This is a genomic window from Nonomuraea antimicrobica, assembly GCF_039536965.1.
Lineage (GTDB): Bacteria > Actinomycetota > Actinomycetes > Streptosporangiales > Streptosporangiaceae > Nonomuraea > Nonomuraea antimicrobica.
Window position 1 is genome coordinate 1 of sequence record NZ_BAAAZP010000067.1, and the last position, 53,983, is coordinate 53,983.

General features: G+C 71.2%; 59 protein-coding genes, 1 tRNA gene, 1 pseudogene and 1 riboswitch (1 of these 62 cut by a window edge). Of the genes and pseudogenes, 32 read left to right on the forward strand and 29 right to left on the reverse strand.

Annotated features, from left to right (window positions below):
* Positions 1-409 (reverse strand): AfsR/SARP family transcriptional regulator (locus ABD844_RS16675; RefSeq protein WP_344877853.1); only part of this gene is annotated, 409 nt, incomplete at its 3' end.
* Positions 410-579: 170 nt separating this feature from the next.
* Here ABD844_RS16675 and ABD844_RS16680 point away from each other — a divergent pair.
* Positions 580-1,038, forward strand: a complete 459-nt coding sequence (locus ABD844_RS16680) for an iron chaperone (protein WP_344877855.1) — start codon at positions 580-582, stop codon at positions 1,036-1,038.
* Between the two features lie 103 nt (positions 1,039-1,141).
* The gene (locus ABD844_RS16685) at positions 1,142-2,047 is read left to right on the forward strand and encodes a hypothetical protein (RefSeq protein WP_344877857.1); all 906 of its coding nucleotides are present in this window, start codon (positions 1,142-1,144) and stop codon (positions 2,045-2,047) included.
* Between the two features lie 21 nt (positions 2,048-2,068).
* Here ABD844_RS16685 and ABD844_RS16690 read toward each other — a convergent pair whose 3' ends face one another.
* Positions 2,069-2,425, reverse strand: coding sequence for a YbaB/EbfC family nucleoid-associated protein (locus ABD844_RS16690; protein ID WP_344877859.1), 357 nt, complete (start codon positions 2,423-2,425; stop codon positions 2,069-2,071).
* Positions 2,425-2,805, reverse strand: coding sequence for a hypothetical protein (locus ABD844_RS16695; RefSeq protein WP_344877861.1), 381 nt, complete (start codon positions 2,803-2,805; stop codon positions 2,425-2,427). Before ABD844_RS16695 ends, ABD844_RS16690 begins: the two co-directional genes overlap by 1 nt.
* Positions 2,806-3,007: 202 nt before the next feature.
* Between ABD844_RS16695 and ABD844_RS16700 the strand changes: the two genes are divergently transcribed.
* A complete protein-coding gene (locus ABD844_RS16700; RefSeq protein WP_344877863.1) occupies positions 3,008-3,451 on the forward strand; it encodes a DUF6194 family protein in 444 nt (147 codons plus the stop codon).
* A gap of 20 nt (positions 3,452-3,471) precedes the next feature.
* On the opposite strand, the gene ABD844_RS16705 is transcribed toward ABD844_RS16700, so the two are convergent.
* Positions 3,472-4,272 carry a hypothetical protein gene (locus tag ABD844_RS16705; protein WP_344877865.1) on the reverse strand — a complete coding sequence of 267 codons (801 nt, stop codon included), beginning with the start codon at positions 4,270-4,272 and terminating at the stop codon, positions 3,472-3,474.
* Between the two features lie 314 nt (positions 4,273-4,586).
* Here ABD844_RS16705 and ABD844_RS16710 point away from each other — a divergent pair, with 314 nt between their 5' ends.
* Positions 4,587-5,432, forward strand: coding sequence for an SDR family oxidoreductase (locus ABD844_RS16710; RefSeq protein ID WP_344877867.1), 846 nt, complete (start codon positions 4,587-4,589; stop codon positions 5,430-5,432).
* Positions 5,433-5,662: 230 nt separating this feature from the next.
* A complete protein-coding gene (locus ABD844_RS16715) occupies positions 5,663-6,976 on the forward strand; it encodes an MFS transporter (RefSeq protein WP_344877869.1) in 1,314 nt (437 codons plus the stop codon).
* A 22-nt stretch (positions 6,977-6,998) separates the two neighbouring features.
* Here the strand turns inward: ABD844_RS16715 and ABD844_RS16720 are convergent, their stop codons facing one another.
* Both ABD844_RS16720 and ABD844_RS16725 read right to left on the reverse strand, forming a co-directional pair.
* A complete protein-coding gene (locus tag ABD844_RS16720) occupies positions 6,999-8,219 on the reverse strand; it encodes a sensor histidine kinase (protein ID WP_344877871.1) in 1,221 nt (406 codons plus the stop codon).
* Positions 8,216-8,872 carry a response regulator transcription factor gene (locus ABD844_RS16725; RefSeq protein ID WP_344877873.1) on the reverse strand — a complete coding sequence of 219 codons (657 nt, stop codon included), beginning with the start codon at positions 8,870-8,872 and terminating at the stop codon, positions 8,216-8,218. The genes ABD844_RS16720 and ABD844_RS16725 overlap by 4 nt, the downstream gene beginning before the upstream one ends.
* A 170-nt stretch (positions 8,873-9,042) precedes the next feature.
* On the opposite strand from ABD844_RS16725, the gene ABD844_RS16730 reads away from it, so the two are divergent.
* From ABD844_RS16730 to ABD844_RS16745, 4 genes are read left to right on the forward strand one after another with little or no spacing between them, the layout of a single operon-like run.
* The gene (locus ABD844_RS16730; RefSeq protein WP_344877875.1) at positions 9,043-9,570 is read left to right on the forward strand and encodes a hypothetical protein; all 528 of its coding nucleotides are present in this window, start codon (positions 9,043-9,045) and stop codon (positions 9,568-9,570) included.
* Entirely contained in the window at positions 9,570-10,703 is a 1,134-nt protein-coding gene (locus ABD844_RS16735) for an efflux RND transporter periplasmic adaptor subunit (RefSeq protein ID WP_344877877.1), read from the forward strand. The genes ABD844_RS16730 and ABD844_RS16735 overlap by 1 nt, the downstream gene beginning before the upstream one ends.
* Entirely contained in the window at positions 10,700-11,413 is a 714-nt protein-coding gene (locus tag ABD844_RS16740; protein WP_425568586.1) for an ABC transporter ATP-binding protein, read from the forward strand. The genes ABD844_RS16735 and ABD844_RS16740 overlap by 4 nt, the downstream gene beginning before the upstream one ends.
* Positions 11,413-12,633, forward strand: coding sequence for an ABC transporter permease (locus tag ABD844_RS16745; RefSeq protein ID WP_344877879.1), 1,221 nt, complete (start codon positions 11,413-11,415; stop codon positions 12,631-12,633). Before ABD844_RS16740 ends, ABD844_RS16745 begins: the two co-directional genes overlap by 1 nt.
* 21 nt (positions 12,634-12,654) lie before the next feature.
* On the opposite strand, the gene ABD844_RS16750 is transcribed toward ABD844_RS16745, so the two are convergent.
* Positions 12,655-13,323: a TetR/AcrR family transcriptional regulator gene (locus ABD844_RS16750; protein ID WP_344877881.1), complete on the reverse strand. Its 669-nt coding sequence runs from the start codon at positions 13,321-13,323 to the stop codon at positions 12,655-12,657.
* A 60-nt stretch (positions 13,324-13,383) separates the two neighbouring features.
* Between ABD844_RS16750 and ABD844_RS16755 the strand changes: the two genes are divergently transcribed.
* The gene (locus tag ABD844_RS16755; RefSeq protein ID WP_344877883.1) at positions 13,384-13,674 is read left to right on the forward strand and encodes a hypothetical protein; all 291 of its coding nucleotides are present in this window, start codon (positions 13,384-13,386) and stop codon (positions 13,672-13,674) included.
* Positions 13,675-13,761: 87 nt separating this feature from the next.
* Here ABD844_RS16755 and ABD844_RS16760 read toward each other — a convergent pair whose 3' ends face one another.
* The 5 genes and pseudogenes from ABD844_RS16760 to ABD844_RS16775 all read right to left on the reverse strand — a co-directional run bounded on the left by ABD844_RS16760 (position 13,762) and on the right by ABD844_RS16775 (position 16,974).
* Positions 13,762-14,523 (reverse strand): VOC family protein, encoded by a 762-nt coding sequence (locus ABD844_RS16760; RefSeq protein ID WP_344877885.1) that lies wholly within the window; start codon positions 14,521-14,523, stop codon positions 13,762-13,764.
* Positions 14,524-14,695: 172 nt separating this feature from the next.
* The gene (locus ABD844_RS16765; protein ID WP_344877887.1) at positions 14,696-15,679 is read right to left on the reverse strand and encodes a rod shape-determining protein; all 984 of its coding nucleotides are present in this window, start codon (positions 15,677-15,679) and stop codon (positions 14,696-14,698) included.
* Positions 15,680-15,687: 8 nt separating this feature from the next.
* Positions 15,688-16,305 carry a helix-turn-helix domain-containing protein gene (locus tag ABD844_RS16770; RefSeq protein ID WP_425568594.1) on the reverse strand — a complete coding sequence of 206 codons (618 nt, stop codon included), beginning with the start codon at positions 16,303-16,305 and terminating at the stop codon, positions 15,688-15,690.
* Positions 16,285-16,416, reverse strand: a pseudogene (locus ABD844_RS53150) (helix-turn-helix domain-containing protein); the annotation flags it as partial. The pseudogene ABD844_RS53150 and the gene ABD844_RS16770, both read right to left, overlap by 21 nt.
* Before the next feature lie 60 nt (positions 16,417-16,476).
* A complete protein-coding gene (locus tag ABD844_RS16775) occupies positions 16,477-16,974 on the reverse strand; it encodes a PadR family transcriptional regulator (protein ID WP_344877891.1) in 498 nt (165 codons plus the stop codon).
* Positions 16,975-17,030: 56 nt separating this feature from the next.
* Here ABD844_RS16775 and ABD844_RS16780 point away from each other — a divergent pair, with 56 nt between their 5' ends.
* The 4 genes from ABD844_RS16780 to ABD844_RS16795 all read left to right on the forward strand — a co-directional run bounded on the left by ABD844_RS16780 (position 17,031) and on the right by ABD844_RS16795 (position 20,827).
* On the forward strand, positions 17,031-18,476 hold the full coding sequence (locus ABD844_RS16780; RefSeq protein ID WP_344877893.1) for an MDR family MFS transporter: 1,446 nt from the start codon (positions 17,031-17,033) through the stop codon (positions 18,474-18,476).
* Between the two features lie 49 nt (positions 18,477-18,525).
* On the forward strand, positions 18,526-18,726 hold the full coding sequence (locus ABD844_RS16785) for a DUF5302 domain-containing protein (protein ID WP_344877895.1): 201 nt from the start codon (positions 18,526-18,528) through the stop codon (positions 18,724-18,726).
* A gap of 161 nt (positions 18,727-18,887) precedes the next feature.
* A riboswitch (cyclic di-AMP (ydaO/yuaA leader) is annotated at positions 18,888-19,022 on the forward strand.
* Between the two features lie 178 nt (positions 19,023-19,200).
* Positions 19,201-19,914, forward strand: a complete 714-nt coding sequence (locus ABD844_RS16790; protein ID WP_344877897.1) for a hypothetical protein — start codon at positions 19,201-19,203, stop codon at positions 19,912-19,914.
* Positions 19,915-19,981: 67 nt separating this feature from the next.
* The gene (locus ABD844_RS16795) at positions 19,982-20,827 is read left to right on the forward strand and encodes an alpha/beta fold hydrolase (protein ID WP_344877899.1); all 846 of its coding nucleotides are present in this window, start codon (positions 19,982-19,984) and stop codon (positions 20,825-20,827) included.
* 48 nt (positions 20,828-20,875) lie between these two features.
* Here the strand turns inward: ABD844_RS16795 and ABD844_RS16800 are convergent, their stop codons facing one another.
* On the reverse strand, positions 20,876-22,084 hold the full coding sequence (locus ABD844_RS16800) for a DUF4032 domain-containing protein (RefSeq protein ID WP_344877901.1): 1,209 nt from the start codon (positions 22,082-22,084) through the stop codon (positions 20,876-20,878).
* Positions 22,085-22,106: 22 nt separating this feature from the next.
* Between ABD844_RS16800 and ABD844_RS16805 the strand changes: the two genes are divergently transcribed.
* A complete protein-coding gene (locus tag ABD844_RS16805; RefSeq protein WP_344877903.1) occupies positions 22,107-23,675 on the forward strand; it encodes a DUF885 domain-containing protein in 1,569 nt (522 codons plus the stop codon).
* A 6-nt stretch (positions 23,676-23,681) separates the two neighbouring features.
* Here the strand turns inward: ABD844_RS16805 and ABD844_RS16810 are convergent, their stop codons facing one another.
* On the reverse strand, positions 23,682-24,314 hold the full coding sequence (locus ABD844_RS16810; RefSeq protein ID WP_344877905.1) for a class II aldolase/adducin family protein: 633 nt from the start codon (positions 24,312-24,314) through the stop codon (positions 23,682-23,684).
* A gap of 68 nt (positions 24,315-24,382) precedes the next feature.
* Positions 24,383-25,036 carry a TetR/AcrR family transcriptional regulator gene (locus ABD844_RS16815; RefSeq protein ID WP_344877907.1) on the reverse strand — a complete coding sequence of 218 codons (654 nt, stop codon included), beginning with the start codon at positions 25,034-25,036 and terminating at the stop codon, positions 24,383-24,385.
* Between the two features lie 55 nt (positions 25,037-25,091).
* Here ABD844_RS16815 and ABD844_RS16820 point away from each other — a divergent pair, with 55 nt between their 5' ends.
* From ABD844_RS16820 to ABD844_RS16860, 9 genes are all read left to right on the forward strand, one after another.
* Positions 25,092-26,006 carry a carbohydrate kinase family protein gene (locus ABD844_RS16820; protein ID WP_344877909.1) on the forward strand — a complete coding sequence of 305 codons (915 nt, stop codon included), beginning with the start codon at positions 25,092-25,094 and terminating at the stop codon, positions 26,004-26,006.
* A gap of 9 nt (positions 26,007-26,015) precedes the next feature.
* On the forward strand, positions 26,016-27,230 hold the full coding sequence (locus tag ABD844_RS16825; RefSeq protein WP_344877911.1) for an aminotransferase class III-fold pyridoxal phosphate-dependent enzyme: 1,215 nt from the start codon (positions 26,016-26,018) through the stop codon (positions 27,228-27,230).
* An 82-nt stretch (positions 27,231-27,312) separates the two neighbouring features.
* Positions 27,313-27,855: an RNA polymerase sigma factor gene (locus ABD844_RS16830; RefSeq protein WP_344877913.1), complete on the forward strand. Its 543-nt coding sequence runs from the start codon at positions 27,313-27,315 to the stop codon at positions 27,853-27,855.
* Entirely contained in the window at positions 27,852-28,751 is a 900-nt protein-coding gene (locus ABD844_RS16835; RefSeq protein ID WP_344877915.1) for a hypothetical protein, read from the forward strand. Before ABD844_RS16830 ends, ABD844_RS16835 begins: the two co-directional genes overlap by 4 nt.
* A 339-nt stretch (positions 28,752-29,090) precedes the next feature.
* Complete coding sequence (ngcE, locus tag ABD844_RS16840; protein WP_344877917.1) at positions 29,091-30,536, forward strand: N-acetylglucosamine/diacetylchitobiose ABC transporter substrate-binding protein; 1,446 nt, start codon at positions 29,091-29,093, stop codon at positions 30,534-30,536.
* Between the two features lie 3 nt (positions 30,537-30,539).
* A complete protein-coding gene (locus tag ABD844_RS16845; RefSeq protein ID WP_344877919.1) occupies positions 30,540-31,454 on the forward strand; it encodes a carbohydrate ABC transporter permease in 915 nt (304 codons plus the stop codon).
* 8 nt (positions 31,455-31,462) lie between these two features.
* Positions 31,463-32,311: a carbohydrate ABC transporter permease gene (locus ABD844_RS16850; RefSeq protein ID WP_344877921.1), complete on the forward strand. Its 849-nt coding sequence runs from the start codon at positions 31,463-31,465 to the stop codon at positions 32,309-32,311.
* Positions 32,312-32,344: 33 nt separating this feature from the next.
* Positions 32,345-32,629: a 4a-hydroxytetrahydrobiopterin dehydratase gene (locus ABD844_RS16855; protein WP_344877923.1), complete on the forward strand. Its 285-nt coding sequence runs from the start codon at positions 32,345-32,347 to the stop codon at positions 32,627-32,629.
* 84 nt (positions 32,630-32,713) lie between these two features.
* Positions 32,714-33,277: a superoxide dismutase family protein gene (locus ABD844_RS16860; RefSeq protein WP_344877925.1), complete on the forward strand. Its 564-nt coding sequence runs from the start codon at positions 32,714-32,716 to the stop codon at positions 33,275-33,277.
* Positions 33,278-33,283: 6 nt separating this feature from the next.
* On the opposite strand, the gene ABD844_RS16865 is transcribed toward ABD844_RS16860, so the two are convergent.
* A complete protein-coding gene (locus ABD844_RS16865) occupies positions 33,284-33,589 on the reverse strand; it encodes an ArsR/SmtB family transcription factor (protein WP_344877927.1) in 306 nt (101 codons plus the stop codon).
* A 96-nt stretch (positions 33,590-33,685) separates the two neighbouring features.
* Here ABD844_RS16865 and ABD844_RS16870 point away from each other — a divergent pair, with 96 nt between their 5' ends.
* Entirely contained in the window at positions 33,686-34,684 is a 999-nt protein-coding gene (locus tag ABD844_RS16870) for a zinc-dependent alcohol dehydrogenase family protein (RefSeq protein ID WP_344877929.1), read from the forward strand.
* An 8-nt stretch (positions 34,685-34,692) separates the two neighbouring features.
* Here ABD844_RS16870 and ABD844_RS16875 read toward each other — a convergent pair whose 3' ends face one another.
* The gene (locus ABD844_RS16875) at positions 34,693-36,201 is read right to left on the reverse strand and encodes a serine hydrolase (RefSeq protein WP_344877931.1); all 1,509 of its coding nucleotides are present in this window, start codon (positions 36,199-36,201) and stop codon (positions 34,693-34,695) included.
* A 163-nt stretch (positions 36,202-36,364) separates the two neighbouring features.
* Between ABD844_RS16875 and ABD844_RS16880 the strand changes: the two genes are divergently transcribed.
* Together ABD844_RS16880 and ABD844_RS16885 are read left to right on the forward strand one after the other, a co-directional pair.
* Positions 36,365-38,116, forward strand: a complete 1,752-nt coding sequence (locus ABD844_RS16880) for a sensor histidine kinase (RefSeq protein ID WP_344877933.1) — start codon at positions 36,365-36,367, stop codon at positions 38,114-38,116.
* Positions 38,109-38,786 (forward strand): response regulator transcription factor, encoded by a 678-nt coding sequence (locus ABD844_RS16885; protein ID WP_344877935.1) that lies wholly within the window; start codon positions 38,109-38,111, stop codon positions 38,784-38,786. The genes ABD844_RS16880 and ABD844_RS16885 overlap by 8 nt, the downstream gene beginning before the upstream one ends.
* Here the strand turns inward: ABD844_RS16885 and ABD844_RS16890 are convergent.
* The 5 genes from ABD844_RS16890 to ABD844_RS16910 form a co-directional block, all read right to left on the reverse strand.
* On the reverse strand, positions 38,762-39,949 hold the full coding sequence (locus ABD844_RS16890) for a DUF418 domain-containing protein (protein ID WP_344877937.1): 1,188 nt from the start codon (positions 39,947-39,949) through the stop codon (positions 38,762-38,764). The two genes, ABD844_RS16885 and ABD844_RS16890, sit on opposite strands and share 25 nt — an antisense overlap.
* Before the next feature lie 27 nt (positions 39,950-39,976).
* Positions 39,977-40,648 carry a GPP34 family phosphoprotein gene (locus ABD844_RS16895; RefSeq protein ID WP_344877939.1) on the reverse strand — a complete coding sequence of 224 codons (672 nt, stop codon included), beginning with the start codon at positions 40,646-40,648 and terminating at the stop codon, positions 39,977-39,979.
* An 18-nt stretch (positions 40,649-40,666) separates the two neighbouring features.
* A complete protein-coding gene (locus ABD844_RS16900) occupies positions 40,667-40,942 on the reverse strand; it encodes a type II toxin-antitoxin system antitoxin (RefSeq protein ID WP_344877941.1) in 276 nt (91 codons plus the stop codon).
* A 5-nt stretch (positions 40,943-40,947) separates the two neighbouring features.
* The gene (locus ABD844_RS16905) at positions 40,948-41,898 is read right to left on the reverse strand and encodes an SPFH domain-containing protein (RefSeq protein ID WP_425568588.1); all 951 of its coding nucleotides are present in this window, start codon (positions 41,896-41,898) and stop codon (positions 40,948-40,950) included.
* A gap of 168 nt (positions 41,899-42,066) precedes the next feature.
* Positions 42,067-42,888, reverse strand: a complete 822-nt coding sequence (locus ABD844_RS16910) for a spermidine synthase (protein ID WP_344878202.1) — start codon at positions 42,886-42,888, stop codon at positions 42,067-42,069.
* A gap of 71 nt (positions 42,889-42,959) precedes the next feature.
* Here ABD844_RS16910 and ABD844_RS16915 point away from each other — a divergent pair, with 71 nt between their 5' ends.
* From ABD844_RS16915 to lat, 5 genes are all read left to right on the forward strand, one after another.
* Positions 42,960-44,474 (forward strand): penicillin-binding transpeptidase domain-containing protein, encoded by a 1,515-nt coding sequence (locus ABD844_RS16915; RefSeq protein WP_344877943.1) that lies wholly within the window; start codon positions 42,960-42,962, stop codon positions 44,472-44,474.
* Positions 44,475-44,588: 114 nt separating this feature from the next.
* On the forward strand, positions 44,589-45,236 hold the full coding sequence (trhA, locus tag ABD844_RS16920; RefSeq protein ID WP_344877946.1) for a PAQR family membrane homeostasis protein TrhA: 648 nt from the start codon (positions 44,589-44,591) through the stop codon (positions 45,234-45,236).
* Entirely contained in the window at positions 45,233-45,397 is a 165-nt protein-coding gene (locus ABD844_RS16925; RefSeq protein ID WP_344877948.1) for a PNPOx family protein, read from the forward strand. The genes trhA and ABD844_RS16925 overlap by 4 nt, the downstream gene beginning before the upstream one ends.
* Positions 45,398-45,501: 104 nt before the next feature.
* On the forward strand, positions 45,502-46,044 hold the full coding sequence (locus tag ABD844_RS16930; protein ID WP_344877950.1) for an HdeD family acid-resistance protein: 543 nt from the start codon (positions 45,502-45,504) through the stop codon (positions 46,042-46,044).
* Positions 46,045-46,102: 58 nt separating this feature from the next.
* Positions 46,103-47,371, forward strand: coding sequence for an L-lysine 6-transaminase (gene lat, locus ABD844_RS16935; RefSeq protein WP_344877952.1), 1,269 nt, complete (start codon positions 46,103-46,105; stop codon positions 47,369-47,371).
* Positions 47,372-47,383: 12 nt separating this feature from the next.
* Here the strand turns inward: lat and ABD844_RS16940 are convergent, their stop codons facing one another.
* The 7 genes from ABD844_RS16940 to ABD844_RS16970 all read right to left on the reverse strand — a co-directional run.
* Positions 47,384-48,604, reverse strand: a complete 1,221-nt coding sequence (locus ABD844_RS16940) for an NAD(P)/FAD-dependent oxidoreductase (protein ID WP_344877954.1) — start codon at positions 48,602-48,604, stop codon at positions 47,384-47,386.
* Positions 48,605-48,796: 192 nt separating this feature from the next.
* Positions 48,797-49,021: a helix-turn-helix domain-containing protein gene (locus ABD844_RS16945; RefSeq protein WP_344877956.1), complete on the reverse strand. Its 225-nt coding sequence runs from the start codon at positions 49,019-49,021 to the stop codon at positions 48,797-48,799.
* Between the two features lie 156 nt (positions 49,022-49,177).
* Positions 49,178-49,253, reverse strand: a tRNA-His gene (locus tag ABD844_RS16950).
* Between the two features lie 68 nt (positions 49,254-49,321).
* Positions 49,322-49,915, reverse strand: a complete 594-nt coding sequence (orn, locus tag ABD844_RS16955) for an oligoribonuclease (protein WP_344877958.1) — start codon at positions 49,913-49,915, stop codon at positions 49,322-49,324.
* A gap of 67 nt (positions 49,916-49,982) precedes the next feature.
* Positions 49,983-51,272 (reverse strand): DUF2510 domain-containing protein, encoded by a 1,290-nt coding sequence (locus tag ABD844_RS16960; protein WP_344877960.1) that lies wholly within the window; start codon positions 51,270-51,272, stop codon positions 49,983-49,985.
* A 49-nt stretch (positions 51,273-51,321) separates the two neighbouring features.
* The gene (locus tag ABD844_RS16965; protein ID WP_344877962.1) at positions 51,322-52,716 is read right to left on the reverse strand and encodes a protein kinase family protein; all 1,395 of its coding nucleotides are present in this window, start codon (positions 52,714-52,716) and stop codon (positions 51,322-51,324) included.
* A 21-nt stretch (positions 52,717-52,737) separates the two neighbouring features.
* Positions 52,738-53,983: the 3' portion of a serine/threonine-protein kinase gene (locus tag ABD844_RS16970; RefSeq protein WP_344877964.1), read on the reverse strand. The gene runs 416 nt beyond the window's last position; 1,246 of the gene's 1,662 nt are visible here — the last part of the coding sequence; its start codon lies beyond the right edge, outside the window; its stop codon occupies positions 52,738-52,740.

Below are 53,983 nucleotides of genomic sequence, written 5' to 3' on the forward strand. Positions count from 1 at the left end.
GGCCGACAGCCGTGGCCAGGCCGTTCGCCGCGAGGCCGACCGCGTCGTCCGCGTGCCGCCGGGCCTCGGCGATCTCTCCCTCGCCCAGCGCCGCCCGCGCCCGCGCCACCAGGGTGGCGAGCCGGAGCGCGTCGACCTCCTCGGCGGGCAGGCCCAGGCGGTAGCCGCGCGGCGTGCGTACGAGCGCGTCGGGACAGGTCGCCGCGCGGGTCCGGGAGACGACCACCTGCAGCGCCTTCGTGGGGTTGGCCGGTGGCTGCGCCCCCCACAGCCCTTCGACCAGTTGCTCGTCGGTCGCGCCTGACCGGCCGTGCATCGCGAGCAGCGCCAGCAGAGACTGCGCGCGTTCGCCGATCACGCGCGCGCCCCGCCAGCGTACGTCGTCGAGCAGAGTCAACACGAGAGGCACACAGCCAGCCTACGGTGACCGGCCAAGCCCGCAGCCGCCGTCCTTCACCGGGACCGGGCGGCCGCGGCGGGCGCGATGCGGTGCGCATCGCCGGCGCATAGCGAATGTATCGATCCGGATCCGCATCCTGGTTCTCGTCAGCACGACAACGCCTCAAAGGGAGCGAAACGATGGCCACGAAGACCACCAAGAGCAGCGCCGCGAAGACGTTCGACGGCTTCTCCGACGAGGAGCGCGCCGCGATGAAGGAGCACGCCAAGGAGCTGAAGACGGCCGCGCGGCGCGGGCCCAAGGCGGACGGGGAGAGCGACGTGCTCGCGAAGATCGCCGAGCTGGAGGAGGCGGACCGCGTCCTCGCCGAACGGGTCCACGCCGTCGTCAGGGCGGCCGCGCCGACTCTGAGGCCGAAGCTCTGGTACGGCATGCCCGCCTACGCCAACGCCGACGGCAAGATCGTCTGCTTCTTCCAGCCCGCGCCGAAGTTCAAGGCCAGGTACGCCACGCTCGGCTTCAACGACGTCGCCAACCTCGACGAGGGCACCATGTGGCCGACCGCGTACGCGCTGACCACCCTGACCGCCGCCGACGAGGCGCGGATCGCCGCCCTGCTGAAGCAGGCGGTGAGCTGACCGCCACCGATCCGGGGCTGGCGTGGCGTGGCACAGAGATGGGATGATCGGGTGACTTGACCTTTATGGTGGAAATTGTCCGACGGCGGAGAGGGTCTGCTACGTGAGTCCATCCCCCAAGTACCTGCCGACGATGGGGTTCTCGCTCGCCGCGCTCGGCGTCGCCGGCGTGGTCATGCGGATGCTGTCCGTCGTCTACCCCGACGGCGACCCGGCCAAGGCGCGTGAGGCCGCCCGGTTGCTGCGCCAACTGGCCGACCGGGTGGACGTCAGCCTGGTCGACGTGGAGGAGATCGCGGGCAGGGTGTGGCGACCGCCCAACTCCGGCGTGGGCATCGACGCCTTCAGGACGTACTTCGCCGAGGACCTCGCGCCCTATCCGCCGCTGGTGTCGGCGTACGTCCGCGGGCTGGCCGACGCGGTGGAGGACTACGCCGAGATGCTGGAGCAGGTGCAGCACTCCCTCAAGACGATGGCCATCATCCAGTGGCTCGAGCTGATGACGTTCTTCTGCTGGCCGGCGATCGACAAGAAGGTCCAGACGTTGATCAACTGGCGGATGCGCCAGCAGCAGGCGGGTCTGCTGCTCAGGATGTTCAACCACGCCGTGGGCAAGCGGTTCATCTACGCCGTCGGGGGCAGCCTCGCCTACACCCTCGCCGATCAGGCGATCATCGACGGCGTCAAGCTCGCGAGGGGCGAGGACATGGGGTCGTGGGGCGACCGCGCCGAGTACGCGGCGAAGAACTTCGCGGCGGCCCTGGTCTTCTACCACGTCGATCCCGCCAACTTCGGAAAGGCCGCGAACCTGCTGCCGAAGAACGAGGCGGCCTCGAACGCCATCGTGTTCCTGGTCGGATCCAGCGTCTTCACCACGACGGCGAACGTGCTCAACCGGCCGGGCGACGTGGTCGACGATCCGGTCAGCCTGCTGCCCACCTGGGACCAGATGCTCGCCAAGCTGGGTGTCGCCGCGGGCCAGGACCAGTTCCGGCGCATGACCCGATAGCGGCTGCCGGTGGGCATGCGGCTAGCGGTCGCGGGTGAAGCGCCCGGCCACGTCGGTGACCGGGGGCAGGCCGTCCGCGAGCATCCCGGCCATCCGCGCGGTCACGTCCGCGGCGGCCTCGCCGGCGGCGGCGAGCACCGCCTCGGCCAGCGCCTCCACGCCGAGCCGCAGGGCCCGCGGGTCGATGTGCAGGCTGCTGAGCGCGCCGTTCGGCAACGTCTCGGCCCGCACCAGGCCGCCGGCCGCCTCGCCGCGGCCGCGGAGGGCGTTCAGGCTCTCCTGCAACTCCTCCAGCGGCTCGGTCTCGGCCTGGAACTCGGTGAAGAGGCGGCGCATCTCCGCGTCGAGGAAAGAGGCGTCGTCGTCGGGTGCGGGCATCAGGTCTCCATAGATTGAGGGATGAACTTCCGGTCCGACTTCGAGTACTCGGGCGGGTCGGAGACTCTCGGCAGGGATTCGATGGTCGCCCAGTTCGCGACGTCGAAGCTGGTCCTCATGCCGGCCAGCCGGTAGGCGATCGCGGGGTAGGCGTCGCGCAGCGCGTTGACGTACGTCTCGGTCTTCGCCAGCGCGTCGTTGTAGCCTCGCCGGAACGTGTTCGCGGTCTCGTCCGTGCCGGCGAAGTCGCCCAGGGCGGCGATGGCGTCGAGGATCCGGCGGGTGTCCCCGCCCAGGTCCTCGTGCTCGACGACGAACTCGCCGGCCGCCTTCGTGAAGGTGCTCCCGTGGACCTCGGTGATCGGATCCATCGCGGGCATGACGCCTCCTCACCAATTCATGTAATACCTACTCTATCTATAGGGTTAATTTACTTTATGGTCGGGGGAAGGGCGTACGGCGGCGCGGGTGCGATGACTTGCGATTGAGGCTTTTCGCCTGTTCGATCAGGTGAACTCGGCGAAACCTTCACTGGGCACGTCAATGACACCATTGACATGACCAAGTGAGGGGAACAGTCGCATGGACGCCACCGCCATGACCCGCTACATCAGCGAGACCTTCGACCAGGCCCGCAGCACCGAGAGCTCCGGGGACACGTTCTTCACCTATGGCCCGCCGGGCGACCAGTGGTTGCTGTTCGCCACGGTCGTGACCGGCGACACCTACGACTCGGTCTCGGACCTGAGCCGGGAGGGCGCGTACCGGCTCAACCTCGGCCTGACCAAGGCCACCTACACCGCCAGGTTCGGCCGTCCCCCGACGGAGCGGGACGAGCACGGCGTGCTGGAGACGGGCCACGACTACGCCCGCCGCGACGCGGTGATGCCGCATCCGCACTACGCCTCCCAGCACTGGGTGTGCGTGGTCGAGCCCTCCGGCACCCTCGGCGACGTACGGGAGCTGCTGGAGGAGGCGTACCGGTTCGCCGAGCGCAAGCACGCCAACCGCAGCTCGCGGGGGTGAGCGCGCTCGCGATCCAGGCCCTAGGTCGGACGGCGGCGGAGTCCGCGCAGGCGCAGGCGCAGGCCGGTGAGCGCGGCGAGCACGATGACCAGGCCGGTCGCCATCACCGCCCGGCCGTCAGGGCCGGCCAGCCCACCGGCCCCCGTGTCGACCCCGCCGGACGGCGTCTCCGTGGTGGTGGTCGTGACCGTGGAGACGGAGTTGTCCGTGGTGTCGGTGTCCTGCGTGCTGTCGTCCGCGTCCTCGGTGGTGTCGTCCGTCGAGTCGTCGGGGGAGGGGCTGGACGACCCGCCGTTGCCGACGGTGAGGGGGTAGCGGGTCAGGCCGCCCTCGTCCTTGACCTCGCACTCGATCAGCGGTTCCTGGGGACGCAGGCCGAAGTTGATGGCGGCGGGGCGCACCTGGCCGGTGCCGTCCTTCGTGGGCATGGTCTTCAGGTCGACGGTCGTCTCGGGGATGGGGATGGGCTCGCCGGGGATGACCGTGCCGACGGGGGCGACCCCCGTGGCGGAGGTCAGGCCGGTGATGCCGCTGATGCCCGCGTAGGCGTACATGGTGATGTCGCCCTCCATACCCGTGGCCGGGGCGATCAGCTCGGCTCCCGTCGAGTACGCGCCGCGCCACCCGATCGTCATCTGCGTCCCCACCGCCGCCTGGCTCGGCACGGTGAGCTCGACGTCGATGCTGACGTCCTGCCTCTCGTTGGTCCCCTTGACCGTGCACTCGTACGCGACGACGGCGACGGAGACGGCGTGCGCCGCGGGGACGGGTACGCACGACAGGACGACAGCGGAGGCTAAGACTGCCAGCGGGACACGCACGACGGCTCTCCTTGGGACGGACGGGGCACAAGAGGAGACGGGGGAGAAGGGTCGCCGGTTGACACCTTCGTCCGCATTGGGAGGCTCGTACCGTCATCGGGTAGGAAACACCCATCAGAGCAGGTGCTCGACCCTTGCGCAACGGGCGGCCCGCCCAGGAGTTCAGCCCAGTAGTTCAGCCCAGTAGTTCGGCGCAGTAGTTCAACGCAGTAGCCGGGGTCGCCTTGGGTCGTCCGTCATGGGCGTGACACGTTTCGATCAACTGCCGTGGTTCTCCGGGGACATGGGCGGGTGGCCGAAAATAAGGTACCGGTATGTCCTTCATCGTCACCACGGGCGTGACCGGGCGGCTCGGCGGCCGGATCGCCGCGTTGCTCGACGCCGCCGGAGTGGAGCAGCGGCTCGTCTCACGGCGTGCCGCCGAGCACGCTCCACGGCTCGCCCACGCGGTCGCGGTCAGCGCCGACTACGGAGACCACGCGGCGATGTGCGGGGCACTTCACGGGGCCTCGACCGTGTTGTTCGTGTCGGCCGCCGAGAGCCCCGACCGCCTCGACCGGCACCGCGCCTTCGTCGACGCGGCCCGCGAGGCAGGCGTCACGCACCTCGTGTACATCTCCTTCCACGGCGCCGCCCCCATGGCCACGTTCACGCTGGCCCGCGACCACTGGGCGACCGAGCAGCACATCCGCGACAGCGGCCTGCCCTTCACGTTCCTGCGCGACAACCTGTACGCCGACTTCCTGCCCGCGCTGGCCGGTGACGACGGCGTGATCCGCGGCCCGGCCGGTCAGGGGAGGGTGGCGGCCGTCGCCCAGGACGACATCGCCGAGGCGGCGGTGACCGTGCTGCTGCGGCCGGAGGAGCATGTGGGGGCGACGTACGACCTGACCGGGCCGCAGGCGCTGACGCTCGACCAGATCGCCGCCACGCTGAGCGCGGCGACGGGACGCACGATCACCTACCACCCCGAGACCCTCCAGGAGGCGTACGCGTCCCGCGAACGGTACGGCGCGCCGGAGTGGCAGGTGGAGGCGTGGGTGTCGACCTATCTCGCGATCGCGGCGGGGGAGCTCGAAGGGGTCAGCGACGACATTCCCCGTCTCACCGGACACCCGGCCACCAGCCTGGCGGAACTGCTCGCGAGAGAGCGGGGATGACGGGCCGGGTGGCCCGGCGGGGGTGAGTTCACGGCGGCGTCACCGACCCGCGCCGGAGTCGCCGCTCGTCCGGGTCTCGCCGGAGCGGTTCTGTCGGTGGGGTCTGGCAGGGTGGCTGACCTGACCTCTCCGGCTCTCGCCCACAACCTCAACATCCTGAGAGCACGGCACAGGGGCCAGGAAGCAGCACCGAGACCGGGGCAGAGGGCAGGAAAGGGGGTCGGGCCGCCGTGTTCGCGCCGCTCGCCATCCGCGACTTCCGTCGCTACTACCTGGGCCAGACGGCCTCGGCGTTCGGTGACGCGATGACGCCGGTGGCGATGGCGTTCGCGGTCCTGCAGCTCACCGGGTCGGCGGTGGATCTCGGCATCGTCGTGCTCAGCACCCGCCTGCCCATCATCGTGCTCACGCTGGTGGGCGGCGCGGCGGGCGACCTCTTCTCGCGACGCACGGTCATGATCCTGGCCGACCTGGCCCGCTGCTGCGCCCACGGCGCCACGGCGGTGCTGCTGCTCACGGGCACCGCGCAGATCTGGACGCTGGTCGTGCTGCAACTGGTGGCCGGCGCCGGGTCGGCGTTCTTCAACCCGGCGGCCACCGGGCTGATCCAGTCGCTGGCCGGCAAGCGGCACCTGCAGGAGGCCAACTCGCTGATCTCGCTCTCCCGGAGCGCCGCCTCGATCGTGGCGCTGGGCGCGGCCGGTGCGCTGGTGGCGCTGGTCGGCTCCGGCTGGGCCGTGCTGATCGACGCGCTGACGTTCCTGGTGAGCGCGGCCTGCCTCCGCCTTCTGCCCCGGGGCGTCGCCGACGAGCGGTCACGTGCGAGCGGCGGCCTGCTGGCGAGCATCGGCGGCGGCATCGCCGAGGTGCGCAGACGTTCGTGGCTGTGGGTGTGGATCATCCAGGTGGCCCTCACCAACCTGATCGTGATCTCCCCGATCCTGGTCCTCGGGCCCTACGTGGCCGAACGCCGGCTCGGCGGGGCGCCGGCCTGGGCGGCGATCGGCATCGCGTACGCGGTCGGCGGCCTGGCCGGAGGTCTGCTCGGGGCCCGGTGGCGGCCCAGGCGGCCGATGGTCGCGGCCTTGCTGTTCTTCCTCCTGATGGCGCCGCTGCCCGCGCTGCTCGCCGGGCCCGCCGCGCTGTGGCTGCTGGTGCTCGCGGGGGCGGCGGCGGGCATGCAGCTCGTCGTCCACAACGTCCTCCAGACCACCGTCATCCAGCAGCACGTGCCCGAGCGGTTCGTGGCGCGGGTGACGTCGGTGATGATGCTGGGCTCGCTGGTGGCCGCGCCGCTCGGAATGGGGCTGGCCGGTCCGGTGGCGGCGGTGTTCGGGCCGGGGCCCGTCCTGGTCGGGTGTGCCGCCTTCGCGGTGCTGTCCACCCTGGTCACGCTGCTGGTGCCGCCGGTGTGGCGCGTCCGTGCCCCCCTCGACGAGCACGACGCGAGCCCCGCGCAGGACGACACCACCCCGCCGGACCCCGGGTCCACGTCGGCCGCCCTGGGTGAGTCGCCCCGCGTGAGTCGCCCCGACCACCACTGAGCACCCCTCTATATACGTGTCCTCACTGGAGGGGAGCGCGCGGTAGCGCCACGGCCACGATGAGGCCGCCGCCCTCACGGGGCCGCGCCCTGACGTCCCCGCCGTGCGCCACCGCCACCGACCGTACGATCGACAGCCCCAGCCCGGCGCTCGTCCCCGTGACCGTCCGCGCGCTCGCCTGCCGGTGGAACGGCTTGAACAGCAGCGGCACGTCGTACGGCGGCACGGGCGGCCCGGTGTTGCTGACCTCCACCTCGACCGTCTCCCCGGACACGATCCGGCTGACGATCCGCACCCATCCGCCGCCGTCGTCGACGTTGTAGCGGATGCCGTTCTCCACCAGGTTGTGCACGAGCCGTTCGAGCAGCAGCGCGTCCCCGGTGGTCGGGGCGGGGCCGGCGACCTCGTACACGGTGACCTTGGCGGCCTCGGCGGGGTCGGCGGACTGCGCGGCCACGTGCGTCACCACGTCGGCCAGGTCGACCGGCGAGCGGTCCGCGATCTCCTGCTCGGACCTGGCCAGCAGCAGCAGGCCGCCGATGAGGCGTTCGTGGCGGGTGTTGATCTCCAGCAGGCTCTCGCCCAGCTCTTTGACGTCGGACGAGGCCGTACGGCGGTGCATGGCCAGCTCGACCAGCGCCCGGTTGAGCGTCAGCGGCGTACGCAGCTCGTGGGAGGCGTTGGCCACGAACCGGCGCTGGCCGTCGAAGGAGTGGTCGAGCCGTTCCACCATGGTGTCGAAGGTGTCGGCCAGGACTTTGACCTCGTCGGCCGGCCCGTTCAGCGCGATGCGTTCGTGCAGCCCGCGCTCGGCCATGGGGGCGGCGGCGATCCTGCGCGCGGTCTCGGTGACCCGGTGCAGCGGCGTCAGCACCCGTCCGGCCACCACCCAGCCCAGCGCGACGGCCCCGCCGCCGACCATGACCAGCGCGATCGCGCCCTGCGTGAGCAGCGAGGTGGTGGCGGCGCCGCGCAGCTCCATCTCCTGCTGCCGCACCCACTCGACGGCCTCTTTCCCGTAGATCGTGACGCCGTCCCGCTGCAGGAAGATCTGCTTGGTCATGCCGGGCTCCGAGCCGAACCGGTCCTCGAAGGTCCGGTTGAGCTGCTGGTTGAACAGCACGTACGTGACCCCGAGCAGCGTCAGGCCCGCGACGAAGAACAGCGCGCCGTACACGAGGGTGAGCCGCAGCCGCAGCGTGGGCCGCGGCCGTCGGAGGAGCGACGGCGACAGGAGTCTCATGTGATCCGGTATCCCACGCCCGCCACGGTCTCCACAACCGGCGGGTCGGCGAGCTTGCGGCGCAGCTTGAGAATGGTGAGCCGGACCACGCCCGTGAACGGGTCCGCGTGCTCGTCCCACGCCTTCTCCAGGAGCTGCTCGGCCGAGACGACGTTGCCGTCCGCCCGCATCAGCTCCGTCAGCACCGCGAACTCCTTCTTCGACAGCGGCACGAACCGCCCGTTCCTGAACACCTCCCTGCGCGCCGGGTCGAGCGTGATCCCGGCCCGCCGCAGCACGGGGGGCACGGCCGGACGTGAGCGCCGGCCCAGCGCCAGCACCCGGGCGGCCAGCTCGGGGAAGTGGAACGGCTTCGGCAGGTAGTCGTCGGCCCCCAGCGACAGGCCGGTCACCCGGTCGTCGGGCTGGGCGGCGGCCGTGAGCATCAGCACGCGTGCTTCGCACGCCGAGGCGACCAGCTCGCGGCACACCTCGTCGCCGTGCACGCGTGGCAGGTCCCGGTCCAGGACGACCACGTCGTAGTCGTTGACCGCGATCCGTTCCAGCGCGGCCGCCCCGTCGTGCGCCAGGTCGACCGCGTGGGTCTCCTCGCGCAGCCACTCGGCAATCGCGTCGGCGAGCATCGGCTCGTCCTCAACCACCAGCACCCGCATGGCGTATCTCAGGCCCTTCCATCCGCTTGTAGAGCCGAGTGTGGCCGAGGAGACATTCGCTCCGAATAAACCGCGGACGGAAACGCTGAGGAAACACCCGGCCCTATTGCATCTCACCTCGAACGACCCGAACGGCTCGAACGACGTTCATTCGACGGAGGAGAACACCCATGCGAGGACGAGTCCTCAGCGCGCTGGTCGCGTCACCGATCGCGCTCACTCTGTTCCTGACCGGCTGCGGCGCGGACGACGGGGGCGGGGCAGACGTCGCCTCGGTCAGCGGCGGCGGCACCCAGGCCGCGGCCAGCGCCAAGCCGAGCGAGGACCCGCAGGAGCGGTCACTCAAGTTCGCCCAGTGCATGCGCGAGAACGGGGTGGAGGTGCCCGACCCCGACCCGAACGGCAGGGTGATGATGAAGTTCGACGGCAGCGTGCCGCGGGAGAAGGTCGAGGCGGCCCAGGCCGCGTGCAAGGAGTTCGCCCCGAGCGGCCAGATGCAGGGCGGGGGCGACCCCAAGATGGCCGAGAACATGCGCAAGCTCGCCCAGTGCATGCGTGACAACGGCGTCGAGAGCTACCCCGACCCCGAGGGCGGCATGATGCGCATCACCGGCGACGTCGGCAACGACCCCGACTTCAAGGCCGCGCAGGAGAAGTGCCAGAAGGAGTCCGCTGAGGCCGGTATGGGAGGTTCTTGATGGGAATGGCCACCCTCGACGGAAAGGCGGAGCCGGGGGCCACACCGCCCCGGCAGCGCCGCCGTCGTGGCCGGGGGAAGCTGGTGGCCGGGCTTCTGGTCGTGGTGGCCGCGGCGGGGGGCGCGCTGGTCGCGGTGAACAGCGCGGGCCTGCTCGACGGGAGCGCCGGCCCGACCCAGTCGGCCAGTGCCCTGCCCCCGGCCACGACGCCGGTGACCAGGCAGACCCTGAACGAGTCCAGGGACGCGGACGGCGAGCTGGGCTACGGCCCGGTGACCACGGCCACGAGCCGGCAGCCCGGCACGATCACCTGGCTGCCCGAGAGCGGCGCGACGATCACGCGTGGCAAGTCGCTGTACCGGCTGGACAACAAGCCGGTCATGCTCCTGTACGGCACCACGCCCGCCTACCGTGACCTCAAGGTCGGGGTGGAGGGCAAGGACGTCGAGAACCTGGAGCGGAACCTCAGCAAGCTCGGCTACGACGGTTTCACGGTGGACGAGGAGTTCACCTATGACACCGCCGAGGCCGTCATGGAATGGCAGGAGGACCGTGGCCTGGACGAGACCGGTGTGGTCGAGCTGGGCCGGGTGGTCTTCGCCTCGGGTGAGGTCCGGGTGGAGAGCCTCGACTCCGAGAAGGGTCAGCCGGCGCAGCCGGGCCAGAAGGTGCTGACCTACACGGGCACGGCCAAGGTCGTCACCGTGCAGTTGGCGGCCGAGGACCAGCGGATAGCCAAGAAGGGCACGAAGGTCGAGGTCACGCTGCCGGACGGCAAGAGCGTGAAGGGCAAGGTCACCGAGGTGGCCACGGTCATCGTGCCGGGCGAGAGCCAGAACGCCGATCCGGAGACGCAGGTCGAGGCGCTGGTCTCGATCGGCGACGCCAAGGCGGCCCGTGGGCTGGACAAGGCGTCGGTGGACGTGACGTTCACGGCCTCGCAGCGCAAGGATGTGCTGACCGTGCCGGTCGCGGCGCTGGTGGCGCTGCAGGAGGGCGGGTTCGGCCTGGAGGTCATCGAGGGCGGCAGGTCCCGGTACGTCGCCGTGGAGACGGGGATGTTCTCCGGAGGACGGGTCGAGGTCTCGGGGGACGGGCTCAGCGAGGGAATGACCGTGGGGATGCCGAAGTGACGTATCCCATGATCGCTCTGTCGGGCGTGTCCAGGACGTACCCGGGTGGGGTGGCGGCGCTGAAGTCGGTGTCGCTGCGCATCGCCCACGGTGAGCTGGTCGCCATCGTGGGCCCGTCCGGGTCGGGCAAGTCGACCATGCTCAACGTGGTCGGCACTCTCGACCGGCCGTCCACCGGCAGCATCCACATCGACGGGTACGACGTCTCGAAGTTGTCCGACAACCAGCTCTCGGCGCTGCGCGCGACCACCATCGGGTTCGTCTTCCAGTCCTTCCATCTCGCGGCGAAGGTCCCGGCGCTGGACAACGTGGCCGACGGCCTCGTCTACACGGGTCTGAGCAGGGCCGAGCGCCGCCGCCGTGCCGCCGCCGCGCTCGAACGGGTGGGTCTGGGGCACCGCATGGACCATGAGCCGCACGAGCTGTCCGGCGGTGAGCGCCAGCGGGTGGCCATCGCCAGGGCGGTGGCGGGCGACCCGCCGCTGCTGCTGGCCGACGAGCCCACCGGCGCCCTCGACTCGGTCTCGGGCACCGGGGTGATGGAGCTGCTGCACGAGCTGAACGCGGCGGGCACGACCATTGTGATCATCACGCACGACCGGGAGATCGCCGCCAGCCTGCCCCGGCAGGTACGCATGCGCGACGGCCAGATCATCTCCGACTCCGCCCTCAGCACGGAGCCCGAGCCCGTGGAATCCGGGGTGGCCTGATGGCGGCCATCGAGGTGCGGCGGCCGAAGCTGTCCCCGGCCAGGATGCGCGCGGGCGACGTGATGCGGGTCGGCGCGGTGGGCCTGCGTACCCGGCCGCTGCGGGCGTTCCTGTCGGCGCTGGGCATCGCCATCGGCATCGCGGCCATGGTCGGCGTGGTCGGGCTCTCGTCGTCCTCGGGCGCCGAACTCGACCGCCAGCTCTCCGCGCTGGGCACGAACCTGCTCACCGTCGGGTCGGGCACGACGATCCTGGGCGAGGCGGCCCAGATGCCGGTGGACGCCGAGTCGATGATCGAGCGGATCGGGCCCGTCGAGTCGGTCTCGTCGATCGGGAGGGTGGCCGACGCGAAGGTCTACCGCTCCGAGCAGATCCCCGAGGCGCAGACCGGCGGCCTCATCGCCTACGCCGCCCGCGTCGACCTGCCGGCCACGGTCGGGGCGACCCTCCGCAGCGGCACGTGGCTCAACGCGGCCACCGAACGCTATCCCGCCGCCGTGCTCGGCTGGGCCGCCGCCCAGAGGCTGGGCATCGGGTCGGCCAGCCCCGACACCCAGGTCGTCGTCGGCGGTATCCGTTTCACGGTCGTCGGCGTACTGAACCCGGTGGCGCTGGCCACGGACCTGGACAGCGGGGTCATGGTGGGCTGGCCGGTGGCCGAGGAACGGCTGGGCTTCGACGGGCATCCGACCACGCTGTACACGCGCTCGGAGGAGGCCAAGCTGGAGTCGGTACGCCAGGTGCTGGCCGGCACGGCCAACCCCGAGGCCCCGAACGAGGTGGACGTCTCCCGTCCGTCCGACGCCCTGGCCGCCAAGCAGGCGAGCAGCCAGGCGTTCGCCAGCCTGCTCCTGGGCGTGGGCGCGGTGGCCCTGCTCGTGGGCGGGGTGGGCGTGGCCAACACGATGGTCATCTCGGTCCTGGAACGCCGTGCGGAGATCGGCCTGCGCCGTTCGCTCGGGGCGACCCGGGGACAGGTCAGGACGCAGTTCCTGGCGGAGTCGCTGCTGCTGTCAGCGATCGGCGGGACCGGCGGCATCCTGCTCGGGTCGGGGGTCACGATGGGGTACGCGTTCTACAGCGGCTGGCCCTCGGTCGTCCCGGTCTGGGCCACGGCCGGCGGCCTGGCGGCGACCCTGGCCATCGGCGCCATCGCCGGACTCTACCCGGCCATCCGCGCCTCGCGCCTGTCGCCGACGGAAGCCCTCTCCACGCCGTGACCGCGAGGCCGAGGGGCGGCCTCACCGGAGGGCGGTCTCACTGGGGGACTCGCTGGGGGACTCATCGAGGAGCTGGGCGGCCAGGGTGCGGCACGCCCACTCCTCGAACCGTTCCTGCGACCACCCCCGCTCCCGCACCAGCAGCAGGTATAGCTCGGGGCTGAGCAGCCCGTAGAGCACGTCGGCGGCCACCTCGGGCGAGACGTCCTGCCGTGCTCCCGGCTTGGCCATGAGGGAGCCGGCCGCCGCGCTCTGCACCACGTGGCGCGGGTCGGTGTCGCGCGGCCAGAGCGCCGCCACCTCGGGATCCATGGCCACGGCCGTGTCGAGCACCTTGGCGATCGGGGCGACGCGGGCGAGCACGGCCCGGGTGCCGCGTACGTGCGCCCGCAGGTGCTCCGCGGCCGTCCGCGCCGCCATCGCCTCCTTGAACCAGTCTCGCTCCATGGTCGCCACCGGCTCGTCGTCGCCCGCGACCGTGACGTCGACCAGCTCCTTCAGCAGCGTGCGCTTGTTGCCGAAGACGAAGTAGATCGTCTGCACGGCCACGCCCGCCAGCTCGGCGACGTCCTGCAGGTTCGTGGCGCCGTAGCCGTCGCGGACGAACAGCTCCCCGGCCGCCTTCAGGATCTTCGCCCGGGTCTCCCTGGCCTTCAGCGCGCGCTTGCCCGCCCTCTTGACGTCGCTCATGGTTGTAGTCTAACTCTAGTCAAGGAAGCTAGAAGTCAACTCTAGAGAAGGACTCCAGTCATGGCCTTTCTCCGTGTCGTCCGCTTCACCGCCGACCCCGCCGACGCCGAGCAGGTGCTCGCCCGGCGCGCGGCGCTCATCGACGCCGTACGCGGCCGGTTCCCCGGTCTCACGCAGACCCGGCTGGCCAGGGTCGACGAGCGCACCTGGGTCGACTCCTGGTGCTGGGACTCGCCGGACACCCTGGCGGCCGCCGTCGCCGTCGCGCACGACCTGCCCGAGTCGGGGCCGGCGTTCGCGCTGGTCAAGGACGCGACGAGCGAGGAGGGCGAGATCGTGGACGAGCGCTGAGCCCGGCGGGCGCGCGGGCCCGGGAGCGGGCCGCCTTTCCTGAGGCCGCCCCTCCCAGGGTCGCCGCCCCTCCTGTGGCCGCCCTTCCTAGGGACGCCAGCGGCGCAGGTTCGTCTCCCGCTCGTACGCCTGCGGGTCCGGATACGTCACCAGCTCCACCGTCGCGCCCCAGGGCGTGCGGCAGTAGACGTACCTGTTGTGCGCGCCCGCTGTGCCGGCCCCTGTGCCGGCCCCTGTGCCGGCCCCTGTGCCGGCCCCTGTGCCGGCCCCTGTGCCGGCCCCTGTGCCGGCCCCTGTGCCGGCCCCTGTGCCGGCCCCTGTGCCGGCCCCTGTGCCCGCTCCTGTGCCCGCTTCCGGTCCCGGCGAGGACACCGGCTCCGACAGTGACGTCCCGCCCGCCTCGATCACCCTCCGCAGCGCCTCGTCCAGGTCGTCCACGTACACGGCGACGTGCTGCCAGCCCAGATCGCACGGCACCACCGCCGGGGCCTGCCGTGGCCCGCCGAACTCGAACAGCTCGATCCCCGGGCCGTTCGGCAGCCGCAGCATGCGTACGGCCACCTCCACCGTCCCCTGCGGCACCCCGAGCCGCCGCTCGGTCGCCCAGCCGCCCTTGGGCCCGTGCTCGCGGGGCAGGGTGTCGTAGAGCACCTCGGCCCCGAAGGCGCGGGCGAAGAACTCGGTGGCCGCGTCGAGATCGGGAACGGTCACCCCGACGTGGTCGATGCCACGAACGTTCGCGGGCACGGTCGGGGACACGCGCTGGGGGCCGGTCGTGGGCAGGGGAGTGAGAGGAGCGGTGGGCGCGGTCATGGGAACGGTGGTGGGCACGGTGATGGGCACGGTCATGGGTCGCCTCCTGTTCTGGCCGACGTGTCGAGCAGGTCCCGGGCGGACCGTCGACCGGCAGGTGGCCGGGGCCGATGGTCAGCCGGGCCGATGGTCAGGGGTCACGCACGTGGCGTTGGTCCCGATGGCCAGGTCCGCGGGTGCCGGCCCCTGGTGCGGAACGGGTCGTCGCTCATGGACGCCCGCCCCGGATCCTCCCGATCAGTCCAAGTTCGTCCACGCACCGGCCGAGCCCGAGCGCCACGGCCTCCAACGGGCGTTCCGCGCGGCGTACGGGCATGCAGAGGGCCTCGCGCAGCCGGTGCCCGAGCCCGCGCAGCAGCGCCCCGCCGCCGACCAGCACCGCGCCCCGCTCACCGAGGTCGGCGGCCAGCTCGGCCGGGCAGCGCTCGACCGTCTCCATGGCCGTCCGCGCGATCGAGTCCACCGGTTGCCGGGCCGCCTCGAAGATCCGTCCCACGGGCAGGACCAGCTCGTGTTCGCCGCCGGTGTCGGGGTCGCGGGCCGTGACCACGATCTCCGCGTCGTCACCGCCCGCGCGCCGCTTGGCCGACTCCGCCTCCGCGTCGTCGAGCTGCAGCCCGTGCTCGTGCTCGACGTAGCGGGCGATGGCCCTGTTCACCGCGCGCCCGCCGTACGGGACGGAGCCCGTCGCCACCACCGACTCGCCGGAGAGCACGGCGATGCGGGCGGCGTCGGTGCCGATGTCGATGACCATGTAACCGGTGCGGTCCGTGAGCGTCAGGCCCGACCCGAGGCCCGCGGCGAGCGCGTGCGGGACGAGGTGCACCGTCCTGGCATCCGACTCGTACGCGATGTCGCGCAGCGCCGCGCGGTCGATCGGGGTGGAGTCGCCGGGCAGCGCCATGACCACGCGCGGCCGGGCGTACGGGTGCCAGTGCACCTTGCGCAGGAAGTGGCGGATCATGCGCCGGGCCAGCTCGGCGTCGGCCGGTAGCCCGTCACGGACCGGCCAGCACGTGCGACCGCCCGCCTCCGGGGCGGCGGCCTCCGCGCCGTACCGGATGACCTTGCCGGTGCGATCGTCGCACATGACTGCGGAGGGTTCGTCGAGCACAATGCCCTTGCGCTTGAGATAGATGCGCGTGCTCGCCGCCCCCAGATCCATCGCCAGGTCGCGACCGAGAATACTCATCGCGGGGTTCATTTCCTGACGTGCTCCAACACAACACCACGAACTGAACCGCTCCCCTTTACCCGCCCTCCGCCGCCCGGGCGCCCGGCGACTCCGTCTGCGAGGACGGGGCGGGCTGCTCCGAACCTTGCCGCGCGCCAGGTGTCACGAACACCCCCACGTCCGAGTTCCTCGCCGACCCGCAACCAGCCGGACCGTTCGTAGAGCCGGACGGCGTCCGGGGCGCTCGGCGCGGTCAGCAGCCAGCTACGCCGCTGACCGCACAGCAGGTCGAAAATCCGCCCCGCCATCCCTTGCCACCGCTCCACCTGATCGCGCAGGCTCCGCCCTCGCTCGGTGGCCTGCCCGTCGGCATCGACCAGCCCGCGGAGGGCCAGCCGGTCGTGCGCCGCGGCCCACTCTTGCTCGTTCCAGCCGCGTCCGGCGAAGTTCGCCACGGGAGCCGCGCCGATCGCGGCGAAGGAGACCAGCGCCTCGCAGCCGTCGAGCTCGGCGGCCATCAGCGCCGTCAGGACCGTCGAGCCGGTCGCCGAGCAGGGCGCGGTAGGTACGGTCGACCGCGCGCATCCGGGCGTCCAGGACCTTCTCGGGGCTGGCCAGATCTCCGGAACGTACCCGGCGACCATGGCCGGGCTGAAGCTGTAGGCGGTGACCACCCGTGGACCGGCGGCTCCCAGTGTCGCCCGGCGCCAGGCGAAGTAACTCGGCCACCGCGACTCGACGGCGTAACCGAGTCGCGCCGCCTCCTCGAACGCGCCGCCGCGGCGAAGGCCTGGAGGAAGGTGCCGTCGGCGGGGCTATGGGTGGTCTTTGAGGTCGGCCAGGGTGTCCTCGGCCCACCGGATGCCGGTGCGGGCCTGGGCGAGGCCCAGGTCGAGGGCGTACCGGCCGAAGTGATCGCGCGGCTTGCAATCCAGCGTCTCCAGCCGCGCCTCGAACTCCGCCTTGATCCGCTCGACCACCCCGACCGCCTGGTCCCGCGTCATCAGCGGCAGCAGGAACGCCTGAAGCGCGATCTCGCTGCGGACCGCCCCCGCGGGCGCGTGCTCGACCATCCACGTACGCAACTCGTGGTCGCCCTCGGCGGTGACCGTGTAGATCTTGCGCCCTCTCGCCCCCTCCGCCTCGACCGCCAAGAGCCCGTCGGCGGCCATCTTCACCAGCTCCGGATAGATCTGCGTGTGCCCGGCCTGCCAGACGTGATTGAGCGAGCGCTCGAACTTCTTGGCCAGGTCATAGCCGCTCGCGGGGCCGACGGCCGAGAGCAGCCCGAGCAGGGCGATCCGTAGGGACATGCCCGCCAGCATATCGAAAAGTTGACATGTCAGGACTTACCTATCACTCTTCACCTGTGAAAACTGACAACAAGGGCAATGGCCTCATCTTGCTCGCCGTGCTCGGCGGGATGTTCCTGGCGATGCTGGACCAGACGATCGTGGGCACGGCGCTGCCACGTATCACGTCCGAACTGGGCGGAAGCGCGCTCTACACCTGGGTGGTCACCGCCTACCTGCTCACCTCCACCGTGACCGTGCCCCTGTACGGCAGGCTGTCCGACCAGCACGGCAGGAAGCCGCTGCTGCTCATCGGCATGGTGGTGTTCGTGGCCGGCTCGGCGCTGTGCGGGGCGGCGCAGGACATGGGCCAGCTCATCGCCTTCCGCGCCCTCCAAGGGCTCGGCGCGGGCGCGCTGCTGCCGTTGTCGATCGCGCTGGTGATGGAGATGTTCCCGCCCGGGCAGAACGGTGCCCGCGTGCAGGGCGCCCTCGGCGGGGTGATGGGGCTGACGTACCTGGCGGGGCCGTTCCTGGGCGGGGTGTTCACCGACCACGCGAGCTGGCGCTGGGCCTTCTACGTGAACGTGCCCCTCGGGATCGCGCTGGTCGCCATCATCGTCTCGCGGCTGCCGCACCGGCCGGGCACCGGCGGCGGGCGGCCCGACTACGCCGGGATCGCGGTCTTCACCGTGGCCGTCAGCGCCCTGCTGCTGGGGCTGACGGAGAAGGGGCTCGACGGTCACACGTGGACCGACCTCCCCGTGGCCGGGCCGATCCTGCTGGCGCTCGCACTGCTGGCGGTCTTCGTGGCGGTGGAGCGGCGGGCGGCCAGTCCGATCATGCCGCTGGGGCTGTTCGCCAACCGCGGCTACACGCTCGTGAACGTGATCTCGTTCTGCACGGCCTTCAGCATGTACGCCGGGGTCGTCTTCCTGCCCCGCTACTTCCAGGAGGCGCTGGGGGCCGGTGCCACCGAGTCGGGCCTGCGGATCTACCCGATGATGCTGGGGATGGTGGCGGGCAGCGTGCTGATGGGCGCGCTCATGTCGCGGACCAGGAGGTACAAGCCGTGGCTGCTCGCGTCGCCGTTCCTGCTGGTAGCGGGCTCGCTGGCGTGCTCGGGGCTGGCGGTGGACAGCGGCGGTCTGGCGGTGGCGCTGTGGATGCTGCCGCTCGGGCTGGGCGTGGGGCCCATGTTGTCCGGGCTGACGGTGGTCGCGCAGCAGTCGGTCGAGCCCCAGTACATCGGCACCGCCTCGGCGAACCTGACCTTCTTCCGGCAGATCGGCGGCTCGGTGGCGCTGGCCGTCGGCGGCACGCTCTACACCTCGGAGGTCGCCGCGACCGCGCCCGTCCACGGTCTGGCCGCCGCGCACGCCTCCGCGGCCTCGGTGGTCATCCCGGCGCTCGGGGTGGCGGGCGCGGTGATCGCCCTGGTGGCGCTGGTGGCGCTGCCGAACAACCGGCTGCGTACGCCCGCCACGCCACAGTCCAAGGTCGAGGCCGGTTTCGCGTCGTGACCGGTGCCGTGCGAAGCTGTGACTTGTCCCCAATACCTTGGAGGTCCTCATGGCGGATACACCGGAGCCGGAAGTCAGCGAAACTCCCGAGGACGAGATGAAGCGCAAGTTCCGCGAGGCGCTGGAGCGCAAGCGCAACCAGCACGCGGGCTCGGGCGCGGGTGGCAGGGGCGGCGACCCATCGAAGATCCACGGGGCGCACGGTCCGGCTGCGAGTAAAAGATCGTTCAGGCGCAAGAGCGGCGGCTGAGGCTGGAATTCTCCGGGGGTACGGGATGCCGTGCCCCCTTTTTCTTCCCGGTCAAAGGTAGATCTTTTGTCCGATTCATGATGAAACGTTGGCAATGTCCGGTTCCGTCATTACAGTAATCGCCATTACCAGCCGGTGACCTAGTCCTTACCCAGAAGGGCAGCCGGCCGGCGCCGAATCCCGAACCCCCTCGGGAGCCGGGGAACCACCTCTTGGGGCGAATCCGGCCTGTGCCGGTAGGGCATCTCCACGCCCGAACCCGTCAGCTAACCCGGTAGGCGTGATGGAGAGGACATACCCCATGCACCAGCGCGTCGTACCCCCAGGCCGCTTGCTGACGGCCGCCAACTGAACGGCCCCCTTCCTCAGGTTCGCATCGTGCGCTCTGCGTAGTGAAACGCCCAGCGCTGTGCCCCGCTGCGCCGTTTTTCGGGCGCAACCTCCCTGTCCCCCCGTGAAGGGTGTTGCTGTTCCATGATTGCCTGTTTTGGTCTGCGTTCCCTCGCCATCCTCACCGCCCTCGCGGTCGGCGCGCTCGTCCTGGTCGGCACCGCCGCCCACGCCGACTCGGCCGACAACGAGAAGATCCTGCTCAAAGGCTCGACCACGGCCTCGTACTTCTGGGACGACTCCTCGGGCCGCGCCGGCGACACGGGCCTGCCCGCCAGTGGCAAACCGATGCAGAAGGGCCTGGCCGCGAGCCCGAGCTGGCCGCTCATGACCGAGGGCTACGTGGTCTACAAGGGCAAGAAGGCGCCCTTCTTCGTGGGCGACCGCGGGCCGGGCGAACCGTCGAACCGCGGGATCATGCTGGACCTCGACGCCAAGACGTTCGCCGACCTGACCGGCGGCAGCTTCAACTCCGACACCCTCGGCGTGGACGGCGTCGGCGGCCAGGGCCACATCGAGCTCGACTACGTGATCACCAAGTGGGGCGACGGGGTGGGCAAGAAGAACCACCCGGTGCCGTTCTCGACCGGCGCCTGGGCCGAGCGCGACAACAACCCGGCCACCCCTCCGGCCGACCAGGAGCCCCCGGCGGTCGACGGCGACGCGGACGGCGCGTCCGGTGACGGGGTGGAGAACCAGGGCGGTTCCGTGAGCACCGTGCTGGTGGCCGGCACCCTGACCGCCGCGGGCGCCGCGCTGCTCGGCAGCGACCGCCTCCGCCCCCTCCTCGTGCGCTGAGACTCCTTCCTCCGCGAGCACGGGCCTTGCTTTACGCCGCCCGGACCAGAATGACATTCTGGTCTCCGTGACGACCCGCGTAGCCGCGAACGGCATCGAAATCGCCTACGAGAGCTTCGGCTCTCCAGAAGGACGCCCGCTGCTCCTGATCATGGGGCTCGGCGCCCAGCTCATCCAGTGGGACGAAGCGCTCTGCGAACTCCTGGTGGAGCAGGGACACCACGTCGTACGGTTCGACAACCGCGACACGGGCCTGTCCACGCACCTGCACGACCTGGGCGTTCCCTCGGCGGGGGCGCCCGCGCCGTACCTGCTGGACGACCTGGCCGACGACACCGCCGCGCTCATGGACGCCCTCGGCCTGCCCGCCGCCCACGTGGTGGGGGCCTCGATGGGCGGCATGGTCGCCCAGACGCTGGCCATCCGGCACCCCGGGCGGGTGCTGACCCTGACCTCGATCATGTCCACGCCCGGCCCTTCCGTGGCCCCGCCCACCGAGGCCGCGGCGGCCGTCCTGACGGGCCGGCCGCCCGCCGACCGCGCGGCGGTGCTGGAGCAGGCCGTACGCACCTGGTCGACGATCGGCTCGCCCGGCTACGAGCTGGACCGGGAGAAGATCGTCGCGCGGGCCGGGCTGGCCTACGACCGCTGCTTCGACCCGGCGGGGACGGCGCGGCAACTGGCCGCCATCATGGCCTCGGGCGACCGTACGGAGCTGCTGGCCGGGGTACGGGTGCCCACGCTCGTGCTGCACGGGGAGGCCGACCCGCTCGTCCCGCCGGCCGGCGGCCGGGCCACGGCGGCGGCGATCCCGGGGGCGCGGCTGGTGACGTATCCGGGGATGGGGCACGACCTGCCGCCGGCCCTGTGGCCCGCCATCGTCGCCGAGATCACCAAGCTGACCTCCGCCTGACCGGCGCCTTCCCCGGGCCGGGCTACAAGGCCGGGCTACAGGGCTGGGCTACGGGGCCGGCTCGTCGGGCAGCAGGGCCTGCTCGTCGGGCTTGTGCACCAGGATGTTGCCCACGTACGACGTCACCGCCGCGGTCAGCCCGACGTCGGAGCCCGCCTGCTCCGACAGGTACCAGCGGTGGTCGAGGATCTCGTGGAAGAGCTGCGCGGGCTCCAGCTTGCCGCGCAGCTCGACGGGGATGGCCTCGACCGTCGGCTGGAACACCTCCGCCAGCCACCGGTGCGCCACGATGGCCTCGTCCTCGTTGCGCAGCCCCTTGGCCACCCGGAACCCGTCGAGGTCGTTGAGCAGCCGCCGGGCCTGGTTCTCCTCGACGTCGAGACCGGTCAGCCGGAGCAGCCGCCGCTGGTGGTGGCCGGCGTCCACGACCTTGGGCCGGACGATCAGCCGTCCGGTGCCGACCTTGCGCCGGACCATCATCTCGGCCACGTCGAAGCCCAGCAGGTTGAGCCGCCGGATGCGGTGCTCGACGCGGTGCCAGTCGACCTCGTCGATGATCTCGCTCTCGTTGATCTCGTTCCACAGGCGGTGGTAGCGGGCGACAACGTCCTCGGCCGTCTCCATGGGGTCGATCGACGGGTGCAGCAGCCCGCCGGCCTCCAGGTCGAGCATCTCGCCGAAGATGTTCGTGTGCGCGGTGTCGATGTCGCCCAGCCGCTGCCCCTCGCTGATCATCGGGTGCATCTCACCGGTCTCCGCGTCCACCAGGTACGCCGCGAACGCTCCCGCGTCACGCCGGAACAACGTGTTGGACAACGAGCAGTCGCCCCAGAAGAAGCCGTTCAGGTGCAGCCGCACCAGCAGCACGGCCAGCGCGTCGAGCAGCCGGGTGAGCGTGTCGGGGCGCAGGGTGCCCGACATGACCGCGCGGTAGGGGAGCGAGAATTGCAGGTGCCTGGTGATCAGCGCGGCGTCGAGCCCGTCCTCGCGGCCGGTGACGTACGCGACCGGCTCCACGGCGGGCGCGTCGAGCCTGGCCAGGTCCCACAGGAGCTGATACTCCCGCCTGGCGTACCGCTCGCTGATCTCCTTGATCGCGTAGACCTTGCCCGACAGCCGGGCGAAGCGCACCACGTGCCGGGAGATGCCGCGCGGCAGGTCCACCAGATGGTGCTGTGGCCAGTCTTGCAGTGGGACCTCCCAGGGGAGGCGGATGAGGTCAGGATCGCCTAGCGCTCCGGTGATCTGCAGGGGCATTGGCCCAGGATATTGTGCATCGGTGGACGAGTTTCTTCAGTGGTACTTTTCTCACCGTCCCGTCGTCGCCGCCTCGCTGGGCGCCGACGGCTACGATCACACACTCGGCGATCTCACCGCCTCCGGATGGCAGGCCCAGGAGCGCGAACAGGTGCTCTGGCTCGAACGCCTCTCGGCCACCGAGGCCCCCACGCCGGACGACGCGATCGACAGAGACCTCGTTCTGTCGGAGCTGAGGGGCTCGATCGCGCTCGCGTCCTGGCCCCACTGGCGGCGCGACCCGGCCGCCTACCTCTCCGCGATCTTCACCTCGATGTACGCCCCCTTCCAGCGCCGACTCAAGCCCGAGCACGAACTGGTGGCCTCGGCCCTGTCGCGCCTGGCCGAGGTGCCCGGCGTGCTCGCGGCCTGCCGGGAGAACCTCGACCCCGACCTCGCCGCCCCGCTGCTGGTGACGCGGGGCCTGGGCCAGGCGCGCACCGGCCGCAACCTGCTGACCCGCACCATCCCCGGCATGGTCGAGGACGAGGCCCTGCGCACGAAGCTGGCCGAGGCCGCCGAGCCGGCCGCGCAGGCGTTCGACTCGCTGGTGACGTTCCTCGAAGGCTTCGAGTGCGGCGGCACCTGGCGGATGGGGGAGCGGCTCTACTCCACGCTGCTGCGCGAGCGCGAGTTGCTCGGCTACGGCGCCGCCGAGCTGCATCAGAAGGGCCGGGCCGCCTGGGCGGAGCTGGACACCCGCATGCGCGAGGTGGCGCTCCAGGTCAACGGCACCCAGGACTGGCGGGCGGCCATGGAGTCGCTCATGGACGACCACCCGCCCACCCTGGCCGACATGCGGGCCGAGTACGAGGCGGAGACCCGGCGGGCCCGCGACTTCGTCCGCGAGCGCGACCTCGTCACCTTCGCCGAGGGCGAGGAGTGCCTGGTGCTGCCGTCGGCCGAGTACACCCGGCCGGTCCTGTCCGTGGCCCACTACCTGGCCCCGCCGCCGCTCACGGCCTCGCGGACCGGCATCTTCTTCGTGCCGTACACGCCCGACGACTTCACCCCCGAGCAGGTGCGCCAGCGCCTGCGGACGAACTCGCGGGCCCAGATGCCCTCGATCGCCGTGCACGAGGCCTACCCCGGGCACCACTGGCACCTGTCGTACATGGCGGGCAACCCCCGTACGGTCAGGAAGGTCTTCAGGACGCCGTACTTCACCGAGGGCTGGGCCCTGTACGTCGAGAAGCTCCTGCACGAGCAGGGCTACTTCGACACCCCGGCCACCGAGCTGGCGCACCTCGACTGCCGGATCTTCCGCGCCGCCCGGATCGTCGTGGACACCGCGCTGCACTGCGAGGACCTGCCGATCGAGGAGGCCGAGACGTTCATGGCCACCAAGGCGTCGCTGTCGCCGGGCACGGCGCAGGGCGAGGTGAACCGCTACTGCGCCTGGCCCACGCAGGCCCCCTCCTATCTCACGGGCGCCATCGAGATCGACCGCATCAGGGAGTCGTTCCGCGGCTCGCCGAAGGAGTTCCACGACCGCATCGCCGGGTCGGGCGGGCTGCCGCTCGGCCTGGCCGAGCAGGTCGCGCTCGGGTAGGGCCGCTCACCGGCGGGGGAAGTCGGGAGGGTTCAGCGCGCGCTCGACCACGGCGGCGAGCTGCTCGTCCGTCAGGACGGCCGGCCTGCCGACGCCGAGGCCGCGGACGTAGACCTCGCAGAGCCACTCCAGCAGCCGGGTGGCCTCGAACGCCTCCTCCAGCGTCGCCCCGATGGTCACCCCGCCGTGGTTGGCCATCAGGGCGGCCCGCTTGCCCTCCAGCGCGCGGCGGACGTTCGCGGCCAGCTCCGGCGTCCCGTAGGTGGCGTATCCGGCGACCTCGATCACGCCGCCGAGCAGCAGCGCGTTGTAGTGCACGGGCGGCAGCTCGGTCATCGTGGTGGCCACCACCGTGCCGAAGACCGAGTGGGTGTGCACGATGGCCTGGGCGTCGGTGGACTCGTAGATCGCCAGGTGCATGGGCGTCTCGCTGGACGGGCGCAGGTCGCCCTCCACCAGGTGGCCCGCCATGTCCACGACCGGGCACATCTCCGGTGTCAGCCGGTCGAGCGCGACGCCCGACGGCGTGACCGCGACCCTGTCGCCCTCGCGCGCGCTGAGGTTGCCGGAGGTGCCGATGACCAGGCCCAGCTCGACGGCCCGGCGGCCGTAGTCGCACAACTGCTCGCGGAGGCTCATGCGGTGGGAATCTAGCCTCTTGCCCGGTGCGCGGCAATCGATCGGCCCGCCGCGTCCCTCTCCGGCGTTCAGAGGCGGTCGAGGGCCCGCAGCATCAGCCGCTCGGCGTCGGCGCGGGTCAGCCTGCCGGGGTAGAGGAGCAGGTGCAGGCTGAGGCCGTCCACCAGGGCGAGCAGGTGCTCGGTGAGGTCGTCGAGGTCGTCGAGGTCGGCCCCCGTGTGTGGCTCCGCCTGTGGCTCCGTCCGGGGCCCCGTCTGTGGCTCCGTCTGTGGCTCCGTCCGCAGCTCGCCGTCCGCCCGCGCCTGCTCCAGCAGCCTGCGTACGGCCGCGCGCAGCTCGCCCGCCTCCGCCTCCTGCACCTCCGCCAGCCGCTCCGAGGCCAGGCTGCGGCTCCAGAAGCTGACCTCCAGCCGCGTCTCCTGTGTGCGCTCGGCGTCCAGCGGCAGGTTGTCCAGCAGCAGCTCCCGCAGCGCCGCCAGCCCCGTCGCGTCCCCCACCTTGCGCGTCAGCCGGGCCCGGATGCGCTCGTGCGACTGGCCCAGCGCCGACAGCAGGATCTCGTCCTTGTCGGCGAAGTAGTGCGCCAGCACCCCGTTCGAATAGCCGGCCTCCTTGGCGATGGCGCGGGTGGTGGCGGCGTCGATGCCGTCCCTGACGATCACCCGGCGGGCCGCTGACATGACCTCGCGCCTGCGCTCGTCGTGATCGACGATCTTCGGCATCGGCCGCCTCCCCAGACACGTTGACTTTTTATTCGGACGTCTGTCTATTTAGACTATGACCGTCGCCACCGTCGGCGTCCACATCGTCGACATCCTCGCCCGGCCCGTCGAGCACATCCCCGAGGGCCAGGACACCGTGCTGGTCGACCAGATCCGGCTCACCGCCGCGGGCGCCGCCGCGGGCACGGCGGTCGACCTGGTCAAACTGGGCAACGACGTGGTCACCATGGGCGCCATCGGCGACGACGAGCTCGGCGACCTCCTGCTGCTCGTGCTGGCCAAGCACGGCGTCGACGCCTCCCGCCTGGTGCGCAGGGCGGGGGAGCAGACGGCCGCCTCGATCCTGCCCATCAGGCCCGACGGCGGGCGGCCCAGCTTCCACGTGCCCGGGGCGAACCTCGGCGTGACCCCGGCCGACGTGGACGCCGACGTGCTGCGCGGCGCGCGGGCGATCCACCTCGGCGGGATGGACGTCACGTTCGGCCTGGGCGATCCGGCCTTCTTCGCCCTCCTGGACGAGGCGCGCGCGGCCGGGGCCGTCGTCACGATGGACCTGCTGTCCGAGATGGCCGACCTCCTGGTCATGGCCCGCGCCTTCCTCCCGCACGTGGACTACGTGCTGCCGAACGAGACGCAGGCCCTGCTCATGACCGGCGCCTCCGACATCGAATCCGCCGCAGGGGCGCTGCTCGCCGACGGCCCTCGGGGCGTGCTGGTCACGCTGGGCGCGGCGGGCAGCCTCGTCGTGACGGCCGGCGGCACGCACCACGTCCCGGCGCTCAAGACGGAGGTGTCCGACACCACGGGGTGCGGCGACGCGTACTGCGCGGGTTTCCTCACCGGGCTCCTGCACGGCCAGGACGTGCCCACCGCCGCCCGCTGGGGCACGGCCGCCGCCGCCCGGGTGGCCACCGGTCTCGGCTCCGACGCCGGTCTCACCGACCTCGACTCCCTCCTCAGCCTGCTCTAAGGACCCCAGATGAAAGACGCCGATCTGCGCCGGCGCGCCGCGAAAGTCGTCCCGGGCGGCATGTACGGCCACCTCAACGCCGCACTCTTCGCCCCCGGCTACCCCCAGTTCTTCGAGCGCGGCGAGGGCTGCCGCCAGTGGGACGTGGACGGCCGCGCCTACCTCGACTTCATGTGCAGTTGGGGGCCCGTCGTGCTCGGGCACCGGCACCCGCGCGTGGAGGAGGCCGCCGCCCGCCAGGCCGCGCTCGGCGACTGCCTCAACGGTCCCGGGCCGATCATGGTGGAGCTGGCGGAGCTGCTGGTGGACACCGTGCCGAGCGCCGACTGGGCGATGTTCTCCAAGAACGGCACCGACGCCACCACCCAGGCGCTCATGGTCGCCAGGGCCGCGACAGGCCGGACCAAGGTGCTGATGGCGCACGGGGCCTACCACGGTGCGGACCCGTGGTGCACGCCGTCCCTCGCCGGCACGACGCCCAATGAGCGGGCCGACCTCGTGGAGTTCACCTACAACTCCCTGGAGTCGCTGGAGGCCGCGGCGGCCACCGTCGAGGGTGACGTGGCGGCGATCATCGTCACGCCCTTCAAACACGACTCGTTCGAGGACCAGGAGCTGGTGGAGCCGGTCTTCGCGCGGGGCGCCAGGGCGCTGGCCGACCGGCTCGGCGCGGCGCTGGTGATCGACGACGTGCGGGCCGGGTTCCGGATCGACCTGCGGGGGTCGTGGGAGCCGTACGGCGTGCGTCCCGACCTGACGGCCTGGTCGAAGGCGATGGCCAACGGCTACCCGATCGCCGCGGTGACCGGCGCCGACGCGCTGCGCGGGCCCGCGCAGACGCTGTACTCGACCGGGTCGTTCTGGTTCTCCGCGGTGGCGATGGCGGCGGCCAAGGCGACCATCGAGACCCTGCGCGACACCGACGGCATCGCGGCCATGGAACGAGCCGGCGCCCAGCTCAGGGAGGGGCTCTACGCGCAGGCCAAGTCGCACGGGTTCGCCGTGAACCAGACCGGGCCGGTGACGATCCCGTGGCTCAGCTTCGACGGGGACGCCGACCTGTCGGTGGCGATGTACTGGAGCGACGCCTGCCTGCGGCACGGCGTGTACGTGCACCCGTGGCACAACTGGTTCATGTCGGCCGCCCACACGGAGGACGACGTGGCGCTCGCCCTGGAGGGCACCGACCAGGCGTTCGCGGAGACCCGCGCCCACTTCGGCTGAGCGTCAATGGGATCTTCCCCGTAATGCTCGGAAATTTCCGGACATGGGGTTGGGTGTTGACACGCCCAAGTGAGGAGCTCCCGTGGGAGTCGATCCCGAAAGCCGGTTCGAGGAGATCTACGGGTCCTCGTACCGGCCGCTGCTCGGGTACGCGCTGCGCCGCTGCCCGGACCCGGACGACGCGGCCGACGTCGTGGCAGAGACCTTCCTGACCGCCTGGCGCCGCATCGAGGAGGTCCCCCACGGGGACGAGGCCAGGCTGTGGCTCTACGGCGTGGCCAGGAACGTGCTGGCCAACCACCGGCGCGGCGAGCGGCGGCACGAACGCCGCACCGCCGCCCTGCGCGCGCAACTGGCCGCCTCGCCGATGGCCGCGGAACGGCCCGCCGAGGACCTCTCCCGGATCGGACAGGTCTTCCGCGCCCTGCCCGAGGACGACAGGGAACTGCTCGCGCTGGTCGCGTGGGAGCGGCTGAACCCCGGCCAGATTGCCAAGATCGTCGGTGTGTCCGCCAACACCGTACGGGTCAGGCTCTACCGCGCCCGCAGGCGCTTCGCCCGTGGCCTGGCCGCCGAGGGAATCGACCACTCGCGCGCCGTCGCGATCGAAGGGAGCGCAGGATGAACATCGCCGATCTCGCCCGCGTACGTGACGAGGACCTGGCAGGGGAGCCGGTGGGACAGGCGTCCGGCGCGGGGGCGCGGGCCCTGATGGAGTCGATCATGACCGAGGCGCGCGAGCCCGCGGGCGGTACTCTCCCGGCGCGGCCCAGGCGCTTCACCGTGCGGCGCGGTCTGGGGCGCGGCCTGGGGCTCGGCGTGCCGGCCGCCGCGCTGACCGCCGCCCTCGTGCTCTGGGCACCCTTCGGCGGCCCCACCACCGAGTACGCCAACGCCGCCGTCTCACTCGAGACCCGCCCCAACGTCCTCTTCGTCGCCGTCAACGACCCGGAGGCCGACGCCGCCACGTTCACCCAGGCGTTCCAGGCCGTGGGACTCGCCGCCGAGGTGCGCAAGGCCCCGGTGGCGCCCGAGGACGTCGGCAAACTGATCGGCCCGGTCGCCGACGGAGACTTCCCCCAGGGCACAGGCGTCACCGTCAGCACCCGGACGGAGGGCTGCCGTTCTGCCTGGTGTGGCGCGATCTCCATGCCCACCGGCTTCACCGGCAGGATCGTCTTCGGCATCGGTCGGCCCGCCGCGCTCGGTGAGCCTTACGCCACCAGCGTCCAGATGCACGAGTACTCCTTCCGCGACCTGCCGGTCAAGGAGGTCAGGACCGAGCTGGAACGGGCCGGTATCAAGATCGGCTACAAGGTGATGTGGCCCGATCCGGCCACCGGCGGCGCCGAGGGCTACGCCGTGGCGGCCGAGCACGTCGGGGACGACTGGATCGTGGAGTCCGTCTCCAAGACCGCGTCCGACGCCGCCACCATCAGCGTCACGCCCCCTGCGGACGTGCCCGCGAACTCACTGCCGCAGTCCGCCCAGCCGTCCCGATCCGACTGGTGGAGGAGCTGACGGGCTGATGAGCGCCGCCCCGGGTGAAGGCGCCCGCGGCCGACCTGTGCGGGGCGTGCGACCCGGGGTGGGTCAGGCCGGGGCGGCGGCGGGTGGGTGGCGGGGTAATGGGTCTTTGCCTTCGACGCCGGCGTCCACGATGCTGTCGTCTGATTGTCCGTGCCGTACGCGGTCGGCGTACTCCGCAGTCATGTGACCCACCCTGCTGTCTAGAACCTCATTCTAGGTATGGCGTCACGGCATGGTCACGTCTCGATTGCGGCCTCTTGACGAGCGTCGCGGGCCGTTCGTACGTTGCGGGCAATCGTTTAGGAAACTTTCCTAATTGAGGAGCCCCCCATGACCCACCCGGGCGAGATCTCCCGGCGTCAGCTCATCCGCCGGATCGGCATGACCGCGTTCGTCGCCGGCCCCGGCGCGGGCCTGCTGAGCGCGTGCGCCACCGCAGGCACGGGAGGCGAGCCCGCGGCCGCCCCCTCCGCCTCGATCCCCGTCTCCGCGGACCCGAAGAACCCGTTCGGCGTGGACGCCAAGACGCCGCTCGAAGTCGTCATCTTCAGCGGCGGCTACGGCGACGCGTACGCCAAGGAGTTGCACGAGGAGCTGTACAAGAAGGCGTTCCCCGGCGTCACCATCAAGCACACCGCCACCCAGCAGATCGGCACCCAGCTCCGCCCCCGCTTCGTCGCCGGCGACGCGCCCGACGTGCTCAACAACTCGGGCCCCGAGTCGCTGGACCTGGCCGCGCTGGCCGCCGAGGGGCACCTGGCCGACCTGGCCCCGCTGTTCGACGCGCCCTCGATCGACGACCCGGCCAAGAAGGTGCGCGACACGCTCACGCCGGCCGTGGTCGACAACGCCAAGATCAACGGCAGAGACCTGGTGCTCAACTACACGGTGTCCCACCGCAGCCTGTGGTACAACGCCAAGCTGTTCCAGTCGAAGGGCTGGTCGCTGCCGACGACGTGGGCGGAGTTCACGGCGCTGGGGGAGGAGGCCAGGCGGGAGGGCATCCTGCTCTTCGCGTACCCGGGGCAGAAGGGGCCGTACTACCAGCTCTGGAACGTCCTCTACACCGCCGCCAAGATCGGCGGCAACCAGGCCATCATCGACGTCGACAACCTCGTGGACAACGCCTGGAACTCCGAGGCGATGCGGCAGGCCATCACCGCGTGGGTGGAGATCCAGACGAAATACGGTAACAAGGCGTACTTCGGCCTCGACCACACACAGACCCAGATCAAGCAACTGCAGAACGAGGTGCTCTTCTACCCCACTGGCTCGTGGGTCGAGAACGAGATGGCCAAGGACAAGCCGGACAACTTCGAGTACGCCATCGCCCCCATCCCCGACGTCACCGCCGCCGACGCGATGCCGTACGGCGCCATCCAGGTCGGCGTGGGCGAGAACTTCGTGGTCGGCGCCAAGGGCAAGAACCCGCAGGGCGGCCTCGCGTACCTGCGCCTGATGCTCTCCAAGGAAGGCGCGCGCGGCTTCACGGAGAAGACGCAGAACCTCACGGTCGTGAACGGCGCCGCCGAGGGCGTCAACCTGCCCGCCGGCCTCATGAGCGCCGCCCGAGCCCAGGACAAGGCCGGCCAGAACATCATCACCGAGGCCCGCTTCGAAGGCTGGTACAAGGAGCTGTTCGACTACGGCAGCGAGCAGATCAACGTGGTCATGGCCGGCCGGATCACGCCGGAGAAGTTCCTGGCCAACATGCAGAAGAAGGCCGACGACGTCAAGAAGGACGACGCGGTCACCAAGCAGACCCGGAGCCAGTGACCCATGGAGCGGTTGCGCACGTACGGATTCGTGGCCGGGTTCCTCGCCGTCCCCCTCGTCCTCTATTCGGTCTTCGTCATCAGCCCGTACGTCCAGGCGTTCCAGCTCTCCCTGACAAGCTGGAACGGATACAGCTCGGTCGTGCGTTACGTGGGGCTGGACAACTTCGGCCGGCTGCTGGCGGACGAGGTGTTCTGGCGGGCCCTGCGCAACCACGGGATTCTGCTGCTGGTGCTGCCGCTCACCACGATCGTCATCGCGCTCTTCCTGGCCTTCCTGCTGAATCTGGGCGGCGGCACCCGCGGGGCCGGCATGAGAGGGGTCTGGGGGTCGAGGTTCTACCGGGTGGTGTTCTTCTTCCCCCAGGTGCTGGCCGTGGCCGTGGTCGGGGTGCTGTTCCAGGCCGTCTACCGGCCCGACGAGGACGGCGTCGTCAACGGCGTGCTGGCCCGCTTCGGGGTCGAGCCCGTCGGCTGGCTCATCGAGCCGGACCTGGCCCTGTGGTCAGTCCTCGCGGTGATGGTCTGGCAGGCGGTCGGCTTCTACGTGGTGCTGTTCTCGGCGGGCATGGCCGCCATCCCGAAGGACTACTTCGAGGCGGCGGCGCTCGACGGGGCCAACCGGATCAGGCTGTTCTTCTCGATCACGCTGCCGCTGCTGCGCGACACCGTCCAGGTCGGTTGGATCTACCTGGGCATCGCGGCCTTCGACGGGTTCGCGCTGATCCAGGTGCTGGCCGGCAGCAAGGGCGAGCCCGACGGGGCCACCACGATCCTGCCGATCACCATCTACAACACCGCCTTCTCCTACCAGAAGGTCGGCTACGCGTCCGCGATGGGCGTGGCGCTGTTCTTCCTCACCGTGACGTTCGCGGTGCTGACGTTGCGTACGACCCGGCGCGAGGGGGTTGAGCTGTAGTCATGGCGATGCGGACAACGGACAGGTCCAGGCCCGGCGTGCTGGGCGCGCTCTCCCACGTGGCGCTGGCCGTCTGGGCGCTGCTGATCATCGCGCCGCTGCTGTGGACGTTCCTGGCCTCGTTCAAGAACAACACCGAGATCTTCGGCGACCCGCTGCAACTGCCGGGCGCGCTGCGGCTGGACGCGTGGGGGCGGGCCTGGGACACGGCGCACATCGGGCAGTACATGCTCAACACCGTCATCGTCGTGCTCTTCGGCACGGCGGGCACGATGGTGTTCGGCTCGATGGCGGCGTACGTGCTGGCGCGCTTCCGCTTCCCCGGCAGCCGGCTGATCTACTACTACTTCGTGGCCGGGCTGGCCTTCCCGGTCTTCCTGGCGCTCGGGCCGCTGTTCTTCGTGGTCAGGCAGTTCGGGTTGCTCAACTCGCACGTCGGGCTCGTGCTGGTGTACATCGCCTACTCGCTGCCGTTCACGGTGTTCTTCCTGGCGGCGTTCTTCCGTACGCTGCCGACGGCCGTCGCCGAGGCCGCGCTGATCGACGGCGCCTCGCACACCCGTACGTTCTTCCAGATCATGGTCCCGATGGCCAGGCCGGGCCTGATCAGCATCACGATCTTCAACGTGCTCGGGCAGTGGAACCAGTACCTCCTGCCCCTCGTGCTGCTGGCCGGCGACCCGGACAAATGGGTGCTCACCCAGGGCATCGCCAGGATCTCCACGCTGGCCGGGTACGAGGCCGACTGGCCGGGGCTGTTCGCCGCCCTGTCCATCACCATCCTTCCGGTAATGATCGTCTACATCATCTTCCAGCGGCAGATCCAGTCCGGGCTCGGCTCGGGGGCGCTGAAGTAGCGTGAGGTCAGGGCACCGTACACGGGAGGTCTCATGGACATCGAGAGCAGGCTCGACGACCTGCCCGCCTGGCGGCGAGAGGGCGACGCGATCAGGCGCACGGTCACCGCGCCCGACTTCCCCGCCGCCATCCGCATCGTCGACGAGATCGCGGTCCGGGCCGAGGAGCTGAACCACCACCCCGACATCGACATCCGCTGGCGCACGCTCCACCTGACCCTCACCACCCACGACCAGGGCGGCCTGACCGACCTCGACTTCACGCTCGCTGCAATGATCGACGACATCGCGGCAAAACACGGCGCCCAGGACGGATGACCGTACGTAGCAGGTCGATCACTCGTTAGAGTGGTGGCCTCTCGGAGCCCTCATGCCGGAGGGTCTCCAACCGTGGGGGGTCTCATGCGCGTGCCCGCATTCCTGCTCAACCTGCTGACGGCGGCCTCGGCGGCGGCCTTGGTGACGGCCTGTTCGGCCCCGCCGGTCCCGCTCCAGAACGCCAAGACGGCGCCCGAGGCGGTGACCAACCTCAACTCCTCCGGGGAGTTCTTCGCCGATGACACCGCCGCCATCGCCTACGACCGCAAGCTCGCTCCCGAGGGCGCGCAGGCCAGCCTCAGCATCGAGTCGTCCGCCGGCCAGACCCGCACCTCGCTCGTCGTCGAGGGGCTGCTGCCCGACCGCGCGTACGGCGCACACCTGCACACCAAGCCGTGCGGCAAGAAGCCCGACGAGGCCGGCCCCCACTTCCAGCACGAGCAGGGCGAGATCAGCCCCGAGAGCGAGGTCTGGCTCGACTTCACCACCGACGCCGAGGGCGCCGCGCGGTCGAGCGTCCGCAACGACTGGGCGTTCGACGGCGCCCAACTGCCCGGCTCGCTCGTCATCCACGCCCTGCCGACCGAGACCTCGGGTCCGCAGGTCGGCCAGGCCGGCTCCCGCGTCGCCTGCCTCACTCTTCGCTAGTGGGAGTTACCGGGTCGCGGTGAGGGCGTCGAGGAGGCCGGGGAACACCTCGTCCATCTCGGCGCGGCGCAGGGTGTTCATGCGTGAGGTGCCGGCGTAGTGCTGCCGGATCAGGCCCGCCTCGCGCAGCACCTTGAAGTGGTGGGTGGCGGTCGACTTGCTGACGGACAGGTCGAAGGCGCCGCAGGCGATGTCCGCGCCGGCGGCGTCGAGCTGTGTGACGATGCTCCGGCGCACCGGATCCACGAGGGCCTCCAGCACCTTCTGGAGGTCGAACTCGGAGACCTCCGGGTGGGACGGTGTGCGTTCCATGCCCACCATAGTACGACTCTCATCAAAGTTTGACCGCGATCGTACTTTCCTGGCACAGTGGGGGCGGCGTCACCCCAGCGAGCGAAAGACGGTGCCATGGCGAGGACTGTGCGGTTCCACGAGATCGGCGGGCCCGAGGTGCTGCGCCTGGAAGACCTGGAGACCGGCGAGCCGGGGCCGGGCGAGGTACGCATCCGGGTGGACGCGATCGGGCTCAACAGGGCGGAGGCACTGTTCCGCAGGGGCCGGTACATCGAGCAGGTCAAGCAGTTGCCCTCAGGGCTCGGCAACGAGGCGGCCGGTGTGATCGAGGCCGTCGGCCCCGGGGTGGCCGGGTTCGAGGAGGGCCAGGCGGTCAGCGTCGTGCCGAGCTTCTCGCACAACGACTACGGCGTGTACGCCGAGCGGGCGATCGTGCCGGCGGGCGCGCTCCTGCCACGTCCCGACGGGGTGGACGCCGTGAGCGGCGCGGCGGTGTGGATGCCCCACCTCACGGCCTACGGCGCGATGGTCGAGGTGGGCGGGATGCGGGCGGGCGACATGGCGGTGGTGACCGCGGCCTCCAGCAGCGTCGGCCTGGCCGCGATCCAGACCGCCAACCGGGTGGGCGCCACGCCGGTGGCCGTGACCCGCACCCGGGGCAAGCGGCGGCGGCTGCTGGAGGAGGGGGCGGCCGAGGTGATCGTCTCCGACGAGGAGGACGTGCCTGGCCGCCTGCTGGAGCTGACCGGCGGCCGAGGCGCCGAGTTCGTCTTCGACGCCGTCGCCGGGCCCGGCGTGCTCGGCCTGGCCCGCGCGGTGGCCGCCGACGGCACCCTCTTCCTGTGGGGCGCGCAGAGCGGGCAGCCCACGCCCTATCCCGGGTTCGACCTGGGCATGCCCGCGCTGAACCTGCGCACGTACACGATGCTGGAGATCACCGGGGATCCCGAGCGGATGCGCCGCGCCACGGCGTTCGTCACCTCGGGCCTGCGCGCCGGGTTCCTGCGGCCGGTGGTGGACCGCCTCTTCCCGCTGGAGGAGATCGTACGGGCCCACCGGCACATGGAGTCCAACACGCAGTTCGGCAAGATCGTGGTCACCGTGGCGCACTGACCAGGAGGTCAGGAGCCCTCGGCCGCCAGGGTGAAGGCGCCGCGGGCGACGGCGAGCTGGTCCAAGACCGCCTCCGGCCCGAACGGCTTCGCCGGGTCGATCGACAGGGCCGTCACCACGTACGTCTTCCCCTCCGCCGTACGCGCCAGGTAGCCCAGGTCCGACACCCCCGGCTCCGAGCCGCCCTTGAACCAGACCGACGGCCACCGGGCCTTGTCCAGGCCGAGCCCCCCGTCGCTGATGGACATGATCTCGCCGATGCGCCGGTCGTCCAGCTTCACCAGGCCCGCGTAGGCCCGGCAGACGTCGTTGGGGGAGGCGTACCACTCCACGGCGTCCAGCTCGCGCGGCGCCGTCCAGAGCCGGAACTCCGACAGCGGCGCCTTGGCCACGACCTTGTCCAGGTAGGCCCGCTGCTTGGCGGTGCTCAGCGACAGGTAGCGCTCGGTGTGGCGCGGATAGTCGACGCCCTTGAGCACGAACAGCTCCCTGGTCGTGAGCAGCGGCACGTTGCGCTCGTCGCGGGCGCCCCAGGCCCGCATCGTACGCTCGACCGCCTTGCGCCCCACCTTGTGGATCAGCAGGTCGGTGGCCGTGTTGTCGCTGATGGAGATCATCAGCTTGGCCGCCTCCAGCACCGACACCTTGCTGCCGTCGGGACGGTTCTGCAGCTCGCCGGTCGGCAGGCTCTTCAGCTCGGGCGTGATCGTGAGCTGCGTGTCCCAGCCGAACGCGCCCCCCTTGATGCGTTCGGCCACCGCGCCCAGCACGTAGAGCTTGACCATCGACCCCAGCGGGCGCGCCTCGTCGGCGGCGAGGGCGTGCACGGGGCGGCACCTGCCGTCGGCGGTCAGCTCGGCCGCCAGGAAACCGGCCTGCGGGGACAGCTCACTCAACCGCTCGTCCACCTCGCCCCAGCTCTGCGGGGTCGGCGAGCGGAACATGAGGCTGGTGATCAGGCTCGCCGCGTCCACGACGAGCGTGACGTCGAACGGCGACCTGCCGACCACGACGCGCGCGACGAGCTGCCGCTCCTGCGCCGACACCAGCCGCTCCAGCTTCATGGCGCCGAAGCTCGTCAGGACCTGGTTGATCTGCGCGGGCGGCACGTTCTTGAGGAAGTCGGCGGCGAAGTGTCCGGTCAGTTCGCTCTCGGAGAGCGGCGCGCGGGGGGCCGCGTCGAGCAGCCACGTGAGCTGCCGGCCCACCGGGGTGGCGGGGATCTCCGGGGCGGCCGTGACCCCGGCCCCGGCCCCGGCCCCGGCCTTGGCGGACGTCGCCGCCTGGACGGGGGCGGGCAGGCTGCCGCAGGCCGTCACGGCGAGCGCCACCGCGACCGCCGCGCTCGCCGCGAGGAACCGGGCGGGCTTCGGCACAGCCTTCGTGCGAGTGTTCGCGCCGACGTTCATGCCGACGTTCATGCCGACGTTCATGCCGACGTTCATGGCGGCGCTCGTGCCGGTGTTCGTGACGGTGTTCGTGCCAGTGTTCGTACCGGTGTTCGTGCCGGTGTACATCGAAGGGGCTCCTTTCGGATGTCGACTTCGTACGCCGAGCAAACCCCGTCCACCACGATCACGGCCATCCGGTGGGCCACCGTTCCGGCCGGTGCGGACGACCGCAGGAAATATGCGGATAACCTGGTAGACGCCCACCCGCACGCGCATGACGATGAGGCCCATGAGTTCGAGGCTGGTGGCCGGGCCGGCGGCGTTGATCGCGATCGCCGGCATCGTGACCGGCGCCCTGCTGGAGAGCGGCCTGCCCGCCCCGGTCACGCAGTGGGCGTTCATCGTCCTGTCGCTGCCCCTGCCCGCACTGGGCTGGCTGCTGTCCGTCAGGCGTCCCGACCTGCGCTACGGCTGGCTGCTCCTGGCCGCCGGCCTGGCTCTCGGGCTGGGCACGCTGGGTGCGGGGCTGGCCGTGCGCGGCGGTCTCACCCCGCTCGCCGCTGCCCTCGGCTCGCTGTTCGCCGTCTTCTACGGCCTGACCTGGATCTTCGTCCCGCTGTTGTTCCCCGACGGCCGACTGCCCTCCCGGCGGTGGCGGGTGGCGGCGTGGATCTCCGGTATCGCGATCGTCCTGCACACCGTCGGGTTCGCGCTGCACAGAATGGACCCGTACCAGCCGCGGAGCGAGTCCCTGTCCACCTGGGAGCTGGTCCTGGCGTTCGTCACGGGCGGCGCGCAGTTCGTCACGTGGGTCGTCGCGGTGATCGTGTTCGGCGGGCTGCTGGTGCGCTGGCGGCGCAGCGGGGACGGCGAACGCCGCCAGTACGCCTGGATGGTCGGCGGTGTGACCGCGACCCTGGCGGGGGCGACGTTGATCTCGTTCGTCCAGTTCGGCGGGGTGCGGACGTGGCTGGTCGTGGCGATGGGGACGCTGGCGGCGGTCGGGTCGATCCCCACCGTGATCGCCGTGGCGATCCTGCGGCACCGGCTGTTCGACGTACGCGTCGGCCTGCGCGGATCTCGCCTGCACCTGATGTTCGACCTGCGCCCGACCGCGGACGAGGTGCTGACCGACCTCGGCCCGGCCCTGGAGGACGCCTCCGAGCCGGTGGAGCAGCTCGGCCGGTTGGCGGCGGCGGTGCGTACCGGGCTCGACCTCAGGTGGGCGGCCGTGACGCTGGCCGACGGCACCCGAGTGGTCGCCGGCGAGGAGGCCGGCGAGGCCGTGCTGGAGCTGCAGGTCCGCGGCGGCAGCGCTCGATACGGTGGCCGCATCGAGTGCGGCCCCCGCGACACGGGCCCGCTGACCCGCGTCGACCGGCGCCTGCTGCAGGCCCTCGCCGTGCCCGCCGGGCTGGCCATCCAGAGCGCGGGCCTGGTCACCCGCCTGATCAACGCCCAGGAGGCCGAACGCCGCCGCATCGAGCGCAACATCCACGACGGCGTACAGCAGCAACTCGTCGCCCTCATCGCCGGGCTGGAGCTGGCGCGGGCCACGGGAGCAGGCCCCGACATGCTCGCCCACCTGCGCGAACAGGCCCGCCAGACGCTCGCCGACCTGCGCGAGCTGGCGGCCGGCATCCACCCGTCCGCCCTCAGCCAGGGCGGCCTGGTGGAGGCCGTCGAGGAGCGCTGCGCCCGCCTGCCCGTGCGCACGACGGTCAGCTCGCCACCGTCGCTGCGCTCGCGCCGGTTCGCCGACGAGGTCGAGGGCGCGATGTACTTCACGGTGAGCGAGGCCGTGGCGAACGCGCTCAAACACGCCTGCGCCACCACCATCGACGTACGCCTCACGCACGACGACGGCCGCCTGGCCGCCACCGTCGCCGACGACGGCGAGGGCTTCGACCCGCACATGGTGGCCCGCAGAGGGCTGGCCACGCTCGCCGACCGGCTCGACGCGCTCGGCGGCGGCCTGTCCGTGGACAGCGAACCGGGAAAGGGGACACGGGTGAACGCATGGGTGGCGGTCCATGGGTGAGGGGATCCGTACAGTGGTGGCCGACGACCACTACCTCGTACGCGAGGGCACCCGGCGCCTGCTGGAGACGTCCGGCGAGGTGACGGTCGTGGGCGCGGTGGGCGACGCCGACGAGCTGGTGGACGCCGTGCGCAGGCTCGGCCCCGACGTCGTGATCACCGACATCAGGATGCCGGGAGGGCGGTGGCGGCAGGGCTTCGAGGGCATCGACGCGGCCCACCGCATCCGCTCCGAGCATCCCGAGGTCGGTGTGGTCGTGCTGTCGCAGTTCTCCGACGCGTTGTTCGCCTTCGAGCTGTTCAAGCACGGCACCGAGGGTTACGCGTACCTGCTCAAGGACCGGGTGGGCGACCTGGACGAGCTGCTCGGGGCGATCAGGGCGGTGGCCTCGGGAGGCTCGGTCATCGACCCGAAGGTGGTCGAGGGGCTGCTGGCCAGGCACGACGTACGGGGCCGGCCCGAGGCGCTGACCGCCCGCGAGCGGGACGTGCTGCGGGAGATGGCCCACGGTCGCTCGAACTCGGCCATCGCCCGCGCCCTGCACCTGTCGATCTCGTCGGTGGAGAAGAACGTGAACGCCATCTTCACCAAGCTCGGCCTGGAGAACAGCGGCGACGTGCACCGGAGGGTGGCCGCCGTGCTGGCCTACCTCGGCCCCGACGCGTCCTGACCGGAGCGCCGGCGGTGGACCAGGCGGCGCAGCAGGATCTCCGCCGGGCCCCGGTACCCCACCCGCCGCATCGCATCGGCGAGGAACAGCGACACCACCCACGTGCCCGCCGCCACGGCCGTGGCGCCCGCGAGGCCGAGGTCGTCCTGCAGCCCCAGCCCGTACGGGTAGAAGAGCACGACGAACGCGAGGGACTGGAAGAGGTACAGGGTCAGCGAACGCTGCCCGAGAGCCTCGACCATCGTGGTGAGCCGGCCGCGCCGCCGGGCCGCCCGGATGGCGACCAGGGCCACGATGCCCGCCAGGCCGATGCCGCCGGCGTACCCGGTGAGCGGCTGCGCCGTCGCCACCGCCCAGAGCGCCTCCGGTGACGGATCGTGCCACACCCCGGCCTGGACCAGCCCGGCGGGGACGGCCCCGGCGACCGACAGGACCGTGGTGATCACGGCGGCGCGGACCAGGAAGCGGCGGTGCCGTACGGGCTCCTCCAGGAAGCCCCGCCGCGCCGCCCACATGCCCAGCGCCACCGCCGGGAGCACGATGATCGCGAACAGGAGCGTCCCGATCGGCCAGGCGGTGACCCGATCGACGAGCAGCGCACCGAAGCCCCGGTCGCCCGCGGCCATGCTGCCCGCCGCGAACGTGGAGGTGCCCTCCGACAGCGGGTACCACATCCCGAACGCGACCGCCGCGGTGGCGGGCACCAGGGAGATCCCCGTCGTCCACAGCAGGGCCGCGTCCCGCCGTCGCAACAGGCCGACCAGCACCAGGGCGGTCAGCCCGTAGACGCTCAGGATGTCGATCGGGGCGAACACCACGGTGTGCGCGAACCCGAGCACCACCAGCCACCAGCCCCGACGGCGCAGCAGCTTGCGGGCGCTCACCCAGTCGGAGCCCCGGTCGATCTCCCGGTTGAGCAGTTGCACCAGCGCGTAGCCGAACAGGAAGGCGAACATCGGGCGCGCGTGGTTGTTGACGAAGACGAGATGGAAGAATTCGGTGATCGTGTTGAGAACGGCCGGGCCGCGGTCGACGGCGGTCACGAACAGCGGCGCGTGCGCGAACGCGATGGCCAGCAGCATCGCGCCCCGGGCCAGGTCGGGGGCGAGCGCCCGCTCGCCGGTCCGCGAAGTGACGGGCGTCGCCCGCGTTAACGTGGTCATGATGATCTCCCCCATGGGTGTCGTCGGTCAGCCGCCTCCGTCGGCGGCCGCGTGGCGATCCGCGTCCACGGCCTTGCGCAGCGCGGTGGCGATCGGCTCGACGGGTGCCGCGAGCCGCTCGATGCGTTCCCTGTACTGGCGGGCGTCGCGCCCGGACACGACCGTCCTGAGGCGGGCCGCCGCGGCCAGGCCCGCCAGCACGCGTAGGTCCGGCTCGACGCGCCCGACCGGCCGCCCGCCGCGCACGACCTGCCCGATGCGCTCCACGAGCCTGCGTGACAGGTACGCCTTGCGTGGCACGATCCGCTCGACCGGGAACACCAGCACCCGGTGCCGCTCCACCCGCACCAGCCGGTCGGCGGCCAGCTCGTCGCGAACGACGCGCACCGCCCGCGCCTGGTCCTTACGGATCCACCGCCGCCAGGAACGCGGCGGCGAGCCGGAGACCTGCTCCCAGACGAGCGCCCGCAGCGACCCGCGAGGGGCGTCGGCCGGAGCGGTGACGGCCCGGGCCTTGCCCGACTCGTCGGCCAGGTTGCCCGCCAGCAGCAACTCTGCCAGGGCCGCCGCGCGCAGCAGGTAGCCCAGCTCGCCCCGGTTGGCCAGCCGCTGCTTACGCAGGTCGAAGGCCAGCAGGAAGGCCGACCGCGTCAGCGACTCGCCGCCCCTTGGGGACTCGCCCTGTATCACCGGACTCACCCTCCTCCGTCTGTGTCGTCATCCGCTCGCTCCTCGTCTTTCCTCGGGGTCGGCGGCCGGGTCGTCCTCTTCTCCGCCGTCTTCCTCGGCGCCGTCCCCTTCATTGGCCTTCCTGGGCCGTCCGCGCGGTCGCATGCGCCCCACTCCGTCGGGCAGGCGTCCGGCCTCGGACAGGGCCCGGCGCAGGAGGAACTCGATCTGGGAGTTCGTACTGCGCAACTCGTCGGACGCCCACCTGGACAGCGCGTCGTGCACCACCGGGTCGAGCCGCAGAAGGATCTTCTTCCGTTCCACGGTTGTTACTGGTAGAGCGTGCCGGTGTTGACCACGGGCTGCGTGTCGCGGTCACCGACCAGCACCACGAGCAGGTTGCTCACCATGGCCGCCTTGCGTTCCTCGTCCAGCTCGACCACGTCGTGCTCGGCGAGCTTGGCCAGCGCCATCTCCACCATGCCGACCGCCCCCTCGACGATCCGCTGCCGGGCCGCCACCACCGCGCCGGCCTGCTGGCGGCGCAGCATCGCGTGGGCGATCTCGGGCGCGTACGCCAGGTGCACGATGCGCGACTCGATGACCTTCACCCCGGCGGAGGCCACCCGGGCCCCGATCTCGGTGGACAGTTGCTCGTTGATCTCGTCGGCGTTGTCGCGCAGGGAGAGCCTCGGCTCGCCGTGGGCGTCGTACGGGTAGCTGCCCGCGATGTGCCGCACGGCCGTCTCCGCCTGGATGGCCACGAACTCCACGAAGTCGTCCACCTCGAAGACCGCCTGCGCGGTGTCCTCGACCTGCCAGACCACCACGGTCGCGATCTGGATCGGGTTGCCGTCGGCGTCGTTGACCTTGGTCACATCGGTCTCGTGGTTGCGGATCCGGGTGGACACCCGCCGCCGCGAGGTGAACGGGTTGACCCACTGGAAGCCGGGGGTGCGCAGGGTGCCGACGTACCGGCCGAGCAACTGCACCACCCTGGCCTCGCCGGGCGCCACGGCGGTGAGCCCGAAGCTCATCGTGAACCCGGCCAGGATCGCCAGGCTGCTCACGATGACCAGCCAGAGACCGCCCTGCCCGGCCCCCGAGGCGAGCAGCGCGATCCCCACGATCAGCAGCACGATCCCGGCCAGGACCAGCACCGTCGCCACGGCCGCCATCCCGAACCCGTTGGCCGCCCGCACGGAACGCTCGCTGGTGTGCGGCGCGGGCATCTCCACCACGCTCCCCTGGGGCGCGATCGCGCCCGATGTGTCCGCCATCGTCTCTGCCCTTCCCTGTGTGACTTCACCTTGCTAGCAAAGTGATATCACTTTTTCCATGCACAGGGAAGCCCGCAGCGGACTTCTCCCGGCCGCGCGGCCGTTCCCGCGCAGGAAAAGGACGCGGGCGGCCCGAGATGCGGACCGCCCGTGGTGTGGACTCGGCTCCTAGCCGAAGACGGCAGGCGGGGGGACCGGGGCGAGGACCGGGTCGCCGTCCCTGATCACGGCGGCTCCCGCGACGAAGTTGGTCAGCCCCTCGCCGTACACGCACCGCGCCTGCGTGAGCCCTCCGGCCGCCCGCCGCGTCAGCAGGTCCACCGGCAGGTCGGTACGCGACGCGGCCACGATGAGGTTGCCGAACCGGCGACCGCGCATGATGCCCGGCTCCGCCATCAGCGCCACGTGCCGGAACGTGCTCGTCACCGTGGCCAGCAGCCGCCGGGCGAAGGCCAGGCCCTTGCCGTCGGCCAGGTTGATCAGGAGGGTGCCGTCGGAGCTGAGGATCCGCGCGATGTCGCCCATGTACTCGGCCGTCGCGAGCTCCACCGGCATCGTCGCCGCCGTGAACGCGTCGAGGACCACCAGGTCGGCCGACGCGTCCCAGACCTTGGCCGTGCCCTCTCGGCCGCCCGCGACGATGACCTTGAGCCGGGGCACCGACCGGAGGTCGAGCTGCTCGCGGACGAGGTTGACCAGCAGGCCGTCGGGCTCGATCACGATGTGCCGGGAGCCGGGACGGGTGGCGGAGACGTAGCGGGGGATCGTGCAGGCGCCGCCGCCCACGTGTACGCAGCTCAGCGGCCCGTGTGCGAGAAGGTCGATCACATCCGCCATGAGTCGTACATACTCAAATTCCAGAAATGTCGGGTCTTGTAGATCTACGTACGACTGAGGTACGCCATCCTTGGACAGCATCCAGCCGTCCTGCCTGTCCAGGTCCCGGAGAAGCTCGATCTCACCGAACGTCACCGGGTACCGGCCGGGCATCGGCTCCCGCTGTCCTCGTGCCACGTCTGATTCCCTCCTGGGAGAACCGTATGCGACGACGAAGGATGATTGTGCTCGTTATCGCGCTTGTGGCGTTGGTCGGGGCGGGTGGTTTCGCCTTCTGGTCATCGAACCGGGTCAAGGGCAGCGCTGCCCAGACGGCCGACGCGTACTTCGAAGCCTGGCGCAAGGGTGACGTCATGGCCATGGAACGGCTGGTGCACCTGCCGCCGGCCGACTTCGTCGTACGGCATCGCGCGCTGAGCGAGGAGCTCCACGTCGAGTCGCTCCAGCTCACGCCCGGCGCCCTGCGGAGCACGGGGGAGGAGAGCGCCGAGGTGGCGTTCGCGGGGGTGCGGCAGCTCGCCGAGTTCGGGGCCTGGCCGTTCGACAGCACCTTACGCCTGGCCGTGTTCGATCGCGCCTGGAAGGTGCTGTGGGCCCCCGAGACCCTGCACCCGCTGCTCAAGGACGGCGGCACGCTGGAACTGGGCGAGATCGACGCCTCCGCCGCCGAACTGGTCACCAGCGAGGGCGACAAGATCCCGAACGACAGCTACGCCGAGGCGTACCTCGATCCGCTCAAGCCCGAGTTCGTCCGGGCCAACAAGGGATGGGCGCTGGTGTCCAAGGCGCCAGGGCGGCCCGACCGGCAGTTGATGACCCGCGTCCCCGAGCCGGACGTCGAGCGGACCACCCTCTCCCGCCCCGTCCAGGCGGCGGCCGCGCGGGCGCTGGACGGCGTGGAGGACTCCACGATCATCGTCATCCGCCCGAGCACCGGCGAGATCCTCGCCCTGGCCGACCGGCTCAAGGACAACTACAGTGCCGTACGGGACTTCTTCCCGCCCGGCTCCATCTTCAAGACGATCACCGCGGCGGCCCTGCTCAAGAAGGGCCTCGACCCGGCGGCCCAGGTCGCCTGCCCCGGCACGTACCAGATCCCCTTGCACCGGCCCTTCCAGAACGACGACGAGACGCTGGACCGCGGCCTGATCACCTTCACCGACGCGTTCGCCCACTCCTGCAACACCAGCTTCGTCGAACAGGCCACCACCCGGCTCACCGGGCAGGACCTGCGCGAGACGGCGGACGAGTGGGGCTTCGGCCGGGCCATCGCGACCGGCATCGGCGGCGCCTGCGGCGACGTGCCGGACACCGCGGACCTCGACATGCTCGCCGCCGACGCCATCGGACAGGGCCAGGTCATCACCACCCCGCTGTGCATGGCCGCGCTCGCCGCGGCCGTCGAGAGCGGCACCTGGCGCTCGCCCCGGCTGCTGTCGGAGGAGCAGGTACGCCGCATCGACGGCACCCCGCACGAGGACGTCCGGATGGACGAGGGGACCGTGGCGGTGCTCAGGAACATGATGGCGGCCGTGGTCGACTACGGGACGGCCAGCGGCGCGGGCCTGCCCGACGACGTCTCGGGCAAGACCGGCACGGCCGAGGTCGGCGACGGGACCTCGCACGCGTGGTTCATCGGTTACCGGGACGACCTGGCCTTCTGTGTCTTCGTCCGGCACGGGGGATCGGGCGGGGCGACCGCGGCCCCCATCGCGGCCCGCTTCCTCAACGGCCTCTGACGGCCACTGACAGCCACTGACAGCCGCCTGCGCTCGGGCGCGGCCGAAGGAGGGCGGTCCGCTTTCGCGGGCTCGATATGTGGCGGATTTCCAACCTACGGTACCGTAGGTTACATGACGACCATCACCGTTAAGCCCAGGCTGCGTGGCTGGTTGCACACTGGAGCGCTGCCCGTGACGCTGGTCGCCGGGTTCGTGCTCGTGGCACTCGGCCCGACCCTTCAGGCGCGGCTGGCCTCCGCCGTCTACGCGCTCACCTCGGCGTTGTTGTTCGGCATCTCCGCCACCTACCACCGCAGCACGCTCGGCCCCCGGCTGGCGGAGTTCCTGCGCAGGATCGATCATGCCAACATCTATTTGATCATCGCCGGGACCTACACCCCGTTCGCCCTGCTGGCCCTGGAGGGGACGGCGCGGCTGGCGGTGGTCTCCGTCATCTGGAGCGGGGCCCTGGCCGGGGTGTTGTTCCGGATGTTCTGGATGAACGCGCCCCGCTGGCTCTACACGATCCTCTACCTGGCGCTGGGCTGGACCGCGATCTTCGTCATGCCGCAGCTTCTCGAGGGCGCGGGCGTGGCCGCCGTGGTGCTGGTGGCCGTCGGGGGCGTGTTCTACTCGGCCGGAGCCGTCGTGTACGGCCTGCGCCGCCCCGACCCCTCGCCCCGCTGGTTCGGTTTCCACGAGGTCTTCCACGCGTGCACGGTCGCCGCGTACCTGGTGCAGTACATCGCGGTGTCGATCGTGGTCTACTCCCATGCGTGAACCTCGGTGCGGAGCAGTGCATCCCGGTGACCACCTACCGCAGAGACGGCACCCCCGTCGCGACCCCGCTCCGGGTGGCGCAGGACGGTGACGCGGTGGTCGTCTGGACCGTGCGCCGGGGCGGCACGGGCACGATCGGCATCCGGATCACCGACCTCTGACCGTCGCGGGCCCGGCGTCCTCGCCGGGCGGCCGGGCCGCCGGATCAACGACATTTGACCTCCCGCTGGTCTGTTTCCGGGGACGTCCTGGAAAACAGACCAACATGGGGGATATTTCGCAATCGTGGTGGCTGCTGCTCATTCGCGGCATCGCGGCGGTCATCTTCGGCATCCTGGCACTCATCTGGCCCGGGATCACCCTGCTCGTCCTGGTGATCTTCTTCGGCGCGTACGCCCTCGTCAGCGGTGTGTCCGCGCTGTTCGCCGGGTTCCGGCACGGCGAACGGTCGCGCGCCTGGCTGATCATCTCCGGAATCCTCGGCATCCTGGCCGGCATCGTGGCGTTCGTCTGGCCGGGCATCACCTCGCTCGCCCTCCTCTACGTCGTGGCGTTCTGGGCGATCTTGACGGGGATCGCCGAGATCGTGGCCGGCGTCCACCTCCGCAAGGTCATCGACAACGAGTGGATGTTCATCGTCGGCGGCGCCCTGTCGGTGATCTTCGGTCTCCTGCTCCTCATCTGGCCAGGTGCGGGCCTGCTGAGCCTCGTCTGGCTCGTCGGCGTCTTCGCGATCCTGTACGGCATCGCCACGATCTCTCTGGCGCTTCGTGTGAAGAACTTCACTTCGAGGGCGGGTATGCCGTAAATTTTACGTATACACCCGTGTCCTTCGAGAGGAATATCCAATCCGCTGTGGAGGCGCCATGGACGTACACGCCCGCCTTGCCCGCCACCTGCTCATCGACGGATACCGTCTCGTGCTCGACCTCGAACTCAGCCGGGGCTCCTGGCTCGTCGACGCCCGCAACGGCCGCCGTTACCTGGACTTCTACACCTTCTTCGCCTCGGCCCCGCTGGGCGTGAACCCGCCCTTCGACCCCGACTTCGCCCAGCTCCTCGGCCAGGTGGCCCGTAACAAGCCGGCCAACTCCGACATCTACACCGAGCATCTGGCCGACTTCGTCGACACGTTCGCCCGGGTGCTCGGCGACCCCGAACTGCCGCACCTGTTCTTCGTCGAGGGCGGCGCCCTGGCCGTCGAGAACGCGCTCAAGACCGCGTTCGACTGGAAGAGCCGCCGCAACGAGGCCGCGGGCCGCCCGCGCGATCTCGGCACCAAGGTCATGCATCTGACCAGGGCCTTCCACGGCCGCAGCGGCTACACGCTGAGCCTGACCAACACCGAGCCGGCCAAGACCGACCGCTTCCCCACCTTCGACTGGCCGCGCATCGACGTGCCCGCCATCCACTTCGGCGACGTCGAGGCCGCCGAGCAACGGGCGCTGGCGCAGGCCCGCGCGGCGTTCGAGCGCGACCCGCACGACATCGCCTGCTTCATCGCCGAGCCCATCCAGGGGGAGGGCGGCGACAACCACATGCGTCCCGAGTTCCTGCGCGCCATGCAGGACCTGTGCCACGAGCACGACGCCCTGTTCGTCCTCGACGAGGTGCAGACCGGCGGCGGCACCACCGGCACGGCCTGGGCCTACCAGCAGCTCGGCCTCGAACCCGACGTCGTGGCCTTCGCCAAGAAGGTCCAGGTGGGCGGGATCATGGCGGGCCGCAGGGTGGACCTGGTGCCCAACAACGTGTTCCAGCAGAGCGGCCGCATCAACTCGACGTGGGGCGGCGGCCTGGTGGACATGGTGCGCAGCCGCGGCATCCTGGAGATCATCGAGCGCGACGGGCTGATCAAGCGCGCCGCCGTCGTGGGCAGGGACCTGCTCGAACGGCTCACCAAGCTGGAGGCCGAGCGCCCGGAGTCGGTGTCGAGCGTACGGGGCCGCGGCCTGATGTGCGCCTTCGACCTGCCCGACCAGGCCGCCCGCGACGCCCTGGTGACCCGGCTCAGAGAGGAGCACGGCGTGCTGGTGCTGCCCTGCGGGCCCAGGTCCGTACGCCTGCGCCCGGCGCTCAACATCCCCGAGCCCGACCTCGACCTCGGCCTCGCCGCGCTGAAGGCCGCCCTGTAGAGCCCTGGAGGACTACTGCGTGACGCTGGCCCTGCTGCGGTGGGGCCCGGCGTAACGCCAGAAGAAGTTGAGCAGCACGCTCATCCGGTTGCGCCCGCCCAGCAGGTGCGCCACGTGCACGAAGATCCACAGCAGCCAGGCGGGCAGCCCGCGCATCGTCAGCCCGTTGGCGAGCTGCAACACGGCCTCGGCCCGGCCGACGGTCGCCATGATCCCCGGATCGTGGTAGGAGAAGGGCCGCGCCGGCCGCCCCCGTGCCGCCGCGGCGATCTGCCGGGCGGCGTGCTCGCCCATCTGGATCGCCGGCTGCGCGAGCTGCGGCAGCGGACGGGGCGGCCCGGCCAGGTCGCCGACCACGAAGATCTCGGGATGCTCGGGCACGCTCAGCGCCTCGGTGAGCGTGATCCGCCCGCCCTTGCCCTGCGGCAGGCCCCAGACACTCGCCTCCGGGGGAGCGGCGACGCCCAGCGCCCACACGGTCAGGTCGCTCGGCACCCGCGTCCCGTCCGCCAGCAGCACCGCGTCGGGCTCCACGGCGGCCACGGTGGCGCCCAGCCGCAGGTCCACCCCGCGCCTGCGGAGCGCGTCGGCCGCCGAGTCCCGCAGCCGCGGCCGGTACGGCGCCAGCACGAAGCCGAACCGCTCCACCACCGTCACGCTCGTCTGGTCGGGCCGCACCTCGGGATGGGTCAGCGGGATCGTGTACCGGCGCAGCTCGGCCAGCGTGCCGGCCATCTCCACCCCGGTCGCCCCGCCGCCCACCACCACGACGTGCATGCTCCGGCGCCGCCCGGCGGCGGTGTCCTCCAGGCAGTCCTGCATCCGGCGCCGCAGCCTGGCGGCGTCGCCGAGCGAGTAGATCGGCAGCGCGTTCTCCCGCGCGCCCGTCACGTTCAGCCAGTTGGTGGTGACGCCGGTGGCCAGCACCAGGTAGTCGTAGCCGAGCGCGGTGCCGTCCTCGAACTCCACCCGGCGCTCGCCGGCGTGCACCTTGCTCAGCGCGGCCCGCCGCGCCCGTACGTTGGGCCACCGGGCGGCGAAGGTCCTGACCGGGTAGGAGACGTCCGACGAGCCCATCCCGGCCGTGGCCACCTGGTAGAGGAGGGGGTGGAAGGTCGCGTACGCGTTGCGGTCGACGAGCGTCACCAGCGCGCCGTGCCTGGCCAGCTCCCGCGTCGCGGCCAGCCCGGCGAACCCCGCACCCACGACCACGACCCGCGGCTTCCTGCGCATGACAGTGTCCTCCGTCCTCCCCCTCAGGTCCTTTCCCCTTCGCGCACGTCATGGATGCCAACACCACCACCAGCGTCTGCCAAACCCATTCGACCGGGAGCGCGCCGTCCGCTGCGCCAGGGTCCTGCCGGACGGCATGCCGAAGGGCCTTCTCGCCGCGGGGGGAGACGAGAAGGCCACTGTCCGAGGCGCCTACTCCTGGCGTGACTGCCACAGCCCGATGGCCGTGACCCGGGAGTCGACGCCGAGCTTGGCGTAGATGCGGTTGACGTGGTTCTTGACCGTTTTCTCGCTGAGGAACAGCCGCTGGGCGATCTGCCCGTTGGACTGGCCTGTCGCGATCAGGTCCATGACCTCGGCCTCGCGTTTGCTCAAAGAGGTGAACACGCTCTCGAACGCTGCGTCGTCGACTCTCATCCGGCCTCCGGGGGCGCGCAGACGGTCAGATCGTCGCCGATGGCCCCCGTGCTTCCGGCGTTAGCGGTAGACAGCGAGCATAACCCGCATTGTCATGTTTTGGGGCCGTTGCCGGGAAAAACGCCAACGGCCGGTCCCGAAGGACCGGCCGTGCACTGGGGTGAGTGAAGGGACTTGAACCCTCGACATCCAGGACCACAACCTGGCGCTCTGCCAACTGAGCTACACCCACCATGGCCACGCGTTATCGTGCGGCACAGGAAAAGTGTAGCGGGGATCGGGAGTCTTTTCGCCACTCCTTTAGCCGCTGACACGCTCCGCGAGTGCTCGCGCGGTCGCCGAGTCGGGCCCGGGCTGGTCCACGAAGACGGCCGCGCGGTAGTAGCGCAACTCCCTGATGCTCTCCGTGATATCCGCCAGAGCACGGTGTCCGCCCTGCTTTTCCGGCGCGGCGAAGTAGACCCGGGGATACCATCGGCGCACCAGTTCCTTGATCGACGAAACGTCGATCATCCGGTAGTGCAAATAGCCATCGACCCCGGGCATGTCGCGCGCGATGAACGTGCGGTCGGTGCCGATCGAGTTGCCGCACAGCGGCGCCTTCTTCGGCTCGGGCACGTGCCGGCGGATGTAGTCGAGCACGAGCGACTCCGCCTCGGCCAGCGTCACCCCGCCCGCCAACTCCGGCAACAGGCCGGAGGCGGTGTGCATCTCGCGTACGACCTGCGACATCTGCTCCAGCGACTCGGGGGGCGGCTTGATGACCACGTCGACGCCCTCGTCCAGTTGCTTGAGCTCGCTGTCGGTGATGACGCACGCCACCTCGACCAGCGCGTCGCGACTCAGGTCGAGCCCGGTCATCTCGCAGTCGATCCAGACCATCAAGTCACTCATACGATCTCCTCGCCCAGCGGCTCGGAGCGATCCGCCCGCTTGTACCCCACCAGCCTAGTGCCACCGATCAGGCGGGCTTGAGCGAGCCGAGAACCTGGCTCACCACGTCGGTCCCCAGATTGTCGGGAACGGAGATGTAGACGATGGCCGGGCTCTGCCCCGCACCGCGGTCCATGAGCACGATCGCCCCGTTCTCCTTCTTCCACTTGAAGCCCTGCTCCTCGGAGATCTTGGTGAAGTCGAGCTCGAACTGCAACACCCACGCGTCCCGGTCGCCGATCTTCATGGCCTTGTCCGTCACGACCTTGCTCTCGTGGGCCAGCGCGTAGAAGCGGGTGGTGAAGTCCACGAAGACGGCCTTGGCGGTGTCACCCAGGCCCGAGGCGCCGGAGTAGGGGTAGAGCTCGTTGAGCTGCCCCGTGAAGACGTTGCCGATCCAGTCGGACTCGCCGTCGTACTTCTCCTGCGAGACGGCCGTCACCCCGGCCGTCCACTGCTGCGTGGTCGGGTTGCCGTTGTTGACCTCGTTGAACGGCGGCACCTTCCAGTCTTCAGGCACCTCGAACGAGACGCCGGCCTGCTCGTCGCTCACCCGCTCGCCCGACGGCTGCGGGAGCTCGCCGCCCTGGTTGGGCAGCGGCTGCTGGGGCGGCGGCTCCTCGGTGGGCGGCTGCCGCGGCTCGTACCTGTCGGACGGCGTCGGCGGCGAGGCGGTCTGCGTGCCGTCGCGGTTGATGAAGAAGATCCCGGCCACCACGATCAGCGCGACCACGACCAGCGCCGCCAGCCCGCCGAACACCCACGGCATCGGGTTGCCCTGCTTACGCGGCGGCCCGTAGCCGGGACCGCCGGGGCCCACGGGACCGCCAGGGCCGCCGGGTCCGGGCAACGGCGTGCCGCCCCACTGCGGTGACTGCTGGGGCGACTGCTGGGGCGACTGCTGGGTGGGCAACTGCTGGGTGGGCGGGGTGGCTGTGGGGGCGCCGTACGCGCCCTGCCCGGCCGTGGGCGAGCCGAACTGGAGGGTGGGGTTGGCGGGCGTCGCCGACCAGCCGGGGCCGGGCTGTGACTGTGGCTGCGACTGCTGGGGGTCGGGCTGGAGGTTCGGCTGCGACGGGGACTGTTGCGACGGGGACTGTTGCGACGGGGACTGTTGCGACGGCGGCTGGAACTGGGGCTGGGAGTTCGGCTGCGCGGAGAACTGGGGCTGAGGCTGGGGTCCGGAGGACGGCTGGGGCTGGGCCGGCCCCGGCTCCTGGGCGTGGGTGGCGTCGGTCCACTGGTTGCCGTCCCACCAGCGGAGCTGCGGCTCGCCGTAGGGGTCCGGATACCAGCCCGCGGGGGTCTGCGTGGTCATGTTCGCCAGATTAGTAAGAAGAGCTGAGAGATGCATGGGTGCGTGATGATCAACACCTGTACGTGAACGTCGCCTTGTCGGTGCGCACCGGCCCCGGGGAGCGGATCCGGAGCGTGGCGGTGGCTTTGACGTCGCTCTTCCCGCGCAGAGTCCACCGCAGCGGCACCGTGTACGACGTCTGGCCGGACGTCGTGCGCAACGTGCCCTGGACGATTTCCTTGTCCAAGTTTTTACGCCATTCGTAGGTGATCTCGCCCGGTGCCCCGTTGGTGATGACCGTTGCCGTGATCACGGCCGCGCTGTCGCAGCCCTGGGTCTTCTTCGGCGCCACCACGTCGATCGACCTGACCTCCAGGTCCGGCGCGTTCCCCAGCGTGAACCAGGCCAGCACCGCCCCCGCCATGATCACCGCGAAGACGGCCGTGGACAGGATCGTCCGCCGTCGCCGGGCCCGCGCGGCCCGGTGCGGCGCGGACGTCTGGTCGCGTCCGGCCCGCCAGATGTGCTCGGCCGGGGTCTCGGGCCGCTGCGCCCGCGTGCCGATGTCCTGACCTGGCCGGGTTCCGGCAGGGGCGTCCGGCTGGGTGCCGACCCCGGGCCCGAAGTGGACGGGACCCGCCGTGCCGCCGGGCACGTGCAGGAGCGTGACGATGTCGCCCTCGTCGCCGCCCTCGTCGCCGGCCCCGTCCTGCGGCCCCGCGTACGGCGGCGGCTGCGCGAAGGCCGACCGGCCGCGCGCCGCCTTGGCCAGCCCGTCCCTGGTGATCCGGCCGCCGGGCAGCCTGCCCCGCTCGTTGACCAGCAGGTCCCTGGCCGGGCCCAGGCCCAGCGTGGTGGCGGCGGACGCGACCCGTTCGAACAGTTCGGCCACCTCGGGAGCGCTCCGCCCGAAGGAGGCGGCCAGGCCGCGGGCCAGCGACGCCCACCCGGCCGCGTCCCGCTCGCGCGGGGACACCTGGGCGCGGATGGCGTCGGCCAGGCCGCGTTCCGACAGCAGCGAGACGCCCTCCGCCGTGATCACCACTGTGCCCGGGTGCACCGAGCCGTGCGTGATCCCGGCGGCGTGCAGCGCCTGCAAGGTCTGGGCGGTCTCCACCAGGGAGGAGGCGGCCCCGTTCGGGTCGATCGGCCCGGCCGCGAGCAGGTCGGCCAGGGTGGGGCTGACCGCCTGCGCGGTGAGCAGCCACACCTGGTCGCCCGCGGCGACCACGTCCGCCACCGGGATCAGCCCGGTCAGCCCGCCCAGCACCAGTCGCTGGTCGGTCATGACGGCCTGCACGACCCGGTCGCGGACGCCGGGTAAGCCGATGATCTTGGGATCGAACAGCAGCGCCCCGGCCCTGCGGCCGTCGGGCGAGATGGCGTCGATCCAGTTGCCGAGTTCGGTCATCCAGGTGTGTTCGGTGAGCCGGAATCCGGCGACACCGCTCGCAGGGTTGTTCATCGCCGTCGCCCCCCGGCGCGTCTAGCGCCTTCTTCTGTGGCGTCCCGCCGTACGGCGCTTCACCGCAAGTGTGACCGGAATCGCGCCCGTCGTCACCAGGCCCAGCCCGAGCAGCGCGGCCGTCGCCCGATCGGCGGGCTCCACCCGGGGCTGCTGCGGCGACGGGTCTCCGCTCCCGCCGGTCGGCTGCTCGGCGGTGGGGCTCTGCGGGGGCGTGCTGGTGGACTGCGTCGGGGACGGCTCCGGCGGCCGGGTCGTGCGCGTGGGCGACGGGGCGGGAGTGGACGGCGGCCGGTCGCCCTCGGGCCGGTCGACGTTGCCGCTCAGCGTGGGCTCGGTGGACGGCGACGGGGTCGGCGTCCGGGTCGGCGCGGGCTTCCTGGTCCTGGCCGGCGTCCGTGCCGGGGTGGGCGTGGGCGTGGGCGTGCCGGTGGCGCTCGGGGTCGCGGTCGGCTGGACCGGCGGGAGCACGTCGCCCGCCGTGGCCGTCGGGCTGGGCGCCGGGGTGCTCTCCTGGGGCCCAGTCTCTTCCGGCGTCGCCTCGTCCAGCGTGGGCGACGGTTCCTCGGTGTCGGCGGGCTCGGGGGTGGCGGCCTCCGCCGTGGTCGGCGTGACCTGGCTCGTCTGCGCCTGTAGGACGGGCTCGGCCGAGCCCGCACTGACCAGGATCGCCACGGTGGCGACCAGCACGCCGGCACCGACCACGCCGACGCCGATCTTGGCGGGCAGCCTGCTCAGGATGCTGCGCGACGGCACGCGGAAGCGGGTCTCGGCGAGCGAGGTCTCGGTCTCCGCCGGCTCGTCCAGCGCGGTCGGGAACAGCAGCACCAGCATGCCCGCGAGCGCGGCCAGACGGCGACGGCCGCGCTCCTCCCAGTCCGGCCCGTACGCACGGGCCGCGACGGCCTCCAGCTCGGTCAGGAACGCCTCCGCCGACGGCGGACGTACGGCGGGGTTCTTGGCCAGGCCGCGCTCGATCAGGCTCCGCAGCGGCTCCGGGATCTCCTCGACCGGCGGGGGCGCGCTCTGGTGCTGGTGGGCCAGGGCCGCGAGGTTCGGCGCCCGGTAGGGCCGCCTGCCCGTCAGGCATTCGAAGAACACGATGGTGGCCGCGTACACGTCGGTCGCGGGGCCCGCCGCCTTGCCCGACCACTGCTCGGGCGCCATGTACGGCGGCGTCCCCGCGCCGCTCGCGCCCTCGCCGGCCCTGACCGCGATGCCGAAGTCCACGAGCTTGCTGGTGCCGTCGCCCTGGACCATGACGTTC

Bases quoted from the DNA above. Each gene is read 5' to 3' on its own strand.
- ABD844_RS16680 (WP_344877855.1), top strand. From the start codon at position 580: ATGGCCACGAAGACCACCAAGAGCAGCGCCGCGAAGACGTTCGACGGC.
- ABD844_RS16690 (WP_344877859.1), bottom strand. From the start codon at position 2,425: ATGCCCGCACCCGACGACGACGCCTCTTTCCTCGACGCGGAGATGCGC.
- ABD844_RS16695 (WP_344877861.1), bottom strand. From the start codon at position 2,805: ATGCCCGCGATGGATCCGATCACCGAGGTCCACGGGAGCACCTTCACG.
- ABD844_RS16700 (WP_344877863.1), top strand. From the start codon at position 3,008: ATGGACGCCACCGCCATGACCCGCTACATCAGCGAGACCTTCGACCAG.
- ABD844_RS16710 (WP_344877867.1), top strand. From the start codon at position 4,587: ATGTCCTTCATCGTCACCACGGGCGTGACCGGGCGGCTCGGCGGCCGG.
- ABD844_RS16720 (WP_344877871.1), bottom strand. From the start codon at position 8,219: ATGAGACTCCTGTCGCCGTCGCTCCTCCGACGGCCGCGGCCCACGCTG.
- ABD844_RS16725 (WP_344877873.1), bottom strand. From the start codon at position 8,872: ATGCGGGTGCTGGTGGTTGAGGACGAGCCGATGCTCGCCGACGCGATT.
- ABD844_RS16730 (WP_344877875.1), top strand. From the start codon at position 9,043: ATGCGAGGACGAGTCCTCAGCGCGCTGGTCGCGTCACCGATCGCGCTC.
- ABD844_RS16735 (WP_344877877.1), top strand. From the start codon at position 9,570: ATGGGAATGGCCACCCTCGACGGAAAGGCGGAGCCGGGGGCCACACCG.
- ABD844_RS16745 (WP_344877879.1), top strand. From the start codon at position 11,413: ATGGCGGCCATCGAGGTGCGGCGGCCGAAGCTGTCCCCGGCCAGGATG.
- ABD844_RS16750 (WP_344877881.1), bottom strand. From the start codon at position 13,323: ATGAGCGACGTCAAGAGGGCGGGCAAGCGCGCGCTGAAGGCCAGGGAG.
- ABD844_RS16755 (WP_344877883.1), top strand. From the start codon at position 13,384: ATGGCCTTTCTCCGTGTCGTCCGCTTCACCGCCGACCCCGCCGACGCC.
- ABD844_RS16760 (WP_344877885.1), bottom strand. From the start codon at position 14,523: ATGACCGTGCCCATCACCGTGCCCACCACCGTTCCCATGACCGCGCCC.
- ABD844_RS16765 (WP_344877887.1), bottom strand. From the start codon at position 15,679: ATGAGTATTCTCGGTCGCGACCTGGCGATGGATCTGGGGGCGGCGAGC.
- ABD844_RS16770 (WP_425568594.1), bottom strand. From the start codon at position 16,305: ATGGTCGCCGGGTACGTTCCGGAGATCTGGCCAGCCCCGAGAAGGTCC.
- ABD844_RS16775 (WP_344877891.1), bottom strand. From the start codon at position 16,974: ATGTCCCTACGGATCGCCCTGCTCGGGCTGCTCTCGGCCGTCGGCCCC.
- ABD844_RS16785 (WP_344877895.1), top strand. From the start codon at position 18,526: ATGGCGGATACACCGGAGCCGGAAGTCAGCGAAACTCCCGAGGACGAG.
- ABD844_RS16790 (WP_344877897.1), top strand. From the start codon at position 19,201: ATGATTGCCTGTTTTGGTCTGCGTTCCCTCGCCATCCTCACCGCCCTC.
- ABD844_RS16800 (WP_344877901.1), bottom strand. From the start codon at position 22,084: ATGCCCCTGCAGATCACCGGAGCGCTAGGCGATCCTGACCTCATCCGC.
- ABD844_RS16810 (WP_344877905.1), bottom strand. From the start codon at position 24,314: ATGAGCCTCCGCGAGCAGTTGTGCGACTACGGCCGCCGGGCCGTCGAG.
- ABD844_RS16815 (WP_344877907.1), bottom strand. From the start codon at position 25,036: ATGCCGAAGATCGTCGATCACGACGAGCGCAGGCGCGAGGTCATGTCA.
- ABD844_RS16820 (WP_344877909.1), top strand. From the start codon at position 25,092: ATGACCGTCGCCACCGTCGGCGTCCACATCGTCGACATCCTCGCCCGG.
- ABD844_RS16825 (WP_344877911.1), top strand. From the start codon at position 26,016: ATGAAAGACGCCGATCTGCGCCGGCGCGCCGCGAAAGTCGTCCCGGGC.
- ABD844_RS16835 (WP_344877915.1), top strand. From the start codon at position 27,852: ATGAACATCGCCGATCTCGCCCGCGTACGTGACGAGGACCTGGCAGGG.
- ngcE (WP_344877917.1), top strand. From the start codon at position 29,091: ATGACCCACCCGGGCGAGATCTCCCGGCGTCAGCTCATCCGCCGGATC.
- ABD844_RS16845 (WP_344877919.1), top strand. From the start codon at position 30,540: ATGGAGCGGTTGCGCACGTACGGATTCGTGGCCGGGTTCCTCGCCGTC.
- ABD844_RS16850 (WP_344877921.1), top strand. From the start codon at position 31,463: ATGCGGACAACGGACAGGTCCAGGCCCGGCGTGCTGGGCGCGCTCTCC.
- ABD844_RS16855 (WP_344877923.1), top strand. From the start codon at position 32,345: ATGGACATCGAGAGCAGGCTCGACGACCTGCCCGCCTGGCGGCGAGAG.
- ABD844_RS16860 (WP_344877925.1), top strand. From the start codon at position 32,714: ATGCGCGTGCCCGCATTCCTGCTCAACCTGCTGACGGCGGCCTCGGCG.
- ABD844_RS16865 (WP_344877927.1), bottom strand. From the start codon at position 33,589: ATGGAACGCACACCGTCCCACCCGGAGGTCTCCGAGTTCGACCTCCAG.
- ABD844_RS16870 (WP_344877929.1), top strand. From the start codon at position 33,686: ATGGCGAGGACTGTGCGGTTCCACGAGATCGGCGGGCCCGAGGTGCTG.
- ABD844_RS16875 (WP_344877931.1), bottom strand. From the start codon at position 36,201: ATGTACACCGGCACGAACACCGGTACGAACACTGGCACGAACACCGTC.
- ABD844_RS16880 (WP_344877933.1), top strand. From the start codon at position 36,365: ATGAGTTCGAGGCTGGTGGCCGGGCCGGCGGCGTTGATCGCGATCGCC.
- ABD844_RS16885 (WP_344877935.1), top strand. From the start codon at position 38,109: ATGGGTGAGGGGATCCGTACAGTGGTGGCCGACGACCACTACCTCGTA.
- ABD844_RS16890 (WP_344877937.1), bottom strand. From the start codon at position 39,949: ATGACCACGTTAACGCGGGCGACGCCCGTCACTTCGCGGACCGGCGAG.
- ABD844_RS16905 (WP_425568588.1), bottom strand. From the start codon at position 41,898: ATGGCGGACACATCGGGCGCGATCGCGCCCCAGGGGAGCGTGGTGGAG.
- ABD844_RS16910 (WP_344878202.1), bottom strand. From the start codon at position 42,888: ATGCCCGGCCGGTACCCGGTGACGTTCGGTGAGATCGAGCTTCTCCGG.
- trhA (WP_344877946.1), top strand. From the start codon at position 44,589: ATGACGACCATCACCGTTAAGCCCAGGCTGCGTGGCTGGTTGCACACT.
- ABD844_RS16930 (WP_344877950.1), top strand. From the start codon at position 45,502: ATGGGGGATATTTCGCAATCGTGGTGGCTGCTGCTCATTCGCGGCATC.
- lat (WP_344877952.1), top strand. From the start codon at position 46,103: ATGGACGTACACGCCCGCCTTGCCCGCCACCTGCTCATCGACGGATAC.
- ABD844_RS16940 (WP_344877954.1), bottom strand. From the start codon at position 48,604: ATGCGCAGGAAGCCGCGGGTCGTGGTCGTGGGTGCGGGGTTCGCCGGG.
- ABD844_RS16945 (WP_344877956.1), bottom strand. From the start codon at position 49,021: ATGAGAGTCGACGACGCAGCGTTCGAGAGCGTGTTCACCTCTTTGAGC.
- orn (WP_344877958.1), bottom strand. From the start codon at position 49,915: ATGAGTGACTTGATGGTCTGGATCGACTGCGAGATGACCGGGCTCGAC.
- ABD844_RS16960 (WP_344877960.1), bottom strand. From the start codon at position 51,272: ATGACCACGCAGACCCCCGCGGGCTGGTATCCGGACCCCTACGGCGAG.
- ABD844_RS16965 (WP_344877962.1), bottom strand. From the start codon at position 52,716: ATGAACAACCCTGCGAGCGGTGTCGCCGGATTCCGGCTCACCGAACAC.